This window comes from Geotalea sp. SG265, assembly GCF_022808985.1.
Taxonomy (GTDB): domain Bacteria; phylum Desulfobacterota; class Desulfuromonadia; order Geobacterales; family Geobacteraceae; genus Geotalea.
In genome coordinates, this window is record NZ_JAKZFT010000009.1 from 57672 (window position 1) to 115342 (window position 57671).

Here is a 57671-nt window from a genome sequence, read left to right on the forward strand (position 1 = left end):
TTGAGGCCGCCGATGGCCAGTACCCGGCCGGTGAGGCTGACTTCGCCGGTCATGGCTACGTCCCGCTGGGCTTCCCGCCCGGACAACAGCGAGACCAGGGCGGTAGTCATGGTGATCCCGGCGGAGGGGCCATCCTTGGGGATACTGCCGGCAGGCACATGGATATGAATATTCATGCCGGTGAATTCCTTGGGGTCGATATTCAGCTCGACATAATTGGCCTCGACGAAGGAGAGGGCCGCCCGTGCCGATTCCTTCATGATATCCCCCAACGATCCGGTCAGGATCAAGTCTCCCTTCCCCCTCATGCGGCTCGCCTCGACAAAGATGATGTCCCCCCCGGTCTCGGTCCATGCCAGGCCGGTGACGACGCCGATGCGGTCCTTCTCCGCCGTGACCTCATCGAAAAATTTCCGTGCCCCTAGAAATTCCTCAACCAGCTCCGGGGTGATCAGCTCCCGCGGCGGCTTGTTCTGGGTAATTTCCTTGGCCACCTTGCGGCAGATGCTGCCGATGTTACGCTGCAGATTGCGGACTCCAGCCTCGCGGGTATGGTCGCGGATGATCTTGTAGATGGCTTCCTCGCCGAACTTCGGCTGATACTTCGACAGGCCGTTTTCCTCGATTTCCCGGGGAATGAGATAGCGCACGGCGATGTTTTCCTTCTCCTCATCCGTATAGCCGGAGAGATTTATCACCTCCATACGGTCCTTGAGGGCGGGGGGGACCGGGTCGAGGATATTGGCGGTGGTGATGAACATGACGTTGGTCAGGTCGAAGGGGACATCCAGGTAATGGTCAGTGAAGGAGAAATTCTGCTCCGGATCCAGTACCTCCAAAAGGGCGCTGGCCGGGTCGCCGCGGAAATCGATGCCGATCTTGTCCACCTCGTCCAGCATGAAGACCGGGTTGTTGTTGCCGGCACGGTAGATTTCCTGGATGATGCGGCCGGGAAGGGCGCCGATATAGGTGCGCCGGTGGCCGCGTATCTCCGCCTCGTCCCGCATCCCCCCAAGGGAGACGCGGATGAATTTGCGCCCCAGGGCACGTGCTATGGAGCGGCCCAGGCTTGTTTTGCCCACCCCCGGAGGGCCGACGAAGCAGAGGATAGGCCCCTTCATCTTTTCCTTGAGACTGCGGACGGCCAGGTACTCCAGGATGCGTTCCTTGACCTTTTTCAGGTCGAAATGGTCCTGATTGAGCACCTCTTCCGCCTGGTTGATGTCACGGTTGTCGGTGGTGGACACCTGCCACGGCATGTTGATCAGGTAATCCAGATAGGTCCGCGAGACGCTGTATTCGGGTGAGACCGGATTGATCTTGTCCAGCCGCTTCAGCTCCTTTTCGGCGATCTTGCGCACTTCTTCGGGCATTCCTGCCGAAAGCAGTTTCTTGCGCAGTTCCTTGATTTCCGCCTGGCGGTCGTCCTCCTCCCCCAGTTCTTCCTGGATCTGTTTCATCTGCTCCCGCAGCAGGTATTCCTTCTGGGTCTTTCCCACCTTCTTCGTCACTTCCGCCTGGACTTCTCCCTTGATCTGCAGCCGCTGCACCTCGGCCGTCAGGCTCATGTAGACCTTTTTCAGCCGTTCGATTGGATCGGTCGTTTCCAGGAGCTTCTGCAGATCGTCCGGCGGAAGGTTCACGTAGAGCGCCACCAGGTCGGAGAGGCGCCCCGGATTATCGATGTAGTCGATCATCTTCATTACATCGTCGGGGAGCGGCCGGCCGTAGGAGAGGGCGATTTTCAGGAGGGCGTTGAGGCTGGAGACCAGCGCCTCGGAAACCACCGACTTTTCGGCGAATTCCCGCACCTGTTCCACCCGTACCAGAGGAATTGGTTTTTCCTGGGATATGTCCACAAGTCTGACGCGGGCAAGCCCCTCAAGGACGACCTTTGCGCCCCCTTCCGCCATCCTTGTGAACTGGTTGATCTTGCAGATGGTGCCGATTTCGTTGAGGGAGGACAGGAGCCGCTCGCTGGGTTCGTTGCGCAGCTTGAAGAGGGTGATCATGTTGTCGAAGGGAATCGCTTCCTCGAAAACTGAGATCTCGTCATTGGTGATGAAGAGGGGGAAAACCATGTAAGGAAAGGCGACCATGTCCCGCAAAGGGAAGAGGGGAACCATTTCCGGCATTCTCAGCGACTGGTTCTCGGTCATGGGATGTCCTTACTCGCCTTTAAATCAGGCAATTGTGGAGATTCAAAACAATTAAAGAGTATCCAGTTACGGAGGGGATGTCAAGGTTGCAGGCTTTCCCATTCCGCATAAAGCGCGGCGATACGGGAGGTCAGGGTTTCGTGCTCTTGCCCCATCCGGCGCGCCGCTTCGTGATCGGAGAACGATCCGGGATCGGCCATCCGCTCTTCCAGACCGGCAAGGGCCCTCTCCGCCGTTTCAATTTCAGACTCCAGCTCGGCCAGTCGTTTCTTCCGCCCCTTTTCCTCCCGCTGTCGCTGCTTTTCCTCCTCCCGCTGGCGCTGCCGCTCTTCCTTGGTCAGAGTTTCCGCGGGCTGCGATGCTGCTGCGGCATGGGGGCCGGATGGGTAGGCGGGCGCAGTACCTGTGGACTCCTGTTCCCCCTTCTTGGCTAGGTAATATTCATAATCACCCATGTAACTGGTGATCTTTCCGTCCCCCACCTCCACAACCCTTGTGGCCAGGCCATCAATGAAGTGGCGGTCGTGGGAGACGAAGACCACCGTGCCGGAAAAGGCTGCCAGTGCTCCCAACAGCACTTCCTTGCTGAACAGGTCCAGGTGGTTGGTCGGTTCGTCCATGAGGAGCAGGTTGGAGGGGCGCAGGAGCATCTTGGCCAGGGCCAGGCGGTTTCGCTCCCCGCCGGAGAGCACCGAGACCTTTTTATGGATATCGTCGCCGGAAAAGAGGAAAGCGCCGAGGATGTCCCTGAGCTGCGGCACCATGTCGAAGGGGGCATCGGCAAGGATTTCCTCGTAGACGCTCTGCTCGCCGTTCAGTTCCTGGGCCTGGTCCTGGGCGAAATAATCGCGGACCACGTTGTGACCCAGGGTCATGGCTCCCCCCTGAATGTCGCCGCCAGCGAGTACTTTCATCAGGGTCGATTTGCCGGCGCCGTTGTGTCCCACCAGGGCCACCCGTTCCTCCTTCTCCACGACGAGGTCGATGTTGTCCAGGACGACATTGCTGCCGTAGGCCTTGCGCACCCCCTTCAGCTCCACCACCATCCGGCCGCTCTTTGGGGGCTCGGGAAACCTGAAGCGAATCTTTTTCCGCTCCGGCGGCAGGACGATCCGCTCGATCTTCTCCAACTGCTTGATGCGGGACTGGACCAGGGCCGCCTTATCTGCCTTGTAGCGGAAGCGGGAGATGAAATCCTCAATCTTCTGCACCTCTTCGTCCTGGCGGCGCTTGGCTTCCCTGAGGGCCGAGACCCGCTCTTCCCGCAGCACCAAGTAGCGGCTGTAATTGCAGTGGTAGTCGGTGAGGGTGTGGTTCCAGACTTCGGTGATGCGGGAGCAGACCTGGTCCAGGAAGAAACGGTCGTGGGAGACGAGGATGACCGAGTATGGGTAGGCCTGGAGGTAGCCCTCCAGCCAGTTGCGCGCCTCGATGTCCAGGTGGTTGGTGGGCTCGTCCAGGAGGAGCACGTTGGGTTTCTGCAGAAGGAGCTTGGCCAGAGCGATGCGCATCTGCCAGCCACCGGAGAACTCTCCGCACTCTTTTTCCCAGTCGTCGGCAAGAAAGCCGAGGCCGGAAAGGACGGTGCCAACCTCAGCTTCCATGGCGTAGCCACCCTTGAGGCGGAATTCTTCCTGAAGATGGCCGAACCTGTCCAGAAGGCCCTCGTGCCCCGGCCCATCGTGGGGCATTTCGGCCAGCCTGGCCGTGAGTTCAGCCAGTTCCTTTTCGATGGCCTGCAGCTCCGAAAGAGCGGTCATGACTTCGGCAAAAAGCTTTTTCCCCTTGGTGACGATGCCGTCCTGGGGAAGATAGCCGACGGTGGCACCTTTGGCGAACTGCAGCTCGCCGCCGCTATGTTCCACCTGCCCGGCGATTATACGCATGAGCGTCGATTTCCCCGCCCCGTTCTCGCCCACCAGGCCGACCCGTTCCCCCTTTTTCAGGTGCCAGTCAATATTCGTGAAAAGCGGCTTGCCCGCGAAATCTTTGGAAAGTTGTTTCAGGTGCAGCATTGAAAGTCCTTGGATATAGGTATGAACAACGGCGGGTATTGTAGGGGGAGACGATGAGGATGTCAATGCACCCCATGGGAAATGGTACAACTCTTCCCATGCCGTCTTTTAACAGCAATCGCCGGCATTAAAGGTGGCAGTAAAAGTGTTGTCGATAATTAATGAATAAATATAGGCAACAACGAAGAATAATTAGCACAAGCAATAACAAATGGTTAAGTAGATTTATTTAAGAAATTCTGGTCATCAGGGTTGCATGGCACCGATGCTGCTAAAATTTCCATTTCGGAGATACCCCATGGAAATTCCTCAATCATGATCTCCCATCTGAATGGCAGCTGTTCAACAAGTCAAAAACTTTAATGAATTTAGTTCTTCGAAGGAGGACCGGATCTTATGGGAAAGGAAACGTTCAGGAGACTCCGTGTCATGGGGGGCCGGAAAAAAACCATGCTCGTGTTGGCGTTCTTCGCAGGCATGTTCATGTTCACAGGGTTGTTGATGCCGCTTCTAAGCGACTCTGCCTCGAAAATGTACTACTTCACCCTTGACAGCACATCCCAGGCTTTAGGCCCCGATGGCTCCACTGATACCCGCTCCTTATTGGGAGGGAAAATCTCAATGACGCCGGGTGCCTATAATTCCGTGCGTTACGTCAGTGCCGCGACCAATACCAACTGGCAGACCATGATGAATGTTTACGGTCCGGCGTACAGCACATCACAGACCCTTACCTCACCGGCCATCACCATCGGTACCCGCGATAACCATGGGACCTCCAACCCCATCTACTGGAAAGCCGATGTTTACGATTACGACCCTTCACCGACGGCGGCTCCCGGTAACGGAGTCCTGCTCTGGTCCACGACGGGAACGGACGAGTCCCACTCCTACACCACCGAGCCCAAAGCCCTCACCTTCGGTTCCCAGGCAGCCAAAAATATCCCTGCCAATCATCGTCTCAAGGTGGTCATCTCCTGCCGTATGACCAGCACCAACTCCGATGCCCGCTTCTATTGGGGAAATGACGGCAATTATTCCTTCATGACCGTGTCGGAGGCGGCCACCGCTGCCAACACGGTAACGGTAACCAACCTGGGGGACTACAACGACGGGGCACTGACTTCCGTTCTCGATGGGGAACAGAACATTGCCATGCTTGAATTCGACCTCTATGCCAATGCTGCCGGCAGCTGGCTGGGGGGAAAGCTGGACAAGATCGGCAGCAATCCCAATCTAAACGATGTCACGTATAGCATCTACAAGGACAGCAACAGCAACGGCCGGTTCGATCCCGGCAGTGACAGCCTGATCGGCGGGCCCTATAATTTCAGCCAGAACACCGGCTCCACCTACACGCTCGCTTCTCCCCAGTCGCTCACGGCGGTGCCGCAGCGGTTCTTCATCGCTTATAACATTGTCGCCAATGCCGCTACTGCGACCACCGTCGGCATGCAGATCACCGACAGCACATATTTTACCGTCAGCAATGGATTGGCAACCAGCAATGTCACCAGGACCCCCTCAAGTCTGCCGATCATCAACGGCAATGGCATACCGGTAACAAAGACCTACGCAGCGGATTGGGACTCGGGGACAAGCCTGATCCGGCCGGAACTGGGCGGCCCAACCGTGACCAACTCCGTTTGCGTGTCGTCTCCCACCAACCCGGCCGAGGCTCCAGGCACGGACCTGGTCGGTCTGCTGAACTTTCCAGCCCACAGTTGCGCCAGTGCCAATGGCAGCATGCATGTTTCCAGCGAGGCCAACGCCAAGTTCGTTACTCTCTATTTCAACGCCCCTGCAGGGTATTCCACCAACCTTGCCCAGGTGAAGGGCATTTCCTTCAAGCTGAGCGCCCGCTATTCGGGGACAATTACCCTGTTCTATGTGAAGCCAGACGGCACCCGGGTCAATTCGCCCGTCTCCACCAATTATGCCAGTAACAACAATTCGACCAACGGCAATATCATCAACGTCTCCCTGGCTGGACAGACCTTTGCCAACGTGCCCGCCGGCTCCCGCATGGGAGTCCAGATCGGGGTGAGTCGTGCCGGCGCCGGCATCGGCCTTGGTGGGGCGATCGGCGCCCAGCTGGTGCTGGAAGAGACATCTGCTGCTGCCAGTGGCGTTGACGTGGGAGATGGGGCCATTGTTACCGGCGGCACCGTGCTGGCCGCTTCGACGGGCAATGTGGTAAACAGTTTCACCCTCACCTCGCCAACGCGCACCCAGACTGTCTCCAGTGTTACCATTACCGGCAATGCTACTACCAACAGCACAAATGTCGCTGCTGTGAAGCTCTACGCCGATCTGGGGACCACCGGCATTCTCGACCCGGCCGACTTGTTGCTTGGCACCGGCACCTTCAGCGGCAACAGCGCCACCATATCCGGGTTCTCGGAAACGGTCAGCGGGACGACCAAGCGCTACCTGGTGGTCTACGACATTGCTGCCGCCACTCAGACGAACATCGCCCTGACCGGTTTCCTTACCTCTCTGGGCGCTGTTACCATCGACAGTAATGCGGATATTTCCTCCGGCACCCTGACCATCGTGCCGACCACCACCGTCACCAATGGTACCTCCGAACCGGCAAACATGGTGACGCCATCCGGTGGCGCGGCGGTGAACCTGGATGCCTTCGGCCTGAACATCAACGGGGGGAGCAATGACCAGATCAGCTCGGTGACCATTTCACTGGCGCCTGCAGCCATTTCCTCGAAAGTAGCCATGCTGGAGATCGTTGACCGTAGCACAGGCGCCGTATATGGGCAGTTGACCGCCCCCACCATCGGTGACGATTGGCGGGTCAGTACCTCCGGTCTCTTTGCCACGCCGGCTACTACCCAATGCTACGTGCGGCTGACCCCCAAAGCTAATATCACCACTACCTACAGCGTTACCGGCACGGTGTCGGCAATTACCCATTTTCGTTACAAAAACGGTCTTGTCGTTGGCGATATAGCCAGTGCCACGGTTATCCTGGATGGTCAGGCTCCCAGCGATCCGGTTCTGACCGCTTCATCCGGATCGGGTGGCGGGCAGATTCAGCTGAGCTGGACGCCGGCTTCCGACAGCAGCGGCCTGAACGCCACCAGGGCCTATACCCTGGTCAGGGGTGCAGTCAACGCCCCGGCTCCCAGTAGCTGTTCATCCGGAACCGTCATCTATCAGGGCTCGAACCTCAATGCTTCCGAGAGTAACCTTTCCCCCGGCCAAACCTACGCCTATCGGGTGTGCGCCACCGATGTCGTCAATAATACCGGCAAGGGGAGCAAGGCGTCTGCCGTGGCCACTATCCCGCTGGCATGCAACAATGCACCGACGATTTTTGTTAATCCGTCATCCCATTACGTGTTGACAGGGAACAAGGTCCAATACAACGTCTCCCTCACCAACAACGATACCGGCGCCTGCGGCACTACTGTATTCACTCTGTCTCTGGTAGGTACCGAAAACACTGCCGACTTCGTCACGCCATCCACCTTCAGCTCCTCCACATTGTCTCTTGGCCCGAATGGTGGTGGCGCCACCAGCCTGGTGACGGTAACGGCGCGGGCAAATGCCACCCAGGGTGCGACCAATTCCTTTGCGGTCAGGGCCAGTGCCAATAATCATCCCAGTGCAACGAGCGTTACCATCAACACCACCATCAATGACACCGCGCCAATGCTCCATACCAGCCTCAACCTAGGAACCCAGAAATACGGTACCTGGGGGACCGACTATAACTGTTCAACCTGTCACAACAAACGGACCACCAATATCAAAAGGGTAGGCCAGAACGTCAAGACCCCGCTGGGGAATCGCGCCGTTGTCTTCAGCAGGACATCATCCTCAGTGTCGACCACCTCCGGGGTCTTCGGCAATGACCGCCGCAGCGGCAGCTCATCCCAGAACGTCTGCGAGGTCTGTCACCACCAGACCCGCTTCCATCAGTACAGCACCGGCAAGGTTTCGTGGATCGATCACAACAACAGCACGGACTGCATGAAGTGCCATCCCCACGAGGGGGGCTTCAAGTACGTGGGGGGTGGGCAATGCGACGACTGCCACGGCAATCCCCCTACCAGCCTCAACAACATGGCGTTTCCGCCGACCAATGCCCTGGGGATGTTTGCACCCAATGCGGGTGCCCACGCCAAACACCAGGAGCACATGGTCTGTGCCACGTGCCATAGCAATGCCAATCACAGCCTCTCGCCCACCCCTCACGAGAACAACCTGATCGAGATGGGGTTCACCATCAACGGGGCCAACTTCCCCGGTTTCAACGCCAGCATCGGTTCGGGCACCCTCTTTACCGCCACCAACAACCTGAACAACGGCTACCAGTGGGCTGCCGCACCAGGCACAACCCTGCTGAAGGTATCCGAATTCACCACCACCTGCAGTGTCTACTGCCATGGTTGGACCGGCAGTGGCGGCAGCAATCCGACCCCCTCCTGGGTCGGTGCCAGCCAGAAGAGTTGCGGCACGTGCCATGATGCAACCGGGGACACTCCACCCCTTTCCGGTAGCCATCTGAAGCACGCCGGGACTGGTATCGGCAGCAACGGCATTGCCTGTGCCAAATGTCACTCGACCTACAGCAACTACTCGACCAGCATCGCCCACATCAACGGCAAGGTGGAATGGAACCTGTCACAGATATCCCCCTCCGCCCTGTATAACGGCAGCAACAGCGGCACCACCGGTGCGCCTGCCCCGACCAGTTCCGCAGGCTACGGTACCTGCACCAATCTCTATTGCCATAGCAATGTGCAATCGGCCAATGGCACCGCCGGCCCATCCTACTATGCTGCACCAAGATGGGGTGATGTAACTCTCTGCGGCAGTTGCCATCAGGATATGGCGGTAAGCACATCTGCCACTGGTGGCCATAAGCAGCACACCCAGGATCCCGTCACCCAGTTCGAATGCCGCATCTGCCATGGCACAGGTGGGGACGCCAACCCGCAAAACCATGCCAATAGCCGCATTGATTTCTCCTTCAGCGGTATCGGCGCCAACACTACCTATTCCAAGGGGGCCTTCAAGACCCCCGGGAACGGTGGCTACGGCACCTGCTCCAACAGTGACTGCCACGGCAGAAGGACCCTTGGGTGGGGACCGTCCACGGCTCTACCTTTGTGTGATAAATGCCATGGCTCGGCTACCACGGCAGCCTTCTATGACACCCGCGGGCCGGGCAGTCCGACCGCTAGGACCGAAACCTATGTGGGGTCCCACGACCAGCACATCAAGGCGGCGCCGTACGTCTATGCAAACGGCATGGATTGCGGGGAGTGTCACATCAAGCCGGCCGGCCCCTATTCTCCCGGCCACATGGACAACGCACTCCCGGCCGAGGTGGAATTCGGTCCCATTGCCTCTTCCGGGGTCTATGTTGGCTATACCACCATGGCCGGCTATGCGCCTGCCAACCGCCAGTGCTCAAACGTCTGGTGCCATGGCGCCGGCATGGATTCCAACACCGGCAAAGGGGCCTATGCATCGGTGCTGGCTAACGGCGGATCATTGGGTACCCCGGTGGTTCCCAAGTGGAACGATGTCCTTCTTAACGGCTCGGCCGGCAATGACTGCAGCCGCTGTCATGGCTATCCACCCTCTGCTCCCAACAGCGGCTTCGTCCACTACGGTAAGACCCCAGCGGACTGCAACGGTTGCCACAATAACGTCAAACTCGACGGCAGCGGTTTCATCGATGCTTCACTCCATGTGAACGGCACCGTCGATGGCTGCTTCACCTGCCACGGCAGACCGCCAGTGGACAGCGCCAGCCTTGTCAAGCCGGCGTTGAAGGCAATGAGTCCTGGCAACAGTGGCGCCCACAATGCCCATCAGTTGAATCCCAATATCGACGGCAGCTGTGCCGTCTGCCACAACAACTACACCAGCCAGATGCCCAGTTATACCATGGAGATGGGCTTCAATGCCTACGGCGGCAAGGTCACCAGCGGCACATTCTACGGCTATTCATCCATCGTCAATAATACCTACGTCTCATCCAGTGCCGGTACCACCGTCTACCGCACCAACAATACCGCTTTGCAGAACAAGTGTACCAACGTCTATTGCCATGGGGGCGGCACCACCACCAAGCCCATGCTCGTTGGCGGCAGCAATGTGGAGCCAAACTGGGAGTTGGGTTACGAAGAGGTCAACTGTGGCTCCTGCCATGGCGTAACCGCTGCTACCTTTGCCGTTAGCGGTTCCCACGCGCGCCATGCCGGTTCAGGCAGTGGCGGACTGGCGGTGGCATGTGACAAGTGCCACGGATTGAAGATCAACAATTACCATGTCAATGGCAGCGTCGAATGGGACCTGAATACCACCGACATCCTCTTCGGCGCGACCGCCACCTACAAGAACGTTTCCAGCGGCGCCACCGGCAATCTGGCTCCCAGCAGCAGTTTCGGCGCCTGCAATGGCATCTACTGCCATAGTACCGTTCAAGGGGCCAACGGCAGCGGCCTGCCGACCTACAAAACGACGCCGCTCTGGAACGACACCACGGCACTCTCCTGTGGCCAGTGCCATACGGACATGACAGCTTCCGGCACCGGCAACCATCTCAAGCATCCCTTTACGTGCTCCGTGTGCCACAGTGGGGCAGGGGACGGGAGCGTCAAGCACGCTGATCATTACATCGATGTTAGTTTCAGTGGAGCCGGCAGCGGCGGTGCCTATACCCAGGCGCGGACGCCCGCCGGCAGCGACGGCTACGGAGCCTGCTCCAACCTCTATTGCCACAGCAATGCCCAAGGCACAGGCGGAAACGGCGCCCCCACCAGTTATACGGCGCCCACCTGGGGAACGGCCGGTCCCTTGGGCTGCGGCGCGTGCCATGCAGACATGACCACGGCCGGAACCGGCAATCACCTGAAACACACGGCCGCCTATGTCTGCACCACCTGCCACAGCGGGGCAGGAAGCGGCACAGCAAAGCACGGTGACCAGTACATTGATGTCGCCTTCAGCGGCGTCGGTGCCGGTACCAGCTACAGCCAGCCGCGTAGCGCTGCCGGAAGCGACGGCTACGGCACCTGCTCCAACATCGCCTGCCACTACAACGGTTCGGCAAACTGGGGTGGCGGAACCCTGGCCTGTGTCAGCTGTCATCCCCTTGCCACGCTCCAGGCCAGTGGTGCCCACGGCAAGCACCTAAGCACCGCACCAACCTTCTATGCCTATACCGCTAACCGCTCAACCGCCGGTGCCTATGACTACGGCTGTTCCAACTGTCATCCTCTGGACAAGGCAGCCAAGCATGCCAACGGCGCCATCGATGTAACCCTGAATAATACCAACAGCGGTGCGGGCGGGGCTGTCGGCTCGCTCCGTTCCAGGAATAACGCCACCGCCGACGGTCTGGCGGCGAACAACGGTCCGTCGGGGATATTCGGTACCACCAAGGTCAGCGTCAGATGTTCTGCCGCTTACTGCCACAGTAACGGCTATGCCACGAACCTGAAATTCATGACCACTCCCGACTGGTATGGACCCGCCTATACCGGCGATAAGTGCGCCATGTGCCACGGCAACTCCCCCAATGCCAACGATCCGGTCAACCAGCCCGGCTCTCCGGCCCATTACAACAAGAACTTCCTCGGGTTTGCCAACGTCAGTGGCGGACATGGGCGGGGCATACACATGAAGAACATCTTCACCGGCATCATCGGCAGCGCTGCTGCCGGCAACACAGCCACGTCCAGTCATGGTAACAGCCTCACATCGACCACCATCAACTGCAACATGTGTCATTACAAGACCATTACCACCAGTGCCAATGACAAGAACAGATCCTGCGCCGGCTGTCACGCCTCAGTACCCAAGAATCCGGCTGAGCTCATAGCAGACAAGCGGTCACACGTGAATGGGGCAGTAGATGTCGATCTGCGGCCGATTCGTGTGAAATCGAAGGCACAACTGAGGGATGGCAGCGTCGATACCGGCATCTGGTCACGGCAGGTTGGGTACAAGGTCAACGGGGCCTATGACGTAGCCTTCAAGACCTTCACTACATCAGTGCAATGGAACAGTGCAACCAAGACCTGCTCCAACATCGTTTGCCACAATGGCAAGACGGTGAAATGGGGGGATACGGGAGGCATCACCAGATGTGAAAGCTGTCATGATCGCTGATCGGTGAATGGTGTGCCCGCTGGAATGTAGACGGGCGCATTGGATGGAAGGAAGCGGCAAACGCCGGGATGGATGCTCGTCCCGGCGTTTTTTATCCAGGTATCAATTGCGGTGGAATTTTGCAGGTGCTGCTCTGGTTATTTTCAGCATGGCGATGCATCTCTGAATTTGTTGCCTGTCCCCCTGTTGTGTGGAATTCCCCAGGCCTCTTTGCATCGCCCCGTAGCGGCTGTATCCTTATAAGTGAAGCAGCAAGCCGACACCTGACCAGACAATTAAAATGGTATGGAGATTCCCGGTGTCCCGAAAGACGCGGCCAAAACAATACGCTTCACGTACTCCTACGAAAAGGATGGGGATGGTTATTTTCTAAGGCACTTTCAAGGCGTGCTGTGATCTGCTGCTGTTGCGTATCGAATGCCAGCCGGCGCATCCATCTGTTGATCCATAAGTAGCACAGTCCCTTCGAAAAAATTCCCTGTGGTGCTCATTCTACTGCACGCATATCTGCTCAAGAGTCGATATCCCCCCTGTGAGCAGGAGCGTGCCGTGGATCCGGAGGTTTTCAAGAGTGATGGTGCCGTTGCTGACGGTCACATTCCCCTGCATGTCCGTATATCCGGAAGTGGCGGTAAAATAACAGTCGTAGCCCCCTTTGAATGAGAGTGTGTACCACATCTTGTCGATGGTGGTGCTGCCGGTGATGTTCACCGCCTGGAGCTGAATGGTGTCCTGAGCGCTGGTATAGGGCAAAACTGAGTCGAGCAGATCATAATAATGTATTGGCGTATGGGGCAGCCGTATGGGGGAAGCCTGGCATGCCGGCGGGGTGATGTCGATGGTCATGGGCTTGGTGTAAGACAGGCCGGCGCTGTCCTGGATCTTCACAGAAAAATTGTAGCTTCCCGTTGCTGTCGGTGTCCCGGTGATATAGGCGTTCCATTGATGGGTATCGTTGAGGGAAAAACCGGGGGGAATCGCTCCGGAGGCAATGGTCCAGGTATACGGTTCAGTCCCGCCGCCGCCATAGAGCATGTAGTTATAGCCCAATCCCAGTATGGCAGGGGGAGCGGTATCATTGATGCCAAGGACCTGGATCCAATAGGATCTGGTGGCGCTGAATCCATTGGCATCGGTGACGATGGCAGAAAAATTGGATGCCCAGGCCATGGTGGGCGAACCTGTCAGCTCCCCCGTGTCCTGGTTGATGTTCAGGCCGAAGGGTACTCCCGACACGACCCACTTGTAGGGAGGCGATCCTCCGGTGACAGCTAGTTGCTGGTAGTAGCTTGCTTCCATGATGCTGTTTGCCACTGTTTCCGTAGTGATCATGACAGGCTCAAAAACGGTGATGGAAAGGGGAATAGCCACGGTGGTGCCATGGGCATCCCCAAGCTGCAGGGTAAAAGATGTTGTCCCTGACGTCGTCGGTGTTCCTGAAATCATACCTCTACCCGGGTCGAACGTAAGGCCATCTGGTAGTGAACCGGCGGTTAGAGCCCAGGTGTAGGGGGCGGTTCCACCCATTGCTTCCAGTCCCTGACTGTAAGGTATTCCACGCTGTGCTCCGGGAAGGGCCTTTTTGTTGGCATGGAGAGCTTCATGGAATGTGGAGGTGAGAAACCTGGTCTCAAAGGGACGGGAGATGCAGAGGTTATTGTCCTTGTCGAGCGCGCCGCTGATTCTCAGATAGTCCTGGTTGTCCCCCTGGATTTTTTTGCTCCACAGGAGCGAGCCTGACGTGGTGGATTTTCCGATCCAGTAATTGTAGGCCGAGACGCCATCATAAATGATGCCGAAGAGCGTCGGGTTGCCGTTCCCGTCGATGATGACCTGTAGTAACTGTGGACAGAAGCCATTCTGGCAAAAGTTGGCGGACCAGAGGAGGTTGCCGTTCGTATCGAGCTTGAAAAAAGAGGGATAGGTCATCTCACCGGCGACGTAGATATTTCCCGTTGCGTCGGCGGCAACGGAATTGGCCCGCTCCCACCCCGGCTCGCCAAAGGTTCTTGACCAGAAAAGGGTTCCGTCCGGGGCATATTTAATGGTCAGAAACGTATACCAGAACTGGACGGAGTTACTGCCGGTGGGGACGGCAGTTGCACGGTCACCGGCGACATAGATGTTTCCGGATTGATCAACCGTCACCCCGAATCCCTGGACCAGATCGCCGTCATTAACAATCCGTTCCCACTGCAGGTCACCTGCCGTGTTGAATTTAGCTAACAGTAGTTCATTTCTGTTGCCTACGCCTGTTATTAGGAAATCGGAAAAACCGGTTGCGTAAATGTTGCCGGTGGCGTCAACGGCAACATCAAAAAAGTAATCCGACTTGCCGGCATTATCGTATGATTTTGCCCATACCTGGTTGCCGTTGGCGTCATACTTGAGGATGAGGGCATCCGGCAGTCCACCGAAAGTTGGTTTTCCACCCACCACAATCACGTTGCCGCTGGCGTCAACCGCAATTCCTTCCGCGCTCCTGCTGCTTCCCCCATCGTAAACCGCACTCCATGCCACGTTTCCCGCAGGATCATACTTGACTGTCTGGACCATATCGTAACTGCCGTTGGATACGGATCCTGCCACGTAAATGTTCCCGGATGCATCAGTAGCTGTCGCCTTCGGCACACTGTAGTTGCCGTTCTCCAGGATCAGTGCATTTTTTTCGATCACCATATCATCGGTGACTTCCAGCGTATAGAGTTTGCCCGATGTCCGCCCGACGCTGTCCGATATGTTGAGGCTGAAGGTAAAACTGCCAGTTGCCGCTGGCGTACCGGAAATCACGCCGGCTGCATCCATGCTCAGGCCCGTCGGCAGCGATCCCCCGGAAAGGGTGATGGTGTAAGGGGGAATACCATCTGTCACGTGTATCGTCTGGCTGTACGGTACGTCCAGGTTTGCCTGGGGAAGATAGCGAGTCACGTTTAGTGGTGGTACGAAAACAGTTCCGGCCGGCGAAAGGAATTTCAGATAGTGTATGGTGCCGGCATCGGTCGGTGGGGTCCAGGAGGCGGTAAAAATACCGTCGCCGGCGACGGCGTCCGGGGCGATGCCGTCATCAATCAGTGAAATGGTTTGCCCACCGGGAGTGGTAACGGTGACCGGCCCTGCCGGGGCGCTGCAGTTAATGCTCTGGGCCGAGATAGTGGTAGATATGCCGAGGGGGACGGGGAACGACGGGTATTTCAGCGGCACGAGCAGAGGCTTGTTGTTGCAAGAGAGAGAACCGAGGGCGCTGATGCGCTTGCCGCTGGCGGTCTTTTCCCGAAGGAGCAGTGTGTCGTCGCCACCGGCAATGATCAGGTTCCTGATCTGTCGCCAGTCGCGCTGGCTGTCCTGAGCCTTGAGCAGTGCTGCCAGACCGGTGACATGGGGTGTTGCCATGGAGGTTCCGGAAAGGGTGCCGTAGGAATCGGTAATGCTGAAGTTGTTGGTGGCCGACATGGTGCTCAGGATGTTCACACCCGGCGCTCCCACGTGCACCGTACGTTTCCCGTAGTTGGAAAAGGAGGCGATCCGGTCGTTGTGGTCGGTGGCGGCGACGGCAATGATATTGGGGGCATCGTAGGATGGCGGGTATGAGGGTCCTGCATCGTTATTGTTGGAATCGTTTCCGGCGGCAGCCATGAAAAGGATATCCTGCTGGGCGTTGATGGCGTCGAGCAGGGCCTGGGAAAACGAACCGCCTCCCCAGCTGTTGTTTGTGGCGACAATGGGTATGCCGCGGTCCTTGAGGCTTTTCACATAGAGGAGGCATTCTACGGCGTCACTGGTATAACCGCTTCCGCCGCTGTTCAGAAACTTGCAGGCGATCATGCGCACATTCCAGTTTACTCCGGTCACGCCGACGGCGTTATTGCCGACGGCGCCGATGGACCCTGCCACATGGGTGCCATGCCCATTGTCGTCGAGGGGATCTCCGCCGTTCGTGATGGCGTTATAGCCGTGAATGTCGTCGATGTAGCCATTGCCGTCGTCGTCCAGACCATTGCCGGGAATTTCTCCGGGATTAGTCCACACATTTGCCGCCAGATCGGGGTGATTGTAGTCAATGCCGGTGTCGATGACGGCGACGTAGACCTGGTTGCTTCCCGTCGTCAGGTCCCATGCCGCCTTGGCCTTCATGTCTGCACCGCTGGTACCGCCGGTCTGGCCCGAGTTGGCCAGCGACCACTGTTCCACGAAGCGCGGGTCGGTTGGGGTGGCCTGAATTTTCTGGACATAATCGGGTTCCACATACTCGATGGCCGGATCATTCTTCAGGCGTTTGACCGCTTCCACCACCGTGTCTCCCTGTCGAATCTTAATCCGCTCCAGACGCAGGCCCGGATATTCCTTTACCTTTTTCGTGCCGTGCCGTTCGTGGAAACGCTGCCTACCGGTGTTGTCGGTTCCGGTGCGAAACTTGACCAGAACTTCACCGTCACGATAGTTGTGTTCATCGGCTGTAGCCGGTTGTTTCAGGGCAGTTTTAAGGAGCGCCCGCGGTGACAAGGGCCTTGCCACGTGTGACTGTGCATCGCCAGGTACCATGGCGGAGTACCCATCGGATTCAAAAACAGCAAGGCACAAAAAACACAGGATGGGAAAAATGAGCATTCTGACCATCGGACTCCTCCTAAAAATGAGGGCATTGCAGGAAGAAAGTTTTCAGGAGCAGGAGTATAGCTGATCGTGATAGTAAAAGGAAGGGTTTATTAAATGATGTAAATGTTGTGAATCCTGTGGAACTGGAATCGCAGTTGGCAACGACGTGCCGGCGCGGTGTGAGGGCTAGTGGGGAGAGAGGCAGGTTTGTCAATTTTTGTGCGGTCTGCCTTTGCATCGCTCTGTGAAAACGCTTGTAACCTGTAAGCTAACAGGTTACAATTTGAACATGATCAAGGGCTTTCGGCACAAAGGCATCCAGCTTTTCTTTGAAACAGGCTCTAAGGCTGGAATCCAGCCAAGCCATGCAGTACGTTTACGTTTGCAGTTGACCCGTCTTGATGCCGCCACCTGTCCAAACGATATGAATGCTTCCGGATGGAAGCTTCACCGGTTGACAGGAGAGCTTGCCGACCATTGGGCGATAACGGTCAACGGCAATTGGCGTCTCACTTTCTCATTCGAGGGGCAAGATGCGATTCTGGTTGATTACCAGGACTATCACTAAGGCTAAGGAGAGAATATTATGGCACGCATGCATAATCCCGCACATCCCGGCGAAGTACTCCGTGAATTTCTGCCGCAGGAAATGAGTATAGGCGAGGTCGCAGCACGTCTTGGCGTATCGCGACCTCATCTTTCCCGGTTATTGAACGGTCATACGGCAATGACCGCCGAAATGGCGATCAAGGTGGGGCTGCTGACAGGAACTACGCCGGAGTCATGGCTGGTGAACCAGGCCAAATGGGATCTCTGGCAGGCCTCGCAAAAACCGCTGCCTAAGGTCGAGCCGCTTGATCTGGAGTCGGCAGCTTGAGTTTTTCAAGTTGCAAAGGTTGGGGGAAAAGAGGTGGGTCTTTTTTACATTTCCGCTAACATTTGATGAAGGGTGGCAGGGGAATCCCTCTCGCCACAGGGACTCTTATTCGTAATGGGTCCACATGCGAATTATTTTAACCGTTTTTATTTCTTCCAGGACCTCATAAACCAGCCGGTGTTGAATGTTGATTCTCCGAGAATAGGCCCCTGAAAGATCGCCAAGCAGTTTTTCATACGGAGGGGGATTTTTGAATGGGTTTTCTTTGAGAAGTTCGAGAATTCGCTCTGCCTGAGGTTTGAGACCGGCGTGGGCAACTTTTTTTGCATCCTTTTGTGCCTGCCTGGTGAAAACCAAATGCCAGCCTACCACTCCAGATCCTCACTGCATTCTTCAACAGGGGTCTTAAGACCGGCCTGGATCGATTCACGCATCCCGGGAACCGACGTGAGATAGAGTGTTTCCTGGATCGCCCGCCAATCCTCTTCCGCAATAAGAACTGCCGAGTGTCGTTTCCCAACGATTTGGATCGGGTCATGTGACGCTGCAACATCATCAACAAGGCTGTACAGGCATTTTCTTGCTTCTGTCGCTGTTAGAGTGGGCATTTTTATACCTCCATTTCGTACGATAAATCGTACGTAAGTTTCCGGGGTAAGTCAATGGTTTGTTTTTGCTTTACACAACGCCAAATAGAAACCCCAGATTAACGCTGCAGTCATGGCGATTCCCCCGGCGACGAAGAAGAAACGGCCAATGGCATGGTCCCATGGAAGGAGCCCCAGCTTACCCAGCATGATCTCCCAGTCGTGGTAATCTTCCACCTCGCTCCCTGTCACACCTCCCAGGAGCGGGAGCTGCCCTGCACGGGCGTCGTCGGCATAGGGAGCCACGTCCGCCATGCTTTCGCCGAGCCACCAGATGCCGATGGCTGCTCCATAACGGTCGCCGCGCATGAAAAACGAGACTGCGACCGCCGCCGGCACCAGTAGCTGCATGATCGTTCCGCCGGCAACCTGGATGAAGCGGCCAAAGGGTGAGAAAATGACGTGCCCAGCCTCGTGAAACGGCAGATTGACCAGATGAAGAAATGATTCACCGATGAAATTGGAAGCGATGGAGTGGCTGAGGATGCGGAACGAGTAGAAGCCGAGAAGGATCAGAAATGCGGCGCGGATCAAGCTTTGCGGGGTAAAAGCGGTTTGTGGCGCAGCAAGGGGGAGGGCAGCGGCCTGATCCTGGGCTTCGGGCACGCTGGCGTCCCGTGCACGGATCTTGGCGAAGATCACTCCGCAGTACGGGCATGTTTCGCTACCTGCCGGTGAGGGAGCGGCACATTTCGGGCAGGCGGTTACAGATGGGGAAACATTATTTCGCTCAGCGTTGATCATGTATTGGCTTCCGGTTCAAGGTGATTCCATAGTTGCAAGCATGAACACCAACCTTTCATGCTTGTTATTTCAATATTTCGAGTCTGAAACGCACAATTTTAACCTCGCCCATGACATACTTCTGAACTTTCAGTTTAAAAATCCAACTGAGTCCTTGCCCCCGTTCCGCCTCTATATCTGTCTCATCAAGGTCTAGAGACTCCAATAGTGGAGGCACAGCCAGAAATTCCTTGGGCGTCACAATAATTTCAGATGGAACTGCGGCCTCGCCCTGCCGCACTACCTTTATGGATTGAATAAATCTAAGGCCACCTTGATCGGCAAGAATTCGCTCGTGATTATCGAAGACAATGGCCGGTCTGAGGACCGCGGCTACCTCACGAATGAATTCTGGGTCTGATATCTTTTTCTTTATTCTGTTGTCGATGTACGAGTTAACACCATACAATGCGGCTATCAGTGCTGAGATGACTCCAATGAAACCACCAACTGCCTTGATTGTTGTCCAAAGACCAGAAGTAATTCCCACGCGAATCTCCTCAGAGCATTATTGCGCTAACGCCACAAGCCTGACCGGTGCGTTTTGGGGCCGGTCTTGGCGCTAGTTGGACATTTGATATATCCTGTCATACTTAGTGTAAAGATATTTCATGTAGGATTTAACTGACAGTTGCTCAGCTGTAAATTTATGGATTAATTCACTAGCAGTGAACTTACAACCATGCGTATAAATATTTGATTTTAACCAATCAAGAAGCGTGTCAAACTTGCCATTTTTAATCTCTTCTGCAATTTCTGGACATGTACTAATGGCGCTGTCATAACACAAAGCACTTATAACGTTGCCTAGTGTATAACTTTGGAACCCACCACCTATTAGATCGCAGTACCAATGTACATCTTGAAGTACCCCGTTTATATTGTTTGAAGGGAAAATATTCAAATCACTAGCATATCGAGCATTCCATGCGTCAGGCAAATCCATCACTTCAAGATTACCCTCTAGCAGGTCAAGTTCCAGATCAAAACGTATCATCACATGTAAATTATAAGTTACCTCATCTGCTTCAGTGCGTATTAGTGTTGGCTTAACTTTATTGATGGCACGGAGAAATGATTCTACGGTTATACCATTAAGTTGATGCGGAAAGACATTTTTAAGCACCGGAAAAAAATAGTGCCAAAAAGCATCACTCCGCCCGACAAGGTTTTCCCACAACCGAGCCTGACTTTCGTGGATTCCCATTGATGCACCCTTTGCAAGAGGGGTCCCATCAAATTTCGATGATATACCCTGCACATACATTGCATGGCCAGCTTCATGTAATGTGCTTGAAAAGGACTCAAAAAAACTATTCTTGTTTACATTTGTAGTAATGCGAACATCGTCAAGTGACATATTAATTGTGAACGGATGTATAGAAAGGTCTTGTCTGCCGCGCTTAAAGTTATATCCAAATGCCTTAATAACCTTAAGGCCAAAATCTAGTTGTTTTTTTTGAGGATAAGATTTGAACAAAAATTGATCATCCGGTTCAGCTTTGCTTGAAATTTCTTTTACCAATGGCACGATCCCCTCTTTAATTTCTTTAAAGACAGGACGCAGTAATGAAACTTTCATTCCATACTCTTCATTTTGAATTAACGGGTCGGCTATATGCTCATAAGGGGAGAAGAAGTTGGCATATTCTCTGCTCAAATCTATGGTTGTTTGTAAATAAGGCGCAACAATTGAAAAATTGTCTTCTTCACGCGCTCGACACCAAGCTTCATAAGATGCTGATTTATGTTCCTCCAACACCGTTATAAATCGTGGCGGGACTTTAATTGCCTTTTCGTATTCCCGCTTAGTAACTCGTATGAGACTTGTGTCGTCTGACTCATATGGGAGATTTTTTGTTGATAGTAAAAGTTTGTCAAGCAATTTACCAATCGAGGGACTGGTGAACTTTTCATGAGCCAAGCGTGCCAAAGTTGCTTTTTGTCGCCCACGCGCATATGCACCTTTTGGAGGCATATAAACGAGTTCGTCCCACTCCAACAAGTTGTTGGTGGATTCTATGTCAGATATTTCTATTAGTTTGTGTTTAAGTTTAGTTAGGTCGTCTTTCATTTTTTATCCTTTTAAAGTCGGTATTAGCTTAGCTTTTTCCAAGTTGACTCGGAGGATTCTATTCGTTGTGTATCATGATCAAACCACGTAGCTTGACCTTTCATACTCAGCCTGTCTGGACTAACAATGAGTTGAATCATGCCTACGCCGGTTATGTTTCCTTGCTCGCCTCGTTTTTTATATGATCCAAAAATCATATTGTGCTTTGCTTTTAAATCATAATCAAATATTCTCGGTGTTACTTTTGTTTCACCTGTTCCTGTAATTATGTTACCAAGATGGCTCAACCTGGTAATCTCTTGTTCGATAACCCAATTTGTACACCCGCCATCTTCTGGCTCTTTAAAAATTTGCTCCCATTTGCCAGTAAGGTCATATCTATCTGGGTTCAGAAAATGAAAAACAGAACTGAGCATTTTATTAACGAATATAGTGAGCCTTGGAGTAAGATAATTTGCTATAAAACCTCCTGCAATACCTAAAACAAATCCAATTGAAAGTGATAGATAATCCATCCTACAACCTCCTTTAATTCCAATGATCTGCTCAACGTGTTGAGGGCGCAGGGCGGAGCGTAGCGAAGGCCGACTGCCGCCCTGTTGAACCTTATTATGGTCTTGGAAAAATTCCAATCTCCAATTTTTCCCTACACAGTTTTCTTATATAGTTTTAGAAGCTCACTGGCTATTTGGATGTGAGGGAAAGGGGACGTTGTTTGCTGGTTTGCTAGCAACCCAATATCCTCTCCATCATCTCCCCGAATGCCGGTTTTTCTCAACCTTCCGATGTGCAATGGCCTCTTCCTGAACTCGCTCTACACCTGCAAAAAAACCTCGCTCCCCCGCAGGCTGCCTGTGGCAGGCTCATTTCTTCCCCCCATCCCCCTGAAGATAATCTGCCAATATCGATCGGCTGTGCTCGTCATCGTGACAGTAGACACAGAGGTTTTCCCAGTTGCTACCGTCGGGTGGGTTGTTGTGATGATTGCCATCCTTGTGATGGACGGTGAGCAGATGCAGGTTGGCAAGGTCGAATTCCCGGCCGCATTTGGCGCAGATCCAGCCGTGGAGTTTCAGGGAGCGCTCCCGGTAGTTGTCGGGGGCGGTTTGCCCGGCCCTCATTCTGCGAACGATCTCGTCGGCTTCTTCCTGGGTTTTTGCCGCCGGCTTCGGGGCGCGGGGGCGAAAGGAACGGGTCATGATCAACTCACTTTTTCAGGTCGTTCGATTCGGTCTGTTCCCGCATCGGCTGGCCTGCTTTTTCTTCAGGGGCCAGACCTTCACGCTCGTTGGCTTTTTTGAACATGGTCAAAATCCGCTCCTTGATGGTGACGTAGCCCGAAGAGAGATGGTCGGCGTAGACCTTGTAGACGAAGACGAATGAGCCCAAAAAAAAGGCGATCATCACCACCCTGGCAAGCTGTGGCGATGGCAGGAATTCCAGCAGGCGGGCAATAATGGGAAAGGCGGCGGCGATGGCGCAAACGACAAGCAATGGCTTCAGCCAGGGAAAACGTGCGCACAGTTGGCCGAACTTGCCCGGCTGCTGCATGTCGCTCTGTTTTTGCACGTCGATTTTTTCAGCAGTCGAATTATCGGGGGCTGCCTGCGGACCAGCTTCCGGTGCGGAAGTCGGGATGCTGGGCTTATCTTCGCGGATCACCTTCATGGTTCCCCGGTATTTTTCCGGGACCGTTTCCAGCTTGTTGGTCATGTGGACCGTGCCTTTGCCGTCCTTGTATTTGTAAAAATCGGCCTGGACGCTGGCGTGAAGAAGCAGGACCAGCAGTGGGCACAGCAGCAAAAATTTTCTTCGGTTCATTGGTTATTCTCCAGTGGTCAGCGATGTGGCATCGATGAAGATATGCTCGGCGTCCGGTAATGCGGCACGGATCTCTTCTTTGCATTTACAGATGATCCTCTCAACCTCGCCTGCGGGAATGGCATCGTCGAAATCGATGCGGGCGGCGATCAGGCAGGCATTTCTCCCAAGCTGCATGGAGTAAATTTGGCCAATGCTGCTGATACCCGGCTGCAGGCCGAGAATCTCCCGTACCCTCTTCAGCTTTTCCCGCCCGATGCTCTCTCCCACCAGCAGTTTGCGCATTTCATTGGCCAAGAACACGGACATGGCGCCGAGGATGACACCGATCAACACCGAGGCGATACCGTCAAAGAGGGGATTGCCGGTCACCTGGACCGCTGCCGTGCCTGCCAGGGCAACAGCCAGGCCGACCAGGGCGGCCGTGTCCTCGATGCTGATGACGACTAGGTCGGAATCTTTCGACTCCCTGAGAATGGCGATAAGCGGGGTTCCGGCGGGGGCGTGCTTGCGGATGGCGCCGATGGCCACGACCCAGGAGTAGCCTTCGATGAGAAGGGATGATCCCAGAATCGCGTAGATGGGGAGGAAGCTTGCCAGTGGGGCGGGGTGCAGGCATTTTTCGATTCCTTCGTAGAGGGAGAAGGCGGCGCCCAGGGAGAAGAGGATGACTGCTACCAGGTGGGACCAGTAGTATTCTTCCTTGCCGTGGCCGAAGGGATGCCCCTTGTCCGCCGGACGCCTGCTCCGTTTGCCGCCGAACAGGAGCAGGAGCTGATTGCCTGCATCTGCCGTCGAATGCACTGCTTCGGCAAGCATGGCCGAACTGCCTGATATTATGGCGACGATGAATTTGATGGTTGCAATGAGGGTGTTTCCTGCCAGTGCGGTTAAGACCGCCTTGTATGAGCCGCTTGTGTCCACGTCTTCTCCTGGAGCCTGGATTTTTAAGAATCTTATAGTAAAGATCCTCTGCAAAAGCCAGTAGATTTTATCCTCTGTAGATATCCCAGCCCGAATACCAATAGGTTCGAAGTTCAATGGTACTAGTTTTTTCTTATGAAGTTGGCGAAACTCTGTTATACTCTCAGGGTTTTATGTGCGGTATAGCCGGCAATGTGCGGGCGGTGCCCGTGCCAAGGCCCATGAAACAAGGATTTCGCCGCGCGGGGGTAAACCCTGCTGCAGGCTATTAAAACATGAGGGTTGATGGGTAGTGAAACGCCTGTCCCCGCGAAAAAGGAACGAGAATGTCGAAAAAAATGCTGATTAACGCGCTCCATGCTGAAGAGGCGCGGGTGGCCATCGTCGATGACGGTCACCTGGTGGAGCTGGATATCGAGATTGCCGGGAGCGAACAGACTCGCGGCAACGTCTACAAAGGTGTGGTGGTCCGGGTGGAACCGGGGCTGCAGGCGGCCTTCGTGGACATAGGCCACAAAAAGCTGGGATTTCTCCAGATGGGGGAGATCCACCCGGAAAACTGGCACTGGCGCGACGACGTGCCGGAAGAGCAGCGCAACCGGCGTCCGCGCATCCAGGAGATCCTCCGCCGTGGGCAGGAACTCATCGTCCAGGTGGAAAAGGGGGAGCGGGACAACAAGGGTGCTGCCCTGACCACTTACATCTCCCTGCCGGGGCGCTACATGGTGCTCATGCCCGGCAGCGACTCCGCCGGTATTTCCCGCAAGGTGGAGAGCGAGAGCGAACGGAAGAAGCTGAAGGAGCTGGTGGCCTCCCTGGAGATACCCGAGGGAATCGGCTACATCATGCGCACCGAAGCGGTGGGGCGGACGAAAACCGAGCTGGGCAAGGACCTCCAGTACCTGGTGAATCTCTACAATGAGATCAAGGAAAAAGGGGCTGAGATAAAAGGGGCGGGTCTCATCTACCAGGAATCGGACCTGGTGATCCGCACCATCCGCGATTATTTCACCGCCGAAATAGACGAAGTGCTGGTTGACAGCAAGGATGTCTACAAGCAGGCCCGGGCCTTTTTCAAGCAGACCATGCCCAAAAATGAAAAACTGGTGAAGATGCACCAGGAAAAACGGCCGATCTTTTCCCGTTTCCAGCTTGAAGAGCAGATCGATCTCATCTACGAGAAAAAGGTCCCCCTTAAATCGGGGGGCTCCATCTTCATCGAACCCACCGAAGCCCTTGTCTCCATAGACGTCAACTCGGGAAAATCCACCGGCGAAAAGGGTGTCGAGGACACCGCCTTCAAAACCAACCTGGAGGCGGCTGCCGAGGCGGCACGGCAACTGCGGCTGCGCGACCTTGGCGGGCTGATCGTCATCGACTTCATCGATATGCGTGAGCGCAAGCATAACGCTGAGGTTGAGAAGGCGCTCAAGGCGGCTCTCAAGGGGGACAAAGCCCGGGTCACCGTGGGCAAGATCTCCCAGTTCGGCCTCCTGGAGATGTCCCGGCAGCGGATCAAGCAGACCCTCAACCAGGCCAGTTCCCTGGAATGCCCCCATTGCGAGGGGCGGGGCAAGGTCAAGTCGGTGGAGGCCATGGCACTTGCCTTCCTGCGCAAGGTGCACGCCGCGGCAGCCAAAGGGACCGTCGCCGAGGTGCGGGGAGGCCTGCCCCTGGAGGTGGCCTACTACCTGTTGAACCGCAAGAAACGGGAGCTTGCACAGATCGAGACCGATTACGACATGGAGGTGACCGTCAAGGGAAAACCTTCCTTCCTCTTGAACCAGATAGAGGTCGACCTGGTCAAGCGGGAGCGGCCGTTTACGGAGGAAATCGCTCCGGAGGTGCCACAGCCTGAGGCCGGCGTGCCGCCTCTGGCGGCAGCGGCGGCGGAAGCGCCACCTGCGGAAGAGGGTAAGGCGAAGAAAAAGCGGCGGCGCAAGAAAAAACATCATGGCGAAGGTGAAGCCGTGGTTGTCGCCGAGGTTGCAGTGCCCCCCCTGGAAGAGGGTGCAGCTGAAGCTGCTCCGGTTCCCGCCGAGATTCCCGGAGCCATCGAACTCGGACCGGAAGCGACTCTTGAAGAGCCTAAGAAAAAGCGCCGGCGCAGAAGACGCCGGGGCAAAGGGGGTGCCGAGGCGCCGGCTACGGTGGAGGCGGCAGAAGGCGCGGAAGCTCCCGTTGCGGCAGAAGAGCCGATTGAGGAGCATCCGGCCGAGGCGGTTGCAACGGAAGAGCCCCACGGCGAAGAAGGGAAGAAGAAGCGCCGCCGCCGGCGCAAGCGGGGGGGCAAGGCTGCTCCCGAGGCGGTGGCAGAGGGGGCAATGGCCGAGCCCTTAGCGGAGGCTGCTGCTCCGTTGCCGCCCCAGCCTGAGAAACCGGCGGAAGCGCCCGCAGCCGAAAAGCCGAAAAAACCCCGCGCGCCGCGCAAAAAGAAACCGGCGGCTGAGGTGGAGGCACAGGCGGCACCGGCACCGGTGGAACAAGCGGCGCCTGCTCCGGCGGAGGCGCCGGAAAAGCCGGCAAAGGCGAAACGGGCCCCGCGACCGCGGAAAAAAGCGGCTGAAGTTGCCGAGGCACCCCAGGCTGAAGCGGTTGCAGAAGCGGAGAAGCCGAAGCGGAAACGGGCACCACGGAAGAAGAAAGAGGAAACACCGGCTGAGTAAACCTGAATCTGTCTCCCCGGGAGGATATATGAAGATTCTGGCAATGGTGACGGCTACGGTTTGTCTTATTGCATCCACCGCCGGTGCCGCGCAGTTCGGCGGTGTTGAGGAAATCTCCGCCTACCTGGCCCCCCATTACTTCCAATGGGAAGAATTTCACCAGGGGGAGAAGCTGCTCCGGGAGCAGGGCTGGTTGATGGGGGCGGGTGGAACTGCCCGGGTGAACCTGTTGAAAGCGGAAGCCGGTTCCCTTATGGCGACGGGCCGGGCGGAGCTTTTCGGCGGGATAGTGGACTACGATGGCCAGACCCAGGGGCCGGACAACCTGCCGGTGAAAACTGACGTCAATTACTTCGGCACCAGGGAAGATGTGGATCTGGGCTGGCGTATTTCCCAGCAGAAGCTCTCCGTGGAACCCTTCTTCGGTCTCGGCGCCCGCTGGTGGTTGAGGGATCTGGATGATTCCACGACGGTCAACCGGTCGGGTGTACCGGTGATGGTAAACGGCTATACCGAGGACTGGCGCAGCTTCTATCTGCGCCTGGGGGGACGGTTCGACGTTGTCCTTACCGACGACTGGCGCCTTTTTGCCGAAGGGGGAGCCAAATACCCCTTCTACACGGAAAACGCCGTGGAAATTTCCGGCGACGACGTCACCATCAAGCCAGATGGAAGGTGGTCCGGCTTTGCCGAGGTGGGGGCCCGATACAATAAGCTGAAGCTGAGCCTCTTTTACGAGGGATTCCGCTACGACCAGTCCCCCGGGGTTGTTGTAGGCACCTTCCGCTATTTCCAGCCGATCTCCAAGTCTGACATTTTCGGCCTTCGTTTTGGATGGGCATTCAGGTAGCATGCTGACATTTTTCTTCATAGCGCTGCTCGGCGCCCTTGGCTGTCTCTCCCGCTACTACCTTTCCGGCTGGGTCTACGACATCTGCGGCAGATCCTTTCCCTACGGCACCTTTGCCGTCAATATCGTCGGCGCCTTTCTCATCGGCCTTATCATGGAATTCTCCATGCGCAGCACCCTGGTGCCGCCCCAGTTGCGGGTGGGGCTCACCATCGGCTTCCTTGGCGGGCTGACCACTTTTTCCACCTTCAGCTATGAAACCTTTCGCCTCCTTGAGGATGGCGAACTGCTGATAGCATCAGCGAACGTGCTTGCCAGCGTCCTGGTCTGCCTGGTCTTCACCTGGCTGGGGATTCTGGCAGCCCGATCTCTATGAATGCATCGAAGGGAGGCATGACCATGACCAAACTGACCGGCGAACAGGTACTGATGCGGATCTTCATCGGCGAAAGCGACCGCCACGGTCATGTGCCCCTCTATGAAGCACTGGTGGAGCTGTTCCGCAGGGAGGGTCTGGCCGGGGCAACTGTCATACGTTGCATTGCCGGTTTCGGTGCCCACAGCGTCTACCATACGGACAAACTGCTGCGCCTCTCCACGGACCTTCCGGTCATCGTCGAGGTGGTGGACAGCCAGGAGAAAATCGATGCCGTCATGCCCCGTATCGACCAAATGATGGACGGCGGCATGATCACCCTGGAAAAGGCCACCGTGATCCGTTATAGCCACCACGCCAATAGGTAAAAGTTTCAGGCAACTCTCCAAGGATGGCTGTCGGGGCTTCGGGAGTAAGTGACCGAGCCGCAGCGGCGAGCGGACACCCGCCGTACGGTTACTGAAAGGGTAACCGGTGTAAATCCGCATCGGGATTGCTCAGGCTGGCGACGGTGCAAGGTCCGCAGCTGTGGCGACCGAGCGAACGGACGAAGTCCCGGCAGCCATCCCGCCTCCTTTCTCATCCATCAGAGAAAAAGATCCCCCGTTTTCCACGAAGGTTGCATCACCTCCCCCCTCTGCTATACTTCTCATGAGCTTTGCCCAACGCCCACCTGCCGTTTGCCGCCCTTCCCGTAAAGGATCAAGTGATGCCATGGAATGTGAATTTCAGCCCGGAATGGATTGAAGAGCAGTACCTTATCTGGAAGGAGCATCCCGAGCGGATCCCAGCGGACCTGCAGGCTTTTTTCCGCGGCTTCGAGCTGGGGAGCGGCGGGGAAGGGAAAATCGACCAGCGCTTCGCCCTGAAGCAGTCGGCGGTGCAGTCTCTTATCTATCGTTACCGGGACATCTGCCACCTTCTTGCCTGTACCGATCCCCTCTCTCCCTGCCAAATCGACCATCCGCTGCTCAGCCTTGAGGCCTTCGGATTGGAACCTGCCGACCTGGATACGGTCTTTCATACCCGCCGATTCATGAAGGAAAGCGCCACCCTTCGTGAGATCCTGCAGGTCATGCGGGATACCTACTGCCGCTCCATCGGCGTGGAATTCATGCATATTCAGGAGCCTGCCGAACGGCAGTGGCTCATCGACCGCATGGAACCGATAGGGAACCGGCCTTCTGTGCCTGTCGAGGAGAAGCTCGCCATTGCCGGGCAGATTTACGAGGCATCACTCTTCGAGGCGTTCCTCAACCGGAAGTTTCCCGGCCAGACCCGCTTTTCCCTGGAAGGGGGGGAGAGCCTGATACCGCTGCTCAAATACCTGGTGGCTGAGGCGGCCCAGGGGGGAATCACCGACCTGATCATGGGCATGCCCCACCGGGGGCGTTTGAACGTTCTGGCCAACGTCTTCGGCAAGCCGCTGGAAAACCTCTTCGCCGAATTCGGCGACAACAGCCTGCACGGGGTCATCGGCGAGGGGGATGTGAAGTACCACAGCGGATACTCCGGTCGCTTGGAAACAGGCGGACGTTCCATCCACCTAACCCTGGCGGCCAATCCCAGTCACCTGGAGGCCATCGACCCGGTGGTGGAGGGGAAATGCCGGGCGCGCCAGGACCGCTACGGCGACAGCCGGGGTTCCAAAGTCCTGCCGGTGCTGATCCACGGCGACGCCGCCTTCTCCGGCCAGGGGGTGGTGGCGGAAACATTCAACCTTTCCCAGCTGGAAGGCTACCGCACCGGCGGCACCGTCCATATCGTCGTCAACAACCAGATCGGTTTCACCACCCTTGCCACCGATGCCCGCTCCAGCTGCTACGCCACTGATACGGCAAAAATGGTCCAGGCGCCGGTCTTCCACGTCCAGGGGGACGATCCCGAGGCGGTTGTCTTTGCTGGCCGGCTGGCCCTGGCGTACCGCAATACTTTCAGCCGGGACGTGGTGGTGGAGATCATCTGCTATCGCCGCTACGGCCACAACGAAGGGGACGAGCCCTATTTCACCCAGCCACTCATGTACGAAAAGATCGCCAACCGTCCTCCCCTCCACGAACTCTATGGGGCCAGGCTGCGGGAGGAGGGAATCGAGCCGGACCGACTGGAAGAGCTGTCCCGCATGGTTTCCGACCACCTCCAGAATGCATTCGGGAAGGAACCAGTCGAACACGATGAGGGGTTCAGGGAGGGATGGCAAGGGATCGAGCGGGAATATGCACCAGACAAGATCGAAACGGGAGTGGGAGGAAGAGAACCCCTTGCTGTGATGGAGAGCGTGGCTGCCTTTCCCCAGGGATTCACCCCCCATCCCAAGCTGGCTGCCCTGCTCAAACGGCGGCTCGATACGGTCAAGGAAGGAAAGCCCATCGACTGGGGCACGGCAGAGACACTGGCCTTCGGCTCGCTTTTGCAGGAAGGAATATCGCTACGCCTTTCCGGTCAGGACGTGCGGCGCGGCACTTTCAGCCAACGCCATTGCGCCTACTTCGATTACCAAACGGAACGGGTTCATGTGCCGTTGGCGGCCCTGTCCAAGGACCAGGCCCAGTTCAACGCCTACGACAGCATGCTTTCAGAATATGCCGTGCTCGGCTTCGAATACGGCTACTCCGTCGAATTGCCTCTGGGGCTGACGATCTGGGAGGCCCAGTATGGCGATTTCGCCAATGGTGCCCAGGTGGTCATCGACCAGTTCATCGCCTCGGGGGCGAGCAAATGGGACCGGGGGAGCGGTCTGGTGATGCTGCTTCCCCACGGCTACGAAGGGCAGGGGGCCGAACATTCCAGCGCCAGGATCGAGAGATTTCTCCAACTCTGCGCCATGAACAACATGCAGATTGTCTTTCCCTCCACTCCTGCCCAGTATTTCCATCTCCTGCGGCGCCAGGCCAAACAACCCTTCAGACGGCCGTTGATCGTCTTCACCCCAAAGAGCCTGCTTCGCCATCCCCTCTGCGTGTCGAGCCCGACCGACCTGGAGAGCGGCTGGTTCAGGGAAATTCTGCCAGGGGAAGACAACCCGGACAAAGTCCGCCGGGTGCTGGTCTGCTCCGGGAAGATCTACTTTGAACTGCTCAAGGCAAAGCAGGATGCGGGAAGGGACGACGTGGCCCTGGTGCGGATCGAACAGCTCTATCCCCTGCGCCTGGATCTCCTGCGGGATGCCCTTTCTCGCTATGGTCAGGCGGAATTCCGCTGGGTTCAGGAGGAACCCCGCAACATGGGGGCATGGATCTTCATCCGGCCCTACCTGGAAGAGATCGTCGGCACAGCGGTTGCCTACGTGGGGAGGGAAGAGGAGGCGGCGCCGGCGGTGGGTTCCCATCGTCAGCACGTGATCGAGCAGGAAAAGGTGATAAATGATGCATTTGCACAATAACTTTTTTATTCCCCTTCCTTGATGGAACTGGGCAGAAAATAATTTCGGAGAGAACCATGGAAATAAAAGTTCCATCAGTGGGGGAATCGGTCAGCGAGGCGCTGGTGGCCAAGTGGCACAAACAGGACGGGGACCGGGTGGAGAAGGATGAGGTCCTTTGCGAGATAGAGACCGACAAGATCACCCTGGAGATCAATGCCGACGCGGCAGGAACGCTGGCAATCCGCGCCCGTGAAGGTGAAACAGTGAAGATAGGCGCCGTCATCGGCACTATTGCCGAAGGTGAAGGGGTGAAGCCTGCCGGTGCTGCAGCGAAGGAAGCAGGCCCGGTCGAGGCGAAAGCGGCGGCAGCGGAGCCCCCCATGTCTCCGGCTGTACGCAAGATGGCCCAGGAAAAGGGGATCAAGCCGGAAACCATCAAGGGGAGCGGCAAAGGTGGGAGGGTCACCGTGGATGACCTCCTCAAGCAGCAGGCGGCGCCGAGCCCCCAGCCGGCCCCCCAGCCAACCCTCTCTTTCAGATCCGAAGAGCACACTCCTTACCAGACCGCTCCGGAAGGCAGGATCACCCGCAAGACAATGACCCCCATCCGCAGGAAAATTGCCGAACGGCTTCTGGCGGCGCGACAGCAGACCGCCATGCTTACCACCTTCAATGAGGTGGATATGGGGCGGGTCATGGAACTGCGCCGGCGCCACCGGGAGCAGTTGCAGAAGAAATTCGGCGTCGGCCTTGGGTTGATGCCTTTCTTCATCAGGGCCTGCGTCGATGCCCTCAAGGAGTTTCCCGCAGTCAATGCCCGTATCGACGGCGACGACATCGTCTATCAGCACTTCTATGATCTGGGCATTGCCGTCGGTGGCGAAAAGGGGTTGGTGGTGCCGGTGATACGGGATGCCGATCGTCTTTCACTAGTGGAGATGGAGCAGAAAATCGTATCGCTGGTGGCGCAGGTGGAAAAGAACCGCCTGAGCCTGGAGGATCTCACCGGCGGCACCTTCACCATCAGCAACGGCGGCGTCTACGGCTCCATGCTCAGCACCCCCATCCTCAATCCCCCACAGAGTGGCGTCCTTGGCATGCACGCCATCCAGGAACGCCCGGTGGTGCGGGATGGGCAGGTGGTCGTCCGACCGATGATGTATCTGGCCCTTTCCTACGATCACCGTATCATCGACGGGCGGGAGGCGGTGGGGTTTCTTAAAAAAGTGAAGGAGTATATAGAAGACCCGGAAGAAATGCTGCTGGAAGGGTGAGAAACGCGCCCTTTCCGCAATATCTGCGTTGATCTTCGTGATTCCTTGTGCGGCGTACCTGATGTACGCCTCCGCGCAATCCCTCGATACGCCTTGATCTTGCGAAAAAATCGCATTCCTGAAGTTTTTACAAAAGTAGATTTCGGAGGTTGTAATGTCTGACGAGCTATACGATTTGATCATCATCGGTGCCGGGCCGGGTGGCTATGTGGCCGCCATCCGCGCTGCCCAGCTGGGGATGAAGGTGGCGGTGGTGGAGCGGGGTGAGCGCCTGGGTGGGGTCTGCCTCAACGAGGGGTGTATTCCCAGCAAGGCGCTGCTTGATTCCAGCGAGCTCTTTGCCCTGGCCCGGGATAAATTCGCCCTGCACGGCATCGGCGTCGGCTCTCCCACACTGGATCTGGCGAAGATGATGGCCCGCAAGGACGATGTGGTGAAGAAGCTCACCGACGGTATCGCTTTCCTTTTCAAGAAGAACCTGATCACCCGGATGCGGGGGACGGCGAAGCTGGGCAAAGCGGAGAGCGGCGGACGGCAGGTGGTGGTATCGGGAGAAGATAGCCAAACCGTTACCGGCAAGAACATCCTCCTGGCCACCGGCAGCGAAGCGGTCCAGTTGCCCGGGCTTCCTTTCGATGGCGAGACGGTGGTCAGTGCCCGCGAAGCTCTATCCTTTCCCTCTGTGCCCGAGCACCTGCTGGTGGTGGGCGGAGGCTATATCGGCCTTGAGCTGGGGTCGGTCTGGCTGCGCCTGGAGAGCAGGGTGACGGTGGTGGAAATGCTGCCCAGCATCCTCCCCAACACGGACCGGCAGGTGGCCGATACCCTCTTGCGCTCCCTGAAAAAGCAGGGAATGACCTTCAAACTGGGGGCGAAGGTGACGGGGTTGCAGAAAAAGCAAGGCAAGGCTTCGGTGACCGTTTCAGCCGGTGAGGGGGCCGAGGAGGTTATCTGCGATCGCGTGCTGGTGGCCGTGGGAAGAAAGTCGCTGACGGCGGGGCTCGGCCTGGAAGAGGCTGGTATAGCCTTCGATGGCGGCAGGATCAGGGTTGACGAAAATTATGCCACGTCGGTCCCCGGCATCTATGCCATCGGCGACCTGATTCATGGTCCGCTTCTTGCCCATAAGGCGATGATGGAAGGGGAGGTTTTCGCCGAAAGGTTGGCTGGACAGGCCTCGGTGGTTGATTATGACTTCATACCCGGTATCATTTATACATGGCCGGAGGCGGCATCGGTGGGGAAAAGCGAGGAACAGCTGAAGACGGAAGGAGTCCCATACGCTGCCGGCCGATTCAATTTCATGGCCAACGGTCGGGCGAAATGCATGGAAGAGACGGAAGGTTTCGTCAAGGTGCTGGCCCACAAAGAGACAGGACGGGTGCTGGGGATGCACATCATCGGCCCCCGCGCCTCGGACATGATCGCCGAAGGGGTGACGGTGATGACCTACGGCGGGACGGCGGAAGACATCGCCCTTACCTTTCATGCCCACCCGACGCTGTCGGAGGCGGTTAAGGAAGCCGCGCTGGACGTGGAAAAAAGAGCCATCCACGCCTAGTTCGCGTTGAAAAACGCCCATCTGCGGCGTTGTCTTCGTCACTGCGCTGCTCACATACTGATGTATGCTGCGCTGCTCGTTCCTCGACGCCTTGCACCTGGGCATTTTTGAACGCGAATGATAGGGCGGTTGATAATTAAGAGGGGGTCGTAATGGGAAAGAATCTAGCCACCAAGATCCTGGAAGCCCATCTGGTGGAAGGGGAGCTGATACCGGGGAAAGAGATCGCCATCCGCATCGACCACACCCTCCTGCAGGATGCCACTGGGACCATGGCTATCCTGGAATTCATGGCCATGGGGGTGGACCGGGCCAAGGTGGAGCTGGCGGCCCAGTATATCGACCATAACCTGCTCCAGACCGACAACCGTAATGCCGACGACCATGTCTTTCTCATGACGGCGGCTCAGAAGTTCGGCATCCACCTCTCCAAACCTGGCAACGGCGTATCACACCAGGTGCACCTGGAGCGATTCGGCGTGCCGGGCAAGGTCATGCTCGGGGCCGACTCCCATACGCCGACCGCTGCTGGCCTCTCCATGCTCGCCATCGGCGCCGGGGGGATGGACGTGGCCATGGCCATGGCGGGTCATCCCTTCCACCTTTCCTGCCCAAAAATCATGGGGGTGAAGCTGATCGGCCAACTGCAGCCATGGGTTTCAGGCAAGGATGTGATCTTGGAAATGCTGCGCCGCCACACGGTCAAGGGAGGGGTGGGGAAGATCATTGAATACTACGGCCCGGGAGTGGAAACGCTTTCCGCCACTGACCGGGGAACCATCGGCAACATGGGAGCCGAGCTGGGCGCCACCACCTCCATCTTTCCCTCCGACCAGCGGACCAGGGAATTCCTGGAATCCCAGGGACGCGGAGAATGCTGGCAGCCTTTTACCGCCGATGCCGATGCCACCTATGATGAGTACGATGAGATCGACCTCTCCCAGGTGGTGCCCCTCATCGCCTGTCCTTCGGCTCCCGACAATGTGGTGCGGGTCAAAGATGTGGAAGGGATCAAGGTGGATCAGGTCATCGTCGGCAGCTCGGTCAATTCCTCCTTTCGCGACCTGATGACCGTCTGCCGAATCCTTGACGGCCGGCACGTGGCCCCGAACCTTTCCTTCAACATCAATCCGGGGAGCCGGCAGGTGTTGGAAAACGTCGCCGACCGGGGAGGGCTGATGGCGCTGCTCCTGGCGGGCGCCCAGGTCCATCAGCCCGGCTGTCTCGGCTGCATCGGCATGGGGCAGGCGCCGGGAACCAACCAGGTTTCCCTGCGCACCTTTCCCCGCAACTTTCCCGGGCGAAGCGGCACCAAGGACGACAAAGTCTACCTTTGTTCCCCCGAAACCGCTGGCGCGGCCGGTCTTTTCGGCGTCATCACCGATCCGCGCAAGCTCTCCGACCTGATGCCCTGGCCCAACGTGCAGAATCCGGAACGCTACCTGGTAGACGATTCCAGCGTCATTTATCCCCTTGAAGACACCAGCGGTGTAGAGATCGTCACCGGCCCGAACATCGTGCCGTTCCCCGATTTCGAGTCCTTGCCGGAGGAGCTGCAGGCGGAGGTCATCATCAAGGTGGAGGACAATATCTCCACCGACACCATAATGCCTGCGGGCAACAAGGTGCTTCCATTCCGCAGCAACATTCCCGCCATCAGTCAGTTCGTCTTCGGCCAGATCGATGACGGGTTTCCGGAGCGGGCCAAATCAAAGGGCAACGGCGTGGTGGTGGCGGGAGAAAATTACGGCCAGGGTTCTTCCCGGGAACATGCCGCCCTTGCCCCCCGCTATCTGGGCATCCGCGCCAAGCTGGCCAAGAGTTTCGCCCGCATCCATAAGGCCAATCTGATCAATTTCGGCATTCTCCCCCTGGTTTTCAAGAACCCGGCCGACTATGACCCGATCAAACAGGGCGACACCGTCTCCTTCAAAGGCCTGCGCCGGCTGGTGGCGGAGGGGGCGACGGAGATACCGGTCCGCATTGGCGAGCGGGAGGTCGTGACGCTGCTTCAGGTATCGGAGCGGGAACGCCAGGATTTGCTGGCCGGGGGTACGCTCAACCATGTGAAGGAGGCGGTGAAAGAGAGCCGCGGGGGCAACTGATGGACAAGCATCTCACCGAGATACTCCCTGCGGAGGACCTGCTCCATATGTACGAACAGACGGCCCTCTGCCGCGAGTTCGAGGAGTCGTGTGCCGAGCAGTACACCAAGGGTAACATCACCGGATTTCTCCACCTTTACAGTGGCCAGGAGGCGGTGGCGGTAGGCTCCACTAAGGCGCTGCAGCAGGATGACTACATTCTCTCTGCTTACCGTGAGCATGCCCAGGCCATTGTCCGTGGTGCCGAGCCGAAAAGGGTCATGGCGGAGCTCTTCGGCAAGGCAACCGGCCTCTGCAAGGGGAAGGGGGGCTCAATGCACCTCTTCAACCCCGAGCTCAAATTCATGGGAGGTTATGCCATCGTCGGCGGCCAGTTTCCCATCGCCGCAGGGCTGGCCTTTGCTACCAAATTCAAGCACGAGGGTCGGCTGGTCGCTTGCTTCTTTGGTGACGCGGCGGTGAATCAGGGGACCTTCCACGAGTCACTCAACTGGGCGCGGGTCTGGGAATTGCCAGTGCTCTTCATCTGCGAGAACAATTTCTACGGCATCGGCACCGAAGTGCACCGCTCATCGGCACTTCCTGACATTCATCGCCGCACCTGCGGCTACGATGTTCCGTCTGAACGGGTGGACGGCATGGATGCCATCGCCGTCTACCAGGCGGTACGACATGGCGCCGAGTGGGTCCGGGAGCAGAGCCGCCCCTATCTGTTGGAGGCCATGACCTACCGTTTCCGTGGGCACTCCATGGCCGATCCGGGCAAATACCGCAGCACCGCGGAGCTGGAGCTGTGGAAGAGCCGGGACCCCTTGGTCAATCTGGGGAAACGGTTGGTCGAAGCGGGGATCGCCGATCAGGCCAAGCTGGATGCCCTGCGCGCCCAGGCGGTGGCCGTGGTCCAGGAGGCGGTTAAATTTGCCGAAGAGTCGCCGTGGCCTGAGGATTCCGAAGTTTACGCGGATATTTTCATGTAAGGGCACCCCCTGTGGGTGGCCCGTATCAGATAAAGGGCCGTGGCCCGGAGGCCTGCCCCTATCGTATTTACAAGGAATGATTTATGGCCGAAATGACCTACCGAGACGCTATCAACCTGGCCCTGAAGGAGGAGATGCGCCGCGATCCACTTGTGGTGACCTGGGGGGAGGACGTGGCCCTCTACGAGGGCTCCTTCAAGGTTACCCGGGGCCTTCTGGCCGAGTTCGGCGAGGAGCGGGTCAGGGATACACCCATTTCGGAAAACACCATCATTGGCGTTGCCATCGGCGCGGCCATGGGGGGCCTCAGGCCGATCCCCGAGCTGATGACGGTCAACTTCGCCCTTTTGGCCATGGACCAGATCATCAACCATATGACCAAGATCCGCTACATGTTCGGCGGACAGGTGAAGCTGCCCTTGGTCATCCGTGCTCCCGGCGGCGGGGGCAGTCAACTGGCGGCCCAGCATTCCCAATCACTGGAGACTTTTTTCATGCACACTCCCGGCATGTACGTGGCGGTGCCTGCCACCCCCGCCGACGCCAAGGGATTGCTGAAAACGGCCATCAGGGATGATAACCCGGTGATGTTCCTGGAGCATGAGCTGCTGTACAACAGCAAGGGGGAGGTGCCCGACGACCCGGAGTACCTGATTCCCTTCGGCAGATGCGACGTGAAGCGCACCGGCAGCGACGTGACCATTGTCGCCTATTCGCGGATGACCATCCTGGCCCTGGCGGCGGCCGAGGAACTGGCAAAGGAGAAGATCGACTGCGAGGTGGTGGATCTCCGCACCCTGACCCCCTTGGACAGCGAGACGATCGTCGCTTCCATGCAGAAAACCGGGCGGGGAGTGGTGGTGGAGGAATGCTGGCGGACCTGCGGCCTGGGGGCCGAAATAGCTTCCCGCATCTACGAGGGCTGTTTTGATGTACTGCTGGCGCCGGTGCAACGGGTTTCAGGACTCGATGTGCCCATGCCGTACTCCCGCAAGCTGGAAAAACTCTGCATTCCACAGGTGGCGGACATTGTAGCGGCGGTGAAGGAAACCATGAGCGGCAAATATTGAGGACTAGATTTCCACGAGGTTTCAGATGCCTACTGACATAACCATGCCGAAACTCTCCGACACCATGACCGAAGGACGCCTCATCTCCTGGAAGAAATCGGTGGGGGATGGGGTGGAACGGGGAGACATCATTGCCGAGGTGGAGACGGACAAGGCGAACATGGAACTGGAATCCTTTAGCGCCGGTGTCCTCCTTGAGCAGCGGGTAAAACCAGGGGAGATGGTTCCGGTGGGGACGGTGATCGGCGTGGTGGGGCCGCCGGGGGAAAAGGTCGCAGCGCAGCCCGAGGTTGTGCCCGAACAGCCGGGGGCTGAAGTGATTCCGCCAGCGGTGGAGAAAGTCGAAGAACCGGCCGGTCGTGGAGCTACCGGTGCCGTGGCGGAGGAAGTCCCCGGACGAACCGCCGAGCTTCCGGAAAAGGAACCAATGCATGGCGGTGCGGGGGAAAAGGCCTCGCCGCGGGTGCGGCGCCTGGCCAGGGAGAAGGGCATCGATCTCTCCCGGATTACCGGCAGCGGCCCCGAGGGGAGGATTCTCGAGGAAGACCTGGCGCGGCCAAGCGGCGAAGGGGCGCCCAAAAGGGAGGCAAAACCGTCGGTGCCCCCGTCGTCGGCGCCCCTCAGCAGGATGCGGAGCGCCATTGCCCGCACGGTGAGCGATTCCTGGCGGGAGATTCCCCACTTTACCGTCACAGTTGCGGTGGAGATTGGCGAAGCGGAACGGGTCTATCGGGAGCTGAAGGAAGCCGGGACCGGGGTGACCTTGAATGACATGGTCGTCAAGGCTGTTGCCGTGGCCATTGGCAAATTCCCCCTTGTCAACGCCTCCTTCAGTCAATCCGGCATTCAGATGCATGACCAGGTCAACATCGGCATCGCCGTAAGCCTGGAGGACGGGCTGGTGGTGCCGGTCATCAAAGGCTGCCAGGATCTTTCGGTCCGAGAGATTGCCCGGCGGAGCCATGAGCTCATAGACCGAGCCCGCAGCAGCTCCATCAGCGAAGGGGACCTGGCGGGGGGGACCTTTTCCATATCGAACATGGGCATGCTGGGGGTGGAGCAGTTCTCCGCGGTCATCTACCCCCCCCAGGGCGCCATCCTGGCGGTGGCGGCCGCCTTGGACGAGGCGGTGGTCAAGGGGGGACAGGTGGTTGCCGCACGCATCATGCGCCTGACCCTGTCCGCCGATCATCGCCTTCTGGACGGCGCCTATGCCGCCCGCTTTCTGGCTGAACTGAAAAGGGTCCTGGAGAACCCGGTCGCCCTGCTCATCTGAATTTTCCCCTGCGAGGTCCAATGATCATCCAACATCTCGGTCTCATGGAATTCAATGAAGCCCAAGCCCTGCAGGAGCGCCTCGTTGGCCAGGTCTTCCGGGGGGAAGCGGAGGAGACCCTGCTGCTCCTGGAACATTCGCCCGTCTATACCATCGGCAGCGGCGGTGATGGGGCCAACGTCCTGGATAGCACCATCGCCGTCCAACGCATCAACCGGGGGGGGGACGTCACCTATCATGGGCCCGGACAGCTGGTGGGGTATCCGATTCTTGACCTTTCCCGGCGGGGGCGCGACCTGCAGCGCTACCTCCGGTTTCTGGAGCAGGTGCTGATCGACACCATCATGGAATTCAAGGTGGCGGCCTTCCCCGTTACCGGAAAAACCGGGGTCTGGACCGGCAGAGGAAAGGTTGCCGCCATCGGGGTGGGGGTCAGACGCTGGGTCACCATGCACGGCTTTGCCATCAATGTGGTCAATGATCTCTCTCCCTTCTCCAGGATCAATCCCTGCGGCATGGCCAACTGCCCGGTGACGTCCCTCAGGGCCGAGACCGGCAGTGCTCTTTCCATGGAACAGGTCCGCTCGTCTCTAGCTGCCCATTTTCAGGAGTTGCTCGGCAGGCGGCTGCCGCTTAGTCCGTGCTGACAGTAAATTTTTCAGGAGGTTGCATGGCTATCGAAGATCTCAAGTTACCCATGGAAAAGCTCAGGTGGGAATGCGACCCCGCCGACTTCGACTTTGAAACGACCGCCGATATCCCCGGACTGGAAGGGACGGTCGGGCAGGTGCGGGCGCTGAAATCCATTGAGTTTGGCCTGGGGATGCAGGAGGACGGCTTCAACATCTTTCTTGCCGGGGAACCGGGCACCGGGCGCAGCACCACCATCAACAATCTGCTCAGCAAGCGGGCCAAAAGCGAACCTCCTCCAAAGGATTGGTGTTACCTGCACAATTTCAAGTCCCAGGACAATCCCATCGCCATCTCCCTGCCGGCGGGAATGGGCTGCCGCCTCTCATGCGACATGGACGAATTTGTGGAAGGGGTGAAGGTCAATATTCCCAAGGCCCTGGAGAGCAAGGAGTACGAGACCAACAAGCTGGCGATCATGGAGGATTACCAGGAAAAGAACAGCGAATTGTTCGCGAACCTGGAAAAGGAGGCGGGGGAGAAAAGCTTTGCCCTGCAGCGGACCGTTTCCGGCCTGGTGATGGTGCCCCAGAAGGAGGGGCGCAGCTATACCCAGGAGGAATACGACGCCCTCTCCAAGGAGGAGCGGGACAATCTGGACGAGGTGGGCAAGGAGCTGTCGGAAAAGCTCAATGACGTGCTTCGACAGGTGCGGGAGAACGAGAAATCCACCAAGGACGAGCTGGCGAAGCTGGACCGGGAGCTGGGACTGTTCTCCGTGGGGCATCACCTCGACCCGCTGCGGGAAAAATACAAGGATTTTCCCAAGGTGCTCGAATACCTGGAGGCGGTCCAGGAAGATATTCTTCTCAACCTGGACGACTTCAAGCCGCAACCGCCGGCCCCCCAGCTTCCCGGCATCAAGCTCCCTCGCCAGGAACCCTCTTTCGAGCGGTACAAGGTCAACCTCTTCGTGGACAACAGCAATACCGAAGGGGCGCCGATCATCTTCGAGGCCAACCCCACCTACAACAACCTCTTCGGCCGCATCGAGCACGTCATGCAGATGGGAGGTGTGGCAACCACCAACTTCACCCTCATCAAGCCGGGGGCGCTGCACCGGGCCAACGGCGGCTATCTCATCTTCGACGCCCGTGAGCTCCTCATCAATCCCTTTGCCTGGGATGCCCTGAAACGCTGCATCAGAAACGGCGTCATCCGCATTGAGGACGTGCTGGAGCAGTACCGCTTCATGACGGTGGTATCCCTGAAGCCCGAGCCCATTCCCCTTCAGGCGAAGATCATCATGATCGGCTCTCCATGGATTTACTACCTCCTCTATTACCTGGAGCCGGATTACCGCAAGTTTTTCAAGGTAAAGGCCGATTTCGACAGCCGGGTCAATCGGACCCCGGAGATCATGCGGGATTACGCCCTGTTTGTCTCCATCCATTGCAGGGAGGAGAAGCTCCTTCCCTTCGACCGCACCGGGGTTGCCGCCCTCCTGGACTACTCGGCGCGCCTGGTGGAGGACCAGGAAAAGCTTTCTGCCCAGTTCATGGAGATCTCCGACATGATCCGCGAGGCGGATTACTGGGCGCAGAAGGAGAACAGCCCAGTGGTGACCCGCGAGTACGTGAAGCGCGCCATCGCCGAGAAGCTTTACCGGAGCAACCGCATTGAAGAGCGGATGCAGGAAATGATCACCGACGGCATCATCCTGGTGGACACGGGGGGGAGTGAGGTGGGGCAGATCAACGGGCTGTCGGTGATTACCCTGGGAGACTTCGCCTTCGGCAGGCCTTCACGGGTCACGGCGCGGATCTACATGGGGCGGGCCGGCATGGTCAACATTGAGCGAGAGGTGAAGCTGTCCGGCCCCATCCACGACAAGGGGGTGCTCATCCTCACCGGCTACCTCGGGGGGAAATATGCCCACGACAAACCCATCTCCTTTTCGGCTTCCCTCTGCTTCGAGCAATCCTACGAAGGGGTAGAGGGGGACAGTGCTTCGTCTACGGAGCTTTATGCACTGCTCTCGGCCCTTTCCGGGGTGCCGCTCCGCCAGGGTATCGCCGTAACCGGCAGCGTCAACCAGTTGGGAAAGGTGCAGCCCATCGGCGGCGTCAACTTCAAGATCGAAGGGTTCTATGCCGTCTGCAAGGCCAAGGGACTGACGGGGGACCAGGGGGTGATTATCCCCAAGAGCAACGAACGCCATCTGATGCTGAACGACGAGGTGGTCGATGCGGTCAAGGAAGGGAAGTTCCACATCTGGAGCGTGGAGACCATCGACCAGGGAATCGAGCTCCTCACGGGCCTTCCCGCCGGGGAGCTCCGGGCAGACGGCACCTATCCGGAAGGGACGATCAATTTCCTCGTGGACAAGCGGCTACGGGAGATGCAGGAGCGGATGAAGAAGCTGTCGGCAACAGGGGACAAGGAGGAAAAAGGGGGGAACGGTAAGAACGATAAATGACTTGGGCAGCGTGAGGGCTCATATTCCGGAGCTTCGCTGTTCCAGCCGCAAAACCAGGGAAGAGAGCTCGAACCAGATACGGACAAGGGCCATGGCTGTCAACCGGCCCGGTGCATGATCGGAAAGCCGGTCGAGCAGTCGGTCGTAGAAGTGAAGAATGGAGAGGGTGCCCTCCCCTGCGGCATATCCCCTCTTGTGATTGCGCCAGATATCCAGTGCCAAGGCAAGTTGCCATGCGTTATCCCGCACATACCTGCCGGTATCGAGCCAAAGCTTCAGGCGCTCCCGCCATGGCAGGTCGGCAATACGGCTCCGTAACAGCTGGAAGAAGGGGAGAAGTTGCAGTTCTCCGGCCCGGTCCTGGGTGGCATAGATACAGGGAATTTCCAGGAGGAAATCCTCCCTATCGATGGCCAGCAGGTTAAGAACGACGGCGTTCAGGGTTTGGCGCCTCATGAATCCTTCCGTTTCGAAGCGGCGGGCCGAGGTCTGGACGATGGCGGGAAGGAGAATCCACTCCCCCTGTTCGGTTACGGCCTCGGCAAATCTCGTATCCTCCAGAAACGGCAGCGGCTCCTCAAAGGGGCCGATCCGGCGAAAGAAGGCGCGGCGCAGGAGAAAGCACTGATCGCCGTGGATACAGTGACGGCGGGAAAGCCTGGCCTTGGATTCCAGGTAATGGTAGCCGAAGGAAGGCTTCTGGCCGTTGCGCAGGAAGTGAAGGGCGAAGTGACCTGCCACCCGGTCGTCGCCCCGTGCGGCAATGGTTTTATCCAAAGACTGCATCCCTTGTTTGAGGGCATCGCCTGCAGCAAAACTTGAATCGGCATGGAGAAAGAGAATGGTATCGCCGCAGCTGGCGGCGGCGCCGGCATTGAGCTGGCGGCCGCGCCCCTTGTCGCAGTGAATCACGGAAACGGGGAAGGGTGCATCTTCCCCCAGCGACCAGGTTTGCGTCACTGTTGCATCGGTGGAGCCGCCATCGCAGACGATCAGCTCGAATGCCACCCCTTCCTGCGCCTTCAGGGTGCGAAACAGCCCTTCAATCACCCCAGCCTCGTTGTAGACCGGCACGATTACTGACAGTTCAGGTTTTTTTGCGGGGAACGTCATGGTGCTCCGGGACTAGTGCTGGACGAGTTTGTCGGCCCGCGACACCAGGTCGGGAAGGTCCGGTTTGGTCAGGATGTCGCTTGCGCCGATGCTCTTCCACTTGTTCTTGTTGTCTTCCGAGGCCAGCGAGGAGAATATCACCACCGGCAGTTCCTCGAAGCCGTTCTCTTTCCTGATGAGCGAGGTCAGGTGCAGGCCATCCATTTTCGGCATTTCGATATCGGTAATGAGCAGGTCGACCTCGCTTCTCAGGTCCCTGTTGGCGCTTCGGCTTCTGGCCAGCCTTTCGTTGAGCATCTGCCACGCTTCCTCGCCGTTTTCAGCCTCATCCACATTATAGCCCGCACTGCGCAACGATGCGCAGATGGTCTGGCGGATGAATGCGGAATCGTCGGCAACGAGGATTCTCTTTGACGACCGGTCGAAAGCGGGTGGTTGTTCCAGCTGTTTATGTCCAAGTTCCGTCAGGGCATCGGCGGCGCAGAGCTCGCCGACGATTTTTTCGAAGTCCAGGAGCAGAATGATGCGGTTATCCATCTTGACCACCCCGGTTATCCTGGAATCGCTGGCATGTTTCACCGGAGGCTCGACCGCTTCCCAGGAAATGCGGTAGATACGCGATACCGAGTGGACCAGGACGCCGACGATGAGCCGGTTGAATTCCAGGACGATGACCTTGTCCGTGGCGATGCCGTCGGTATTTTTATTGAGGACCATGGCCAGGTCGATGAGGGTGATGACCTTGTCCCGCAGTTTGATCATACCCTTGATGCACGGGTTGGGATTGATGGTGGTCCTGATTTCCGGGACCCTGATGATCTCCCGGACCTTGGCCACGTTGACCCCGAAATAGCAGGGTATTACCGCTCCGTTGCCGTCGATCTCATCAACCCTAAATTCGACAATTTCCAGTTCATTGGTGTCGCTTTGCAGCAGGATACTGTTGTGGCTGTTGTCCATGGGGCTCTCGCTTTGCACAGCGCCGCAAAAACTTTCGGCAGCCTGTAGGTTTTTTTTACTGCCCATTTAAAACCCTATCGGCAGCTTCCGGCGAAAGCTTAGCAGGACAGGTTGTTTTTTGGTTCATCAACATTTTCGTGAAGGCAGTCGGGGCGTCGGGAGTGAGCGACGAGCCACAGCGGCGAGCGGACACCCGCCGCATGTGGAACGGAGGATGGGTCGCCTGTTTAAGCAATATGCGACATTACGCGGGCGGCATTGCAAGGTCCGCAGCTGTGGCGACAGAGCGAACGGACGACGTCGCGACTGCCGCTCTTTTCCTAGAATTCCCGGAAGAACCTATTTTCCCCCTTGGACGGCACAAACCTCCACCCGGTTGTCGTAAAAGGTGCTCCCTTCTCCCTTGTCGGTGAGCCGCTGGGAGGTGAGGGCATTCACCGACCGTGACCCCGGTGTGAAGGGGAGCCACCAGACCCCTTCGGCGACGACCACTCCCCGGGGCACTTTTGGGGTGACGCTCAGGGTAAATATCACTTCTCCCAAATCGTTGCGGGCACAGACTGTTGCTCCGTCCAATAATTCCTTTTGCTCCGCGTCCAGCGGATTCATCTTCAGCAGCATCCCCCCCTGCTTGCGGCGCAGCTCCTCCTGTTCATAAAAGGAGGCATTGAGGGCATAGGGGGTGGGGGCCGTCATCAGGCGGAAGGGGTGGGGATCGGAGTCACCGTGGGTGGGCAGATAACAGGGAAGGTGGAGCTCTTCATGGTGATTGAGGATTTCGATTCTGCCTGAGCTGGTCCGGTACGGGGGGCCGCTTTCCGGCAGTTGTAGCCGGACCGCCTTGCCGGCAGCCAGCGCATCCACATCTATGCCTTGGCGAAGACCGGTGGGGATGGAGAGCAGATGATCGATGAGGTCGTCTGCAGACTGGCGGAAAAAGGGATCGTCGAGCCCCATTGCCCGGGCCAGCAGCCCGAATACCTCCCAGTTGGACTTGCTCCCACCGACGGCAGGGATGACCGCCTTTGCCCGCTGAATATAGTAGGTGCCGTAACTGCGGTAGAGATCGCTGTGCTCCAGGGACGAGGTGGCGGGGAGGACGATGTCCGCATGGCGGGCGGTGTCGGTCATGAACCGCTCATGGACGACGGTGAATAGATCCTCCCGCATGAGTCCTTTAATCACGGCATTCTGATCGGGGGTAACGGCGGCGGGATTGGCATGGTAGACATAGAGGGACATGACTGGCGGATCATTCAGGTGGTTGAGGGCTTCCCCCAGGCGGTTCATATTGATGACGCGGGTGGGGGCGGTCATGAAATCTTCACGAACGACCTCTTTCATGGCAAAGGCAGGTCCGGTGGACGTACCCGGAAAACAGCCGCCCCCCTCCCGGCCGTAGGCGCCGGTGAGTGCCGGGAGGCAGGCGATGGTGCGGATGGTCATGGCGCCGTTGCCGTAGCGGGAAAGCCCGCTTCCCAGGCGGATGTATGGTGCGCGAGCCCTGCCGTATTCCCGTGCCAGTAGCTCGATCGTTTCCAACGGCAGGCCGGTGATTTGCGCTACCCTGTCCGGTGGGTATTGGGAAAGGACCTGTTCTCTCAGCTCTTGGAAACCCTGGACCTGGCGGGCAACGAAAGCTTCATCCATAAGTCCGTCCCTCACCAGGATGTGCATCATTCCCAAGGCCAGTGCGCCGTCGCTGCCGGGGCGGACCAGGATTACCTCATGGGCGGCCGCAGCTGTGGCGGTTTCGTAGGTGTTGACGAACCAGACTTTGGCACCATTCCTTTTTGCCTCCTGTACTCCTCCCATGAAGTGGATGCTGGTTGCCGCGGCGTCAATGCCCCAGAGAATCACCAGATCGCTTTTGGCAACGGTTTCCGGCGGAGGTGGCTGCGTCTCACCCATCACCGCCTGCCAACCGGCATCCTTGGCTGGGGAGCAGATGGTCCGGGCGAGGCGGGAGGCACCAAGGGCATGGAAGAACGGATGGCCGCTATTGCGCTGGATCAGCCCCATGGTGCCGGCGTAGGAATAGGGGAGAATGGCCTCGGCGCCGTATTTATCCATGATTTCCCGCCAGCGGTGGGCGATTTCCCCTATGGCCTCCTCCCAGGAGATGGGCATAAAGCTGCCGCTTCCCTTTGCGCCGCTGCGCTTGAGGGGGGTGGCCAGGCGCAGCGGCGAGTGGACGGTTCTTTCGTAGTGGAGCATCTTCGGGCAGAGAAGCCCTTTGGTGTAGGGATGATCCGGGTCTCCCTGGACCCGGATCGCCCTGCCTCCGGCCGTTTCAACCAAAAGGCCGCAGGTGTCGGGACAGTCGTAGGGGCAGACGGAACGTTTCATCTTTTCTGGCACAGCATCCTCCATTGGTTCTCAAGGGGCGATCATTCTTGCACCGGTCGTATTTTTCCTTTATAACACAGCCATGGATACCGGGCGCAAGCGCGTCTCCCTGGGGGAGATCTTCACGACCTTTTTTTACATCGGAGCCACCGGCTTCGGCGGCGGCATGGCTATCGTTTCGCTTATGGAGCGCGTCTGCGTCCACCGCAAGCGCTGGCTCGGTCTGGACGAGTTCATGCATGGGCTGGCCTTCGGCCAGATCCTCGGCCCGTTTTCCCTGAATACCTCCGTCTTCATCGGCTATTACCTGCGTGGCAGCCTGGGGGGGATTGCCGCCGCGGTCGGCTTCATCGCCCCCTCTTTCTTCCTCATTTCGCTTCTCTCCTGGCTTTATTTCAAGTTTCACGAACTGCCCCAGTTGCAAGCGGCCCTGAAAGGGACCAATCCGGTGGTGATCGCCTTGATCGTAGTGGCTGCCGTAGGCATGACACGCAGCAAGGTCAAAGGGATAAACGACTGGCTGATGGTCGCCATATCCTTTGCCGCGGTTGCTTTTTTCAATGTCAATGCCCTGGTCGTCCTCGTTCTGGCTGGAATATGGGCGCTGGGGCGGGAATATTACCGGAAGGAACACCAATAATGGCGGCGCTTTTCAAGCTTGCCTGGATCTTCCTCAAGATCGGCTTTATTTTTTTCGGCGGCGGTTACGTGCTCATACCGCTTCTGCACCGGATCATGGTCGAGCAGTACCAGTGGCTGGCTCTCAGGGAATTTCTCGACGGGGTGGCCCTTTCGCAGCTGACCCCGGGGCCGCTGGCCATGCTGGCCACCTTCACCGGGTTCAAGGCGGGCGGTTTTGTCGGCGGGTTGATCTCCACCATCTTCATTTTTCTGCCTTGCACGCTGCTGATGCTGTTCTTTTCCAGCCGCTACGAAAAACTCCGCAATATGGAGCTGGTAAAGGCCGCCCTGGATGGCTTCTTGCCGGCGGTTATCGGTCTGGTTGCGGCTGCCGCCTACAACCTGGGCACCACCTCACTCGGCTCTGTCAGGGACTTCGCCCTGCTCGGCGCCGGTTTCGTCACACTTCAATTTACCAAGGCGAGCCCCATGCTTGTCATTCTCGGGGCCGGCGCCATCGGCTATTTCCTGCACTTTTCCTGAATTAAAGCGCTTACCCCACGCCCACATCACTTTGATCTTCCGGCCAGCGGTGCATGCAATAGATGCATTCTTCAGTGCCGTGGGGGATGGTATCCCGCAGTTGTTCTTCGTTATAGCGAGCCGGGCAGCGCCCGGGAAGAGGATAGCGGTGGACGGTGTTATTTTTGACGAAAAAGAGCATGCTTTCTCCTTTCCTGTTAAATGGTCGAATGGGGGGCGAACTGGGGACCTTCGTGTTTTTTTTGGCAGCTGACACAATAAATGGCGTCTGGCACAACCTTCATCCGCTCGGTGGGTATTTCTTCACCGCAGTCTTCACAGATGCCGTAGGTTCCCTCCTTCAGTTTGCGCTCCGCCTCTTCCAGGTGGGAGAGCTCTTCCTTCCTGGAATCCGCCACCGAAAGTCCCGTATCCGCGATGACGTCCAGCAGGCTCTGTTCACCATCGTCCAAGGCATTTTCATACTGGGTATTGGTTTGTGCCCCCAGATTTTCGAACAACTCAACCCGCAATTCGTTCCATAGCCGGCGCTTTTTCTCCATCAGGATTTCCTTCAGCTCTTCATCGCGGCTGCCCATGACATCCTCCCGGATAGTGGGTGAAGGGATACATTTAAACTGTATCATGGACTGCGAAAAAAGGAATCAGACGGGATCTGCCTCGTCAAGCACCAGCACCTGCAGCCCTTTACCGGGGGCGGAGACGTAGAGGAAAAGGAGATCGGCCGGTTCCTGCGTGGCGGGATTCTGGCGGAAATTATGGGAGAAGTGCCACCTGAAGCTTCTTACCTTGCTCTCTTTGCCAATGCCCGATTTTCTGATGATGCTGGCGATCTTTTCCCTGGAGACGGTACTTTCGAGGGATGGCGTTCCGGCAAAGAAGGAGGGAAGGCGGCCGGCAGCGGGATAGTCGGCAAGGCAGAAGTCGTAGCAAAGGGATTCCCTTAATAGCTCCAGCTGTTGGGGGGGGAGCGCCTTCCGGCCGAAGCGCCACAGGACTTCGAAGAGTGCCGCCAGCGAGAGCTGCTGTCCGATTGCCTCTTCCTGCCAGAAATCTGCAGCGGCATGGAAAACCTCGGCCAAGGGGGCGTGTCCGGCCAACACATTCAGGGATGCCCCGAATCTGCCGCTGTTGTAGAAGAGCTCCACCAGCCGCGAGACGGTCTCGATGCGGCAGATTTCCTCAAAGGAGAGCCAGGGGGTGCGGAGAATCTTGTAGGGAGGTGCCGCGGAACATGCATAGCCTTCCCTCTCGGCGATGGCGCGCATCTGCGTTCCCTTCAGCACCTTGAGCGGCTCCACCTGGATATGGTGTGGGGTGAGCTCGCACAGACCCTGCAGGGAACTGAGGAAGCCTTGGTAATTCTCCTCTGGCAGCCCGGCCACCAGGTCCAGATGGAGAGTGACCTGGGTCTCCCGCCGAAGGCGCGCCACGTTGACGAAGAGCTTATCCAGGTCGGAAGTGCGCCCGACCCGTTCCAAGGTTCCTGCATCCTTCGACTGGATGCCGATCTCGAAGCGGAAGGTATCCTTGGGTACCTTTGCCAGGAGCGCCAGGTTCTCCTCCGTCAAAAGGTCGGCGGCAATCTCGAAATGGAAGCGGCTCTCCCTGTTGTTTTGGAGGATATATTCCCAGATTTGGTTTGCCCTGACAGCATTGAAGTTGAAGGTCCGGTCTACCAGCTTGATCGTCTTGACTTTGCCGGCCATGAGGATTTCCAGGTCGCTTCTGATCCGCTCTATGGAGAAGGTGCGGACCCCCTTTTCCAGAGAGGACATGCAGAAGGCACAGGAGAATGGGCAGCCCCGGGAGGTCTCATAATAGACGAGGGGCTTTTTCAGATCTGCCAACCGGGCGGCAAAGGGGGAGGGGATGGCATCCAGTGAGGCGATCGGTGCCTGCTCCGGGGCAGCTACCGCTTCTTCACCGCTGCGGCAGACGGTTCCTGCCACTTCTTCCATGGGTTGGCCTTCCACCAATGCTTGCAGCAGCTCGCGGCAGGTCTCCTCACCCTCGCCCCTGACGACGCAATCTATGGCGGGATTGCGGGAAAGCAGCTCGAAGACCCCGTGGGAGGCCTCCGGCCCTCCGAGAACAATGATTACCTCGGGCTGCACCAGTTTGAGATCGGCGGCAAGCTTCAGGGTCTGCTCAATGTTCCAGATGTAGCAGGAGAACATCACCACATCGGCCTTTTCCGCGACGATCTGCTGCAAAACCGCGTCTGATGGCTCGTTAACGGTAAATTCACGTATGGCGATCTCTACCCCTTCCAGATCGCCGCAGGCAGCGGCCAAGTAGGGGAGGGCCAGGGAGGCATGGACGTATTTTGCGTGGAGGGTGGTGAGGAGGACTTTCATGGCGGGATTGTAGCCGATGGGCAGGGGAATGGCCAGTAAAAGTTATAGGAATGAACTGTGCCTGTTGCCGGTCTTGGAGCTGTTATGCTACTGTACGCATCAGAAATCGGAAAGGATGCACCATGAAAAAGAAAATGCCCAACCTTCTCTATGCCGATGCCAAAGGCAATATCTTCGATCATCCCTATCTGACCATGGCCGGCATGAACGGTACAGAGGCTGTTCTGCCCGAGGATGTGGAGTTGATTCCGCTTCCCGAGGACAGTCGCCTTTTTACCATCCCCGATACTCCTCCCATTGCCTGGGATGGGAAGCAGCGACGGTTCGTCACGGTGGATACGGTGCGGGAAGGAAAACGTAATCTGCGGGTACAGGCGGTTTCTGCGTTCATGGCGCCGGGCTATGTGCGGACCCTTCTTCCTGCCTGCGATTACAGCCGTAAAAAGATCCATTTGCCACTCTGGTCCTACACCGCCGTGGGCTGGGACGAGGAAACGGAGCGCTTCGTTGTGGCGGCGAGCCGGGTGGATACCAACCAGAACTGGAATCCCTGCAACTACGATGACCGCAAGCTGGACCCCCTGGTGCGCAAGCGGCTGCGGGAGATGCCCGACAACCGCCTTCTGGAGCAGTTGGCCCGCTGTGCCGTGGATTACCACTGCTTTGCCGCCAAGAACCTCTTCTTTCGCCGCTGGGAGGCGCCGATACCTACCTCCCCGGTCTGCAATTCCCGCTGCCTGGGGTGCATAAGTCTGCAGCCGTCGGACTGCTGCCCCTCCAACCATGAGCGCATTCCGTTCGTTCCCACACCAGAGGAAATCGTCCAACTGGCGCTCCCCCACCTGAACGAGGCGCCGGAGCCCATTGTTTCCTACGGCCAGGGGTGCGAAGGAGACCCGATCATGCAGGCAGACACCATTGCCGAGGCGACGCGCCGACTCAAGGCCGCCACGGGCAAGGGGACGGTCAACTTCAACTCCAACGGTTCATTCCCCGATCGGGTGCGGATGCTCTGCGATGCGGGGATGGACTCAATGCGTTTTTCCATGAATTCGGTGCAGGAGGAATTCTACAACCGTTACTACCGGCCGGTCGGTTACAAATTTGCCCATGTGGTGGAGTCGGTGAAAACCGCCAAGGAGCGGGGCCTGTTCACCATGATCAATTATCTGGTTTCGCCGGGAATGACCGACAGTGAGGCGGAAGTTGAAGCCTTGCTGAAATTCATCGGTGAGACAGGGGTGGACATGCTGCAGATGCGGAATCTCTCCATAGATCCCGACTTCTACAACAAGAGGATGCAGCTTCCCGGCCGCGGCATCGGTATGTATCGGATGCTAGAGCGGGTCAAACGGGAATATCCGAGGATACAGTTCGGGTATTTCAACAGGACCAGGGAGAATTTCTATCCGGAAGGGCTGGAGACCAGTTGGCCGATCCCCGAGTAGCTGGAGGGTTACTCTTTTTTGTGGCAGTCGCTGCAGTGCTTGAGCGGGCCTACGCCAAGTTTCCTGTGGCAGCCCAGGCAAAGCTTATGGGCGGAGTCGTGATCCAATTCGATGAAGCGCGGAGGACCGTTGTGGCAGTCGCTGCAGGTAAAATTCCTGCGGTGATTGACATGATCGAAGGTAATGTCGCCGTTGTAGGCTTTGAAAGTATAGGCTGCTTCGGCGATTCCCGCAAGGGAAGCGATTGCCAGAGATAACATAAGGATTTTCTTCGTCATATCTTCACCATTTGTCCGGTTAGCAGCGTTTGTTTTATAGATAAATGCCGCGCTGTTGTCAACCACAACTTCTTTTCCTTTTTTAGTCCTCCTTGCCAAGGGGATCGGGTTGTTCCTCTTCCTCTTTCAACAGAACCTTCCCTGCCATTTAACCTTATCGCGGCTAAAAGCCGCTTTTTTCATCCCTCAGTATACCCACATTGCGTATGCGAGTATTCAACTAATTCTATTTTTAAGCAATGGGTTGGACTGCTTTGGCCAGCGCATGGAATAAGCAGGCATTAATTTTGCACAAATCATGACGTTTTTTAATGTGAATGTGTCTAATCTTTCCCCTTGGGCCATACGGCAAGTTTCCGTGCAGCTACCTGAGCATTGATACCCGCTTTAGAACCTGTCTATACCATCCAAAAATGAAACGGAGGGACTATGGAAAATGAATTGAGTACGAAGACATTACCGCCTGAACGGGGTAAAGGAAGGGGATTGCTGTCGAATATGAGCGGCCGTGCAACACTCTTGGGAGTGTTGGTTACAATGGTTTTGACCTACGGCTTTCTGGCATTGTTCAGTGCCCAAAGAGCTCAAGCTTTTACCAGCAAGGTTACGACCAGCAAATCCTGCATGAGTAGTGCAACCTCCTGCCATGCTAATCTTGCTTCTACCGGGACAATTACCACTGCAATCAACGGTACAGCAGGTACTACGGTGACGGTGCCGGCCGGTGGTACCTTTGAGATTGACTGGATCTACAACAACATGGCCGGGAGCAAGACCGACGATGCGCCCATGATCGCCATTCCGACTGGCTGGGGCCTTGCACCTGGCACCGCAAATAATCCCGCCTTAACGGGATGGAATTCCATTTGGGACGTTGCCGATGGTGTTACCAGCACCGCAACTGGTGGGGGAAATGGAACGGCAACCAACGTCGCGGGATGGAACACCGGACACATGGTCGATGCTGGTGTCGGCGCCGGCTTGGAGGCCTTTACCATCGATTACGTCGGCGGAACCAACTGGGGTACCAGCGGTGAGGCAGCGGATGACGGTGGCACTAACGATGCAGACGGAACCGCCAATAAGATGGGAACAGACGCCAGGATCATTGTTCCTGCAGGCACGACCCCAGGAACATATAAGGTCGATGTCTACGGTATCGGACATACAAGCACCAATAAGGCCTACATCAAACAAACCATAACAGTAACCGTTACTGCGGCTGTTGTAAAACAGACACCAACCATCAACTCATGGCCGACCGCCAGTGCCATTACCTATGGACAGGCCCTTTCTTCCTCAACCTTGACCGGCGGCAGCGCCTCGGTTCCCGGTACCTTCGCCTGGATCAACCCGACGACCGTTCCGGCGGTAGGTGCTCCGGCCCAGGCTGTTCGTTTTACGCCAACAGATACGACTAATTACAATACGGTTGATGGCACGGTGGCCATTACCGTCAATCCCAAGCCTCTTACTATCACGGCTGCCGCAAAGAGCAAGGTCTACGGCGCGGCAGATCCTGCCCTGACATACACCGCCACCGGCCTTGTCGGCAGTGACACCACCAGCGGTAGCCTGGCCAGGGTAGCTGGTGAGGACGTCGGTACCTATGCCATCAACCAGGGTACCGTGACTGCTGGTGCAAACTATGCCATTACCTATGTCGGAGCCAACCTGACCATCACGGCAAAGCCACTGACCATCACCGCTGCTGCCAAGAGCAAAGTCTATGGTGCTGCCGATCCTGCACTTACCTATACCGCCACAGGCCTCGTTGGCAGTGATACCACCAGCGGCAGTCTGACCAGGGCGGCAGGTGAAAACGCAGGTACCTATGCCATCAGCCAAGGTACCGTAACTGCTGGTACGAACTATACCATTACCTATGTTGGTGCCAACCTGACCATCACCCCGGCACCAATAACCGTCACCGCCGATCCGAAGACCAAAATTGTTGGCAGCGCGGACCCGGCACTTACCTATACCATCACCAGTGGTGCACTAGTGGGCTCAGATGCCTTTAGCGGTGCTCTCTCACGTGATCCTGGTGAGACCGTTGGTCTTTATGCTATTCGCCAGAACACCCTGGCCCTGAATAGCAACTATACGCTGACCTATGTTGGCAACAACCTTGAGATCACTGCTGCACCGAAGCAGGATCAGACCATTACCTTTAATCCGCTTGCAGCCGTAACCTATGGAAATGGTGATTTCAATCCCGGCGCCACTGCCAGTTCCGGTCTGACTGTCAGTTACACCAGTTCCAATACTGCAGTTGCTACCATCATCGGTGGCCAGGTACACATAGTCGGGGTGGGAACAACCACCATCACTGCCAGTCAGGCAGGAGACGCAACGTATAATCCTGCTGCCAACGTTTCACAACCGCTCACCGTCAACAAGGCTGCACTGACCGTCACCGCAGACAGTTCGTCCAAAACTTACGGTGCTGCCAATCCTGCATTGGGCGTTTCATACGCTGGGTTTGTCGGGACGGACAGTGCCGCAAGTCTGACCACTCAGCCTACCGCTTCAACAAGCGCAACGGCATCAAGTCCTGCCGGCACTTACGCAGTCAATGCAACTGGCGGCGTTAGCAACAACTACAGCTTCACTTACGTAGCGGGGACCTTGACCATCAACAAAGCGGCGCTGACGGTCACTGCCAACAACGCCAGCAAGAGCTACGGTGCGGTCAATCCTGCACTGAGTGTAGCCTACAGTGGCTTCGTTCTTGGCGAGACGGCAACCAACCTGACCACGCAGCCTGTCGCCTCCACCACGGCAACCGCTTCCAGCCCTGCCGGTACCTATGCGATCACCGCAGCCGGCGGCGTGAGCAACAACTACACCTTCACCTATGTGACCGGGACCCTCACCGTCAATAAGGCAGACCTGACGGTCACCGCCAATAACGCGGCGAAGACGTACGGTGCTTCCAATCCGGTGTTGAGCCTTAACTACGCCGGGTTTGTCAGCGGCGAAAATGAGGCCTCTCTCACAACCCAGCCTACTGCTTCCACAACGGCAGTTGTCGCCAGCCCAGTCGGCCTGTATCCCATCAACGTCGCCGGTGGCGTCAGCAGCAACTATAACTTTATCTACGTGGCTGGCACCCTCAGCGTCAACAAGGCAGCCCTGACAGTCACCGCCAACAATGCAAGCAAGACATACGGTACTGCCAATCCCGCCCTGACCGTCGCCTACACCGGCTTCGTCCTCGGCGAATCGGCAGCCAACCTGACCACCCAGCCGACCGCAACCACCACGGCAACGGCTTCGAGCCCTGCCGGTACCTATGCGATTGCCGCAGCCGGTGGCGCAAGCAACAACTATAACTTCACCTATGTGGCAGGGACACTCACGGTCGATAAGGCCGCCCTGACCGTCACCGCGAACAACGCCAGCAAGACCTACGGCGCGGCCAATCCTGCCCTGAGCGTCGCTTATACCGGCTTCGTCCTTGGCGAGACGGCAGCCAACCTGACCACCCAGCCGACCGCAACCACCACGGCAACCGCTTCGAGTCCCGCCGGTACCTATGCGATTACCGCAGCCGGTGGCGCAAGCAACAACTATAACTTCACCTATGTGGCCGGGACCCTCACGGTAGATAAGGCAGCCCTTACCGTTACCGCCAACAATGCCGGCAAGACTTATGGCTCGGCCAATCCTACCCTGAGCGTCGCCTATAGCGGCTTCGTCCTTGGCGAGACGGTAGCCAACCTGACCACCCAGCCGACCGCAACCACCACGGCAACGGCTTCGAGCCCTGCCGGTACCTATGCGATTACCGCAGCCGGTGGTGCGAGCAACAACTATAACTTCACTTATGTGGCCGGGACCCTCACGGTAGATAAGGCCGCCCTTACCGTCACCGCCAACAACACCAGCAAGACTTACGGCGCGGCGAATCCTGCCCTGACCGTTGCCTATAGCGGCTTCGTCCTTGGCGAGACTGTAGCCAACCTGACCACCCAGCCGACCGCAACCACCACGGCAACCGCTTCGAGTCCCGCCGGTACCTATGGGATTACCGCAGCCGGTGGCGCAAGCAACAACTATAACTTCACCTATGTGGCCGGGACACTTACGGTCGATAAGGCCGCCCTTACCGTCACCGCGAACAACACCAGCAAGACCTACGGCGCGGCCAATCCTGCCCTGAGCGTCGCTTATACCGGCTTCGTTCTTGGCGAGACGGCAACCAACCTGACGACCCAACCGACGCCTTCCACCACGGCAACGGCATCAAGCCCTGCCGGTACCTATCCGATCACCGCAGCTGGTGGCGCAAGCAACAACTATAACTTCACCTATGTGGCCGGTACGCTGACCGTAAATAAAGCACCACTGAGCGTCACCGCCAACAACGCAAGTAAAACTTATGGCGCGGCGAATCCTGCCCTGAGCGTCGCCTACACCGGCTTTGTCCTTGGCGAAACGGCCGTCAACCTGACCACCCAGCCGGCAGCATCCACTACGGCAACGGCATCAAGCCCTGCCGGTACCTATCCGATCACCGCAGCGGGTGGTGCGAGCAACAACTATGCGTTCACTTATGTGGCCGGTACGCTGACCGTCAATAAGGCACCATTGACCGTCACTGCCAACAACGCAAGCAAGACCTACGGTGCGGCCAATCCTGCCCTAACCATCGCCTACGCAGGTTTCGTCCTAGGTGAGACGGCAGCAAACCTGACCACCCAACCGACGGTATCCACCACGGCAACCGCTGCCAGCCCTGCCGGTACCTATCCGATTACCGCCGCCGGTGGTGTGAGCAGCAACTATGCGTTTACCTATGCGGCCGGTACACTCACCGTGGATAAGGCCGTCCTGACCGTAACTGCGGACGATCAGACCCGTGTTGTCGGTGCACCCGATCCGATCTATACTGCTACATATTCAGGTTTTGTAGCCGGCGACACATCCGCTGTGGTAAGTGGCGCGCCGATTTTCAGTACGACTGCAACGGCCGCAAGCCCCGCCGGAACGTATCCCATTACTCCTACCCAAGGTAACTTGGCTGCCGACAACTACACCTTCACCTTCGTCAACGGCACCCTTACCATCACGGCAACTGCGAGCACCTATAACCTGGCCGTGGCAAAAGCAGGTGCAGGCAATGGTACCATTAACAGTAATCCAGTCGGTATTGCCTGCGATGGAGCGAACGGTTGCAATTTCGACTTTGCCAGCGGCATCGTTGTTACACTTACCGCCACTCCCGACTCCAAATCGCTCTTCACCGGATGGAGCGGCGCCTGCACCGGAACCGGCACCTGTGCCGTTACCATGGATGCAGCCAAGAACGTTACCGCCAC

General features: G+C 57.5%; 39 protein-coding genes (2 of these 39 cut by a window edge). 20 read left to right on the top strand and 19 right to left on the bottom strand.

Annotation, left to right across the window (positions count from 1 at the left end):
* A protein-coding gene (lon, locus tag ML541_RS12050) for an endopeptidase La (RefSeq protein WP_243373199.1) crosses the window boundary here: on the bottom strand, window positions 1-2159 show its 5' portion. The gene continues 160 nt to the left of window position 1, outside the view; only the first 2159 of its 2319 coding nucleotides appear in the window; the start codon lies at window positions 2157-2159; its stop codon lies off the left edge, out of view.
* An 80-nt stretch (window positions 2160-2239) separates the two neighbouring features.
* On the bottom strand, window positions 2240-4174 hold the full coding sequence (locus ML541_RS12055) for an ABC-F family ATP-binding cassette domain-containing protein (protein WP_243373200.1): 1935 nt from the start codon (window positions 4172-4174) through the stop codon (window positions 2240-2242).
* 396 nt (window positions 4175-4570) lie between these two features.
* Here ML541_RS12055 and ML541_RS12060 point away from each other — a divergent pair, with 396 nt between their 5' ends.
* Entirely contained in the window at window positions 4571-12325 is a 7755-nt protein-coding gene (locus tag ML541_RS12060) for a CxxxxCH/CxxCH domain-containing protein (protein ID WP_243373201.1), read from the top strand.
* Window positions 12326-12817: 492 nt separating this feature from the next.
* On the opposite strand, the gene ML541_RS12065 is transcribed toward ML541_RS12060, so the two are convergent.
* Complete coding sequence (locus ML541_RS12065; RefSeq protein WP_243373202.1) at window positions 12818-16939, bottom strand: S8 family serine peptidase; 4122 nt, start codon at window positions 16937-16939, stop codon at window positions 12818-12820.
* Window positions 16940-17207: 268 nt separating this feature from the next.
* On the opposite strand from ML541_RS12065, the gene ML541_RS12070 reads away from it, so the two are divergent.
* Window positions 17208-17486: a type II toxin-antitoxin system RelE/ParE family toxin gene (locus ML541_RS12070; protein WP_243373293.1), complete on the top strand. Its 279-nt coding sequence runs from the start codon at window positions 17208-17210 to the stop codon at window positions 17484-17486.
* An 18-nt stretch (window positions 17487-17504) separates the two neighbouring features.
* A complete protein-coding gene (locus tag ML541_RS12075) occupies window positions 17505-17795 on the top strand; it encodes a HigA family addiction module antitoxin (RefSeq protein ID WP_243373203.1) in 291 nt (96 codons plus the stop codon).
* Between the two features lie 105 nt (window positions 17796-17900).
* Here ML541_RS12075 and ML541_RS12080 read toward each other — a convergent pair whose 3' ends face one another.
* The 9 genes from ML541_RS12080 to ML541_RS12120 form a co-directional block, all read right to left on the bottom strand.
* Complete coding sequence (locus tag ML541_RS12080; RefSeq protein ID WP_243373204.1) at window positions 17901-18167, bottom strand: Txe/YoeB family addiction module toxin; 267 nt, start codon at window positions 18165-18167, stop codon at window positions 17901-17903.
* Entirely contained in the window at window positions 18161-18403 is a 243-nt protein-coding gene (locus ML541_RS12085) for a type II toxin-antitoxin system Phd/YefM family antitoxin (protein ID WP_243373205.1), read from the bottom strand. The genes ML541_RS12080 and ML541_RS12085 overlap by 7 nt, the downstream gene beginning before the upstream one ends.
* Window positions 18404-18454: 51 nt before the next feature.
* The gene (locus ML541_RS12090; RefSeq protein WP_243373206.1) at window positions 18455-19186 is read right to left on the bottom strand and encodes a zinc ribbon domain-containing protein; all 732 of its coding nucleotides are present in this window, start codon (window positions 19184-19186) and stop codon (window positions 18455-18457) included.
* A 64-nt stretch (window positions 19187-19250) separates the two neighbouring features.
* Entirely contained in the window at window positions 19251-19715 is a 465-nt protein-coding gene (locus ML541_RS12095) for a hypothetical protein (protein WP_243373207.1), read from the bottom strand.
* Window positions 19716-19787: 72 nt separating this feature from the next.
* Window positions 19788-21299: a carboxypeptidase M32 gene (locus ML541_RS12100; RefSeq protein ID WP_243373209.1), complete on the bottom strand. Its 1512-nt coding sequence runs from the start codon at window positions 21297-21299 to the stop codon at window positions 19788-19790.
* 23 nt (window positions 21300-21322) lie between these two features.
* A complete protein-coding gene (locus ML541_RS12105; RefSeq protein WP_243373210.1) occupies window positions 21323-21814 on the bottom strand; it encodes a hypothetical protein in 492 nt (163 codons plus the stop codon).
* A gap of 348 nt (window positions 21815-22162) precedes the next feature.
* Window positions 22163-22498 (bottom strand): YajD family HNH nuclease, encoded by a 336-nt coding sequence (locus tag ML541_RS12110; RefSeq protein WP_243373212.1) that lies wholly within the window; start codon window positions 22496-22498, stop codon window positions 22163-22165.
* A 7-nt stretch (window positions 22499-22505) separates the two neighbouring features.
* Entirely contained in the window at window positions 22506-23120 is a 615-nt protein-coding gene (locus ML541_RS12115; protein WP_243373214.1) for a DUF4124 domain-containing protein, read from the bottom strand.
* A 3-nt stretch (window positions 23121-23123) separates the two neighbouring features.
* Entirely contained in the window at window positions 23124-24044 is a 921-nt protein-coding gene (locus tag ML541_RS12120) for a cation diffusion facilitator family transporter (RefSeq protein WP_243373216.1), read from the bottom strand.
* A 326-nt stretch (window positions 24045-24370) separates the two neighbouring features.
* Here ML541_RS12120 and ML541_RS12125 point away from each other — a divergent pair, with 326 nt between their 5' ends.
* The 13 genes from ML541_RS12125 to ML541_RS12185 all read left to right on the top strand — a co-directional run bounded on the left by ML541_RS12125 (window position 24371) and on the right by ML541_RS12185 (window position 42672).
* A complete protein-coding gene (locus ML541_RS12125; RefSeq protein WP_243373218.1) occupies window positions 24371-26710 on the top strand; it encodes an Rne/Rng family ribonuclease in 2340 nt (779 codons plus the stop codon).
* A gap of 28 nt (window positions 26711-26738) precedes the next feature.
* The gene (locus ML541_RS12130; RefSeq protein ID WP_243373221.1) at window positions 26739-27560 is read left to right on the top strand and encodes a hypothetical protein; all 822 of its coding nucleotides are present in this window, start codon (window positions 26739-26741) and stop codon (window positions 27558-27560) included.
* 1 nt (window position 27561) lies between these two features.
* Window positions 27562-27936, top strand: coding sequence for a fluoride efflux transporter CrcB (gene crcB, locus ML541_RS12135; protein ID WP_243373223.1), 375 nt, complete (start codon window positions 27562-27564; stop codon window positions 27934-27936).
* Between the two features lie 23 nt (window positions 27937-27959).
* Window positions 27960-28304: a DUF190 domain-containing protein gene (locus ML541_RS12140; RefSeq protein ID WP_243373224.1), complete on the top strand. Its 345-nt coding sequence runs from the start codon at window positions 27960-27962 to the stop codon at window positions 28302-28304.
* Between the two features lie 341 nt (window positions 28305-28645).
* Window positions 28646-31318: a 2-oxoglutarate dehydrogenase E1 component gene (locus ML541_RS12145; protein WP_243373225.1), complete on the top strand. Its 2673-nt coding sequence runs from the start codon at window positions 28646-28648 to the stop codon at window positions 31316-31318.
* Window positions 31319-31374: 56 nt separating this feature from the next.
* Window positions 31375-32574, top strand: a complete 1200-nt coding sequence (odhB, locus tag ML541_RS12150; RefSeq protein WP_243373226.1) for a 2-oxoglutarate dehydrogenase complex dihydrolipoyllysine-residue succinyltransferase — start codon at window positions 31375-31377, stop codon at window positions 32572-32574.
* Window positions 32575-32728: 154 nt separating this feature from the next.
* On the top strand, window positions 32729-34135 hold the full coding sequence (lpdA, locus tag ML541_RS12155; RefSeq protein ID WP_243373227.1) for a dihydrolipoyl dehydrogenase: 1407 nt from the start codon (window positions 32729-32731) through the stop codon (window positions 34133-34135).
* 152 nt (window positions 34136-34287) lie between these two features.
* Window positions 34288-36240 carry an aconitate hydratase gene (locus tag ML541_RS12160; RefSeq protein WP_243373228.1) on the top strand — a complete coding sequence of 651 codons (1953 nt, stop codon included), beginning with the start codon at window positions 34288-34290 and terminating at the stop codon, window positions 36238-36240.
* Complete coding sequence (gene pdhA / locus ML541_RS12165) at window positions 36240-37217, top strand: pyruvate dehydrogenase (acetyl-transferring) E1 component subunit alpha (protein ID WP_243373229.1); 978 nt, start codon at window positions 36240-36242, stop codon at window positions 37215-37217. Before ML541_RS12160 ends, pdhA begins: the two co-directional genes overlap by 1 nt.
* Before the next feature lie 83 nt (window positions 37218-37300).
* A complete protein-coding gene (locus ML541_RS12170; RefSeq protein ID WP_243373230.1) occupies window positions 37301-38287 on the top strand; it encodes an alpha-ketoacid dehydrogenase subunit beta in 987 nt (328 codons plus the stop codon).
* 25 nt (window positions 38288-38312) lie between these two features.
* On the top strand, window positions 38313-39563 hold the full coding sequence (locus tag ML541_RS12175) for a dihydrolipoamide acetyltransferase family protein (RefSeq protein WP_243373231.1): 1251 nt from the start codon (window positions 38313-38315) through the stop codon (window positions 39561-39563).
* Window positions 39564-39583: 20 nt separating this feature from the next.
* A complete protein-coding gene (gene lipB / locus ML541_RS12180; RefSeq protein WP_243373232.1) occupies window positions 39584-40210 on the top strand; it encodes a lipoyl(octanoyl) transferase LipB in 627 nt (208 codons plus the stop codon).
* Between the two features lie 23 nt (window positions 40211-40233).
* Window positions 40234-42672, top strand: coding sequence for an ATP-binding protein (locus tag ML541_RS12185; protein ID WP_243373234.1), 2439 nt, complete (start codon window positions 40234-40236; stop codon window positions 42670-42672).
* 18 nt (window positions 42673-42690) lie between these two features.
* On the opposite strand, the gene ML541_RS12190 is transcribed toward ML541_RS12185, so the two are convergent.
* The 3 genes from ML541_RS12190 to ML541_RS12200 all read right to left on the bottom strand — a co-directional run bounded on the left by ML541_RS12190 (window position 42691) and on the right by ML541_RS12200 (window position 47106).
* Complete coding sequence (locus ML541_RS12190) at window positions 42691-43785, bottom strand: TIGR04283 family arsenosugar biosynthesis glycosyltransferase (RefSeq protein ID WP_243373236.1); 1095 nt, start codon at window positions 43783-43785, stop codon at window positions 42691-42693.
* 12 nt (window positions 43786-43797) lie between these two features.
* On the bottom strand, window positions 43798-44745 hold the full coding sequence (locus tag ML541_RS12195; protein WP_243373237.1) for a chemotaxis protein: 948 nt from the start codon (window positions 44743-44745) through the stop codon (window positions 43798-43800).
* Window positions 44746-45084: 339 nt separating this feature from the next.
* The gene (locus ML541_RS12200; protein ID WP_243373239.1) at window positions 45085-47106 is read right to left on the bottom strand and encodes a molybdopterin oxidoreductase family protein; all 2022 of its coding nucleotides are present in this window, start codon (window positions 47104-47106) and stop codon (window positions 45085-45087) included.
* A 70-nt stretch (window positions 47107-47176) separates the two neighbouring features.
* Between ML541_RS12200 and ML541_RS12205 the strand changes: the two genes are divergently transcribed.
* Together ML541_RS12205 and ML541_RS12210 are read left to right on the top strand one after the other, a co-directional pair.
* Window positions 47177-47734 (top strand): chromate transporter, encoded by a 558-nt coding sequence (locus tag ML541_RS12205; protein ID WP_243373241.1) that lies wholly within the window; start codon window positions 47177-47179, stop codon window positions 47732-47734.
* A complete protein-coding gene (locus tag ML541_RS12210) occupies window positions 47734-48258 on the top strand; it encodes a chromate transporter (protein WP_243373243.1) in 525 nt (174 codons plus the stop codon). The genes ML541_RS12205 and ML541_RS12210 overlap by 1 nt, the downstream gene beginning before the upstream one ends.
* A 10-nt stretch (window positions 48259-48268) precedes the next feature.
* Here ML541_RS12210 and ML541_RS12215 read toward each other — a convergent pair whose 3' ends face one another.
* From ML541_RS12215 to ML541_RS12225, 3 genes are all read right to left on the bottom strand, one after another.
* Window positions 48269-48439 (bottom strand): hypothetical protein, encoded by a 171-nt coding sequence (locus tag ML541_RS12215; protein WP_243373245.1) that lies wholly within the window; start codon window positions 48437-48439, stop codon window positions 48269-48271.
* Window positions 48440-48455: 16 nt separating this feature from the next.
* Window positions 48456-48836, bottom strand: coding sequence for a TraR/DksA family transcriptional regulator (locus ML541_RS12220; RefSeq protein ID WP_243373247.1), 381 nt, complete (start codon window positions 48834-48836; stop codon window positions 48456-48458).
* A gap of 66 nt (window positions 48837-48902) precedes the next feature.
* On the bottom strand, window positions 48903-50618 hold the full coding sequence (locus ML541_RS12225; RefSeq protein ID WP_243373248.1) for a B12-binding domain-containing radical SAM protein: 1716 nt from the start codon (window positions 50616-50618) through the stop codon (window positions 48903-48905).
* Window positions 50619-50740: 122 nt separating this feature from the next.
* On the opposite strand from ML541_RS12225, the gene ML541_RS12230 reads away from it, so the two are divergent.
* Complete coding sequence (locus tag ML541_RS12230) at window positions 50741-52066, top strand: radical SAM protein (protein ID WP_243373249.1); 1326 nt, start codon at window positions 50741-50743, stop codon at window positions 52064-52066.
* 8 nt (window positions 52067-52074) lie between these two features.
* Here the strand turns inward: ML541_RS12230 and ML541_RS12235 are convergent, their stop codons facing one another.
* Window positions 52075-52344: a hypothetical protein gene (locus ML541_RS12235; protein WP_243373250.1), complete on the bottom strand. Its 270-nt coding sequence runs from the start codon at window positions 52342-52344 to the stop codon at window positions 52075-52077.
* A 624-nt stretch (window positions 52345-52968) separates the two neighbouring features.
* Between ML541_RS12235 and ML541_RS12240 the strand changes: the two genes are divergently transcribed.
* Window positions 52969-57671, top strand: partial view of an MBG domain-containing protein gene (locus ML541_RS12240; RefSeq protein ID WP_243373251.1) — the 5' portion only. 265 nt of this gene lie beyond the right edge of the window; only the first 4703 of its 4968 coding nucleotides appear in the window; its start codon is at window positions 52969-52971; its stop codon lies off the right edge, out of view.

What these genes read in the sequence shown, in the direction of transcription:
- ML541_RS12055 (WP_243373200.1), bottom strand. Translation starts at nt 4,174, where the DNA reads ATGCTGCACCTGAAACAACTTTCCAAAGATTTCGCGGGCAAGCCGCTT.
- ML541_RS12060 (WP_243373201.1), top strand. Translation starts at nt 4,571, where the DNA reads ATGGGAAAGGAAACGTTCAGGAGACTCCGTGTCATGGGGGGCCGGAAA.
- ML541_RS12065 (WP_243373202.1), bottom strand. Translation starts at nt 16,939, where the DNA reads ATGGTCAGAATGCTCATTTTTCCCATCCTGTGTTTTTTGTGCCTTGCT.
- ML541_RS12070 (WP_243373293.1), top strand. Translation starts at nt 17,208, where the DNA reads ATGATCAAGGGCTTTCGGCACAAAGGCATCCAGCTTTTCTTTGAAACA.
- ML541_RS12075 (WP_243373203.1), top strand. Translation starts at nt 17,505, where the DNA reads ATGGCACGCATGCATAATCCCGCACATCCCGGCGAAGTACTCCGTGAA.
- ML541_RS12085 (WP_243373205.1), bottom strand. Translation starts at nt 18,403, where the DNA reads ATGCCCACTCTAACAGCGACAGAAGCAAGAAAATGCCTGTACAGCCTT.
- ML541_RS12090 (WP_243373206.1), bottom strand. Translation starts at nt 19,186, where the DNA reads ATGATCAACGCTGAGCGAAATAATGTTTCCCCATCTGTAACCGCCTGC.
- ML541_RS12100 (WP_243373209.1), bottom strand. Translation starts at nt 21,299, where the DNA reads ATGAAAGACGACCTAACTAAACTTAAACACAAACTAATAGAAATATCT.
- ML541_RS12105 (WP_243373210.1), bottom strand. Translation starts at nt 21,814, where the DNA reads ATGGATTATCTATCACTTTCAATTGGATTTGTTTTAGGTATTGCAGGA.
- ML541_RS12110 (WP_243373212.1), bottom strand. Translation starts at nt 22,498, where the DNA reads ATGACCCGTTCCTTTCGCCCCCGCGCCCCGAAGCCGGCGGCAAAAACC.
- ML541_RS12115 (WP_243373214.1), bottom strand. Translation starts at nt 23,120, where the DNA reads ATGAACCGAAGAAAATTTTTGCTGCTGTGCCCACTGCTGGTCCTGCTT.
- ML541_RS12125 (WP_243373218.1), top strand. Translation starts at nt 24,371, where the DNA reads ATGTCGAAAAAAATGCTGATTAACGCGCTCCATGCTGAAGAGGCGCGG.
- ML541_RS12130 (WP_243373221.1), top strand. Translation starts at nt 26,739, where the DNA reads ATGAAGATTCTGGCAATGGTGACGGCTACGGTTTGTCTTATTGCATCC.
- crcB (WP_243373223.1), top strand. Translation starts at nt 27,562, where the DNA reads ATGCTGACATTTTTCTTCATAGCGCTGCTCGGCGCCCTTGGCTGTCTC.
- ML541_RS12140 (WP_243373224.1), top strand. Translation starts at nt 27,960, where the DNA reads ATGACCAAACTGACCGGCGAACAGGTACTGATGCGGATCTTCATCGGC.
- ML541_RS12145 (WP_243373225.1), top strand. Translation starts at nt 28,646, where the DNA reads ATGCCATGGAATGTGAATTTCAGCCCGGAATGGATTGAAGAGCAGTAC.
- odhB (WP_243373226.1), top strand. Translation starts at nt 31,375, where the DNA reads ATGGAAATAAAAGTTCCATCAGTGGGGGAATCGGTCAGCGAGGCGCTG.
- lpdA (WP_243373227.1), top strand. Translation starts at nt 32,729, where the DNA reads ATGTCTGACGAGCTATACGATTTGATCATCATCGGTGCCGGGCCGGGT.
- ML541_RS12160 (WP_243373228.1), top strand. Translation starts at nt 34,288, where the DNA reads ATGGGAAAGAATCTAGCCACCAAGATCCTGGAAGCCCATCTGGTGGAA.
- pdhA (WP_243373229.1), top strand. Translation starts at nt 36,240, where the DNA reads ATGGACAAGCATCTCACCGAGATACTCCCTGCGGAGGACCTGCTCCAT.
- ML541_RS12170 (WP_243373230.1), top strand. Translation starts at nt 37,301, where the DNA reads ATGGCCGAAATGACCTACCGAGACGCTATCAACCTGGCCCTGAAGGAG.
- ML541_RS12175 (WP_243373231.1), top strand. Translation starts at nt 38,313, where the DNA reads ATGCCTACTGACATAACCATGCCGAAACTCTCCGACACCATGACCGAA.
- lipB (WP_243373232.1), top strand. Translation starts at nt 39,584, where the DNA reads ATGATCATCCAACATCTCGGTCTCATGGAATTCAATGAAGCCCAAGCC.
- ML541_RS12185 (WP_243373234.1), top strand. Translation starts at nt 40,234, where the DNA reads ATGGCTATCGAAGATCTCAAGTTACCCATGGAAAAGCTCAGGTGGGAA.
- ML541_RS12190 (WP_243373236.1), bottom strand. Translation starts at nt 43,785, where the DNA reads ATGACGTTCCCCGCAAAAAAACCTGAACTGTCAGTAATCGTGCCGGTC.
- ML541_RS12195 (WP_243373237.1), bottom strand. Translation starts at nt 44,745, where the DNA reads ATGGACAACAGCCACAACAGTATCCTGCTGCAAAGCGACACCAATGAA.
- ML541_RS12205 (WP_243373241.1), top strand. Translation starts at nt 47,177, where the DNA reads ATGGATACCGGGCGCAAGCGCGTCTCCCTGGGGGAGATCTTCACGACC.
- ML541_RS12210 (WP_243373243.1), top strand. Translation starts at nt 47,734, where the DNA reads ATGGCGGCGCTTTTCAAGCTTGCCTGGATCTTCCTCAAGATCGGCTTT.
- ML541_RS12215 (WP_243373245.1), bottom strand. Translation starts at nt 48,439, where the DNA reads ATGCTCTTTTTCGTCAAAAATAACACCGTCCACCGCTATCCTCTTCCC.
- ML541_RS12220 (WP_243373247.1), bottom strand. Translation starts at nt 48,836, where the DNA reads ATGGGCAGCCGCGATGAAGAGCTGAAGGAAATCCTGATGGAGAAAAAG.
- ML541_RS12225 (WP_243373248.1), bottom strand. Translation starts at nt 50,618, where the DNA reads ATGAAAGTCCTCCTCACCACCCTCCACGCAAAATACGTCCATGCCTCC.
- ML541_RS12230 (WP_243373249.1), top strand. Translation starts at nt 50,741, where the DNA reads ATGAAAAAGAAAATGCCCAACCTTCTCTATGCCGATGCCAAAGGCAAT.
- ML541_RS12235 (WP_243373250.1), bottom strand. Translation starts at nt 52,344, where the DNA reads ATGACGAAGAAAATCCTTATGTTATCTCTGGCAATCGCTTCCCTTGCG.